Origin of the sequence: Leptolyngbya sp. FACHB-541 (genome assembly GCF_014695875.1) — a bacterium.
In the GTDB taxonomy this organism is placed as follows: domain Bacteria; phylum Cyanobacteriota; class Cyanobacteriia; order Elainellales; family Elainellaceae; genus JAAUTN01.
The window spans coordinates 1-57,671 of record NZ_JACJPC010000072.1; the positions used below are offsets into that span (position 1 = coordinate 1).

54 protein-coding genes (1 of these 54 running past the window's edge) are annotated in these 57,671 nt (G+C 49.6%); 27 read left to right on the forward strand and 27 right to left on the reverse strand.

Going from position 1 to position 57,671, the window contains the following annotated elements:
* Positions 1-275: 275 nt before the first annotated feature.
* On the forward strand, positions 276-1,694 hold the full coding sequence (locus H6G00_RS15920; RefSeq protein ID WP_190797504.1) for a hypothetical protein: 1,419 nt from the start codon (positions 276-278) through the stop codon (positions 1,692-1,694).
* A gap of 9 nt (positions 1,695-1,703) precedes the next feature.
* On the opposite strand, the gene H6G00_RS15925 is transcribed toward H6G00_RS15920, so the two are convergent.
* The gene (locus H6G00_RS15925) at positions 1,704-2,591 is read right to left on the reverse strand and encodes a pirin family protein (protein WP_190797505.1); all 888 of its coding nucleotides are present in this window, start codon (positions 2,589-2,591) and stop codon (positions 1,704-1,706) included.
* A gap of 359 nt (positions 2,592-2,950) precedes the next feature.
* Between H6G00_RS15925 and H6G00_RS15930 the strand changes: the two genes are divergently transcribed.
* The gene (locus H6G00_RS15930) at positions 2,951-4,324 is read left to right on the forward strand and encodes a hypothetical protein (RefSeq protein WP_190797506.1); all 1,374 of its coding nucleotides are present in this window, start codon (positions 2,951-2,953) and stop codon (positions 4,322-4,324) included.
* A gap of 106 nt (positions 4,325-4,430) precedes the next feature.
* On the opposite strand, the gene H6G00_RS15935 is transcribed toward H6G00_RS15930, so the two are convergent.
* The gene (locus H6G00_RS15935) at positions 4,431-4,715 is read right to left on the reverse strand and encodes a Uma2 family endonuclease (RefSeq protein ID WP_190797507.1); all 285 of its coding nucleotides are present in this window, start codon (positions 4,713-4,715) and stop codon (positions 4,431-4,433) included.
* Positions 4,716-4,776: 61 nt separating this feature from the next.
* On the reverse strand, positions 4,777-4,959 hold the full coding sequence (locus tag H6G00_RS15940; RefSeq protein WP_190797508.1) for a hypothetical protein: 183 nt from the start codon (positions 4,957-4,959) through the stop codon (positions 4,777-4,779).
* Between the two features lie 341 nt (positions 4,960-5,300).
* On the opposite strand from H6G00_RS15940, the gene H6G00_RS15945 reads away from it, so the two are divergent.
* Together H6G00_RS15945 and H6G00_RS15950 are read left to right on the forward strand one after the other, a co-directional pair.
* Entirely contained in the window at positions 5,301-5,891 is a 591-nt protein-coding gene (locus H6G00_RS15945) for a sigma-70 family RNA polymerase sigma factor (RefSeq protein WP_190797509.1), read from the forward strand.
* 8 nt (positions 5,892-5,899) lie between these two features.
* Positions 5,900-6,664 (forward strand): anti-sigma factor, encoded by a 765-nt coding sequence (locus H6G00_RS15950; RefSeq protein WP_190797510.1) that lies wholly within the window; start codon positions 5,900-5,902, stop codon positions 6,662-6,664.
* 28 nt (positions 6,665-6,692) lie between these two features.
* Here H6G00_RS15950 and H6G00_RS15955 read toward each other — a convergent pair whose 3' ends face one another.
* Both H6G00_RS15955 and H6G00_RS15960 read right to left on the reverse strand, forming a co-directional pair.
* Positions 6,693-7,121 (reverse strand): NUDIX hydrolase, encoded by a 429-nt coding sequence (locus H6G00_RS15955; protein WP_190797511.1) that lies wholly within the window; start codon positions 7,119-7,121, stop codon positions 6,693-6,695.
* Positions 7,122-7,256: 135 nt separating this feature from the next.
* On the reverse strand, positions 7,257-7,706 hold the full coding sequence (locus H6G00_RS15960; protein WP_190643532.1) for a DUF3531 family protein: 450 nt from the start codon (positions 7,704-7,706) through the stop codon (positions 7,257-7,259).
* A 196-nt stretch (positions 7,707-7,902) separates the two neighbouring features.
* Here H6G00_RS15960 and H6G00_RS15965 point away from each other — a divergent pair, with 196 nt between their 5' ends.
* A complete protein-coding gene (locus H6G00_RS15965) occupies positions 7,903-9,363 on the forward strand; it encodes a glycoside hydrolase family 13 protein (protein ID WP_190680381.1) in 1,461 nt (486 codons plus the stop codon).
* Between the two features lie 138 nt (positions 9,364-9,501).
* Here H6G00_RS15965 and H6G00_RS15970 read toward each other — a convergent pair whose 3' ends face one another.
* Positions 9,502-10,305, reverse strand: coding sequence for an RDD family protein (locus H6G00_RS15970; protein WP_190680380.1), 804 nt, complete (start codon positions 10,303-10,305; stop codon positions 9,502-9,504).
* A 122-nt stretch (positions 10,306-10,427) separates the two neighbouring features.
* Positions 10,428-11,387, reverse strand: coding sequence for a glycerophosphoryl diester phosphodiesterase membrane domain-containing protein (locus H6G00_RS15975; protein ID WP_190797512.1), 960 nt, complete (start codon positions 11,385-11,387; stop codon positions 10,428-10,430).
* A gap of 106 nt (positions 11,388-11,493) precedes the next feature.
* Here H6G00_RS15975 and H6G00_RS15980 point away from each other — a divergent pair, with 106 nt between their 5' ends.
* Positions 11,494-12,483, forward strand: a complete 990-nt coding sequence (locus tag H6G00_RS15980) for a stage II sporulation protein M (RefSeq protein WP_190797513.1) — start codon at positions 11,494-11,496, stop codon at positions 12,481-12,483.
* A 28-nt stretch (positions 12,484-12,511) separates the two neighbouring features.
* On the opposite strand, the gene H6G00_RS15985 is transcribed toward H6G00_RS15980, so the two are convergent.
* Positions 12,512-15,190 carry a PAS domain S-box protein gene (locus H6G00_RS15985; RefSeq protein ID WP_242042302.1) on the reverse strand — a complete coding sequence of 893 codons (2,679 nt, stop codon included), beginning with the start codon at positions 15,188-15,190 and terminating at the stop codon, positions 12,512-12,514.
* 253 nt (positions 15,191-15,443) lie between these two features.
* Between H6G00_RS15985 and H6G00_RS36140 the strand changes: the two genes are divergently transcribed.
* From H6G00_RS36140 to H6G00_RS16030, 10 genes are all read left to right on the forward strand, one after another.
* Positions 15,444-15,578: a hypothetical protein gene (locus H6G00_RS36140; protein ID WP_277881894.1), complete on the forward strand. Its 135-nt coding sequence runs from the start codon at positions 15,444-15,446 to the stop codon at positions 15,576-15,578.
* A 248-nt stretch (positions 15,579-15,826) separates the two neighbouring features.
* Positions 15,827-16,435, forward strand: a complete 609-nt coding sequence (locus H6G00_RS15990) for a DUF4129 domain-containing protein (protein WP_190797514.1) — start codon at positions 15,827-15,829, stop codon at positions 16,433-16,435.
* Complete coding sequence (locus tag H6G00_RS15995) at positions 16,432-17,640, forward strand: DUF4350 domain-containing protein (protein ID WP_190643538.1); 1,209 nt, start codon at positions 16,432-16,434, stop codon at positions 17,638-17,640. Before H6G00_RS15990 ends, H6G00_RS15995 begins: the two co-directional genes overlap by 4 nt.
* Positions 17,641-17,681: 41 nt before the next feature.
* Positions 17,682-18,632, forward strand: a complete 951-nt coding sequence (locus tag H6G00_RS16000; protein WP_190643539.1) for an AAA family ATPase — start codon at positions 17,682-17,684, stop codon at positions 18,630-18,632.
* Positions 18,629-19,957 carry a DUF58 domain-containing protein gene (locus H6G00_RS16005; RefSeq protein ID WP_190797515.1) on the forward strand — a complete coding sequence of 443 codons (1,329 nt, stop codon included), beginning with the start codon at positions 18,629-18,631 and terminating at the stop codon, positions 19,955-19,957. The genes H6G00_RS16000 and H6G00_RS16005 overlap by 4 nt, the downstream gene beginning before the upstream one ends.
* 238 nt (positions 19,958-20,195) lie before the next feature.
* Entirely contained in the window at positions 20,196-21,653 is a 1,458-nt protein-coding gene (gatA, locus tag H6G00_RS16010) for an Asp-tRNA(Asn)/Glu-tRNA(Gln) amidotransferase subunit GatA (RefSeq protein WP_190797516.1), read from the forward strand.
* An 84-nt stretch (positions 21,654-21,737) separates the two neighbouring features.
* Positions 21,738-22,652, forward strand: a complete 915-nt coding sequence (locus tag H6G00_RS16015; protein WP_190797517.1) for an alpha/beta fold hydrolase — start codon at positions 21,738-21,740, stop codon at positions 22,650-22,652.
* A gap of 125 nt (positions 22,653-22,777) precedes the next feature.
* Positions 22,778-24,352 (forward strand): GUN4 domain-containing protein, encoded by a 1,575-nt coding sequence (locus tag H6G00_RS16020; RefSeq protein WP_199318528.1) that lies wholly within the window; start codon positions 22,778-22,780, stop codon positions 24,350-24,352.
* Between the two features lie 327 nt (positions 24,353-24,679).
* On the forward strand, positions 24,680-25,096 hold the full coding sequence (locus H6G00_RS16025; protein ID WP_190797518.1) for a XisH family protein: 417 nt from the start codon (positions 24,680-24,682) through the stop codon (positions 25,094-25,096).
* The gene (locus H6G00_RS16030) at positions 25,084-25,419 is read left to right on the forward strand and encodes a XisI protein (RefSeq protein WP_190797519.1); all 336 of its coding nucleotides are present in this window, start codon (positions 25,084-25,086) and stop codon (positions 25,417-25,419) included. Before H6G00_RS16025 ends, H6G00_RS16030 begins: the two co-directional genes overlap by 13 nt.
* A gap of 84 nt (positions 25,420-25,503) precedes the next feature.
* On the opposite strand, the gene H6G00_RS36145 is transcribed toward H6G00_RS16030, so the two are convergent.
* Positions 25,504-25,638: a hypothetical protein gene (locus H6G00_RS36145; protein ID WP_277881895.1), complete on the reverse strand. Its 135-nt coding sequence runs from the start codon at positions 25,636-25,638 to the stop codon at positions 25,504-25,506.
* Between the two features lie 189 nt (positions 25,639-25,827).
* Here H6G00_RS36145 and H6G00_RS16035 point away from each other — a divergent pair, with 189 nt between their 5' ends.
* Positions 25,828-26,355, forward strand: coding sequence for a hypothetical protein (locus H6G00_RS16035; RefSeq protein ID WP_242042303.1), 528 nt, complete (start codon positions 25,828-25,830; stop codon positions 26,353-26,355).
* 40 nt (positions 26,356-26,395) lie between these two features.
* On the opposite strand, the gene H6G00_RS16040 is transcribed toward H6G00_RS16035, so the two are convergent.
* The 4 genes from H6G00_RS16040 to H6G00_RS35465 form a co-directional block, all read right to left on the reverse strand.
* The gene (locus H6G00_RS16040; RefSeq protein ID WP_242042304.1) at positions 26,396-27,316 is read right to left on the reverse strand and encodes a PhnD/SsuA/transferrin family substrate-binding protein; all 921 of its coding nucleotides are present in this window, start codon (positions 27,314-27,316) and stop codon (positions 26,396-26,398) included.
* A 16-nt stretch (positions 27,317-27,332) separates the two neighbouring features.
* Positions 27,333-28,979, reverse strand: a complete 1,647-nt coding sequence (locus tag H6G00_RS16045; RefSeq protein ID WP_190797520.1) for a CTP synthase — start codon at positions 28,977-28,979, stop codon at positions 27,333-27,335.
* A 315-nt stretch (positions 28,980-29,294) separates the two neighbouring features.
* Positions 29,295-29,756: a cupin domain-containing protein gene (locus tag H6G00_RS16050; protein WP_190797521.1), complete on the reverse strand. Its 462-nt coding sequence runs from the start codon at positions 29,754-29,756 to the stop codon at positions 29,295-29,297.
* Positions 29,757-29,795: 39 nt separating this feature from the next.
* A complete protein-coding gene (locus H6G00_RS35465) occupies positions 29,796-30,620 on the reverse strand; it encodes an RNA polymerase sigma factor (protein ID WP_190680358.1) in 825 nt (274 codons plus the stop codon).
* A 166-nt stretch (positions 30,621-30,786) separates the two neighbouring features.
* Here H6G00_RS35465 and H6G00_RS16060 point away from each other — a divergent pair, with 166 nt between their 5' ends.
* The gene (locus H6G00_RS16060) at positions 30,787-32,532 is read left to right on the forward strand and encodes an N-acetylmuramoyl-L-alanine amidase (RefSeq protein WP_190797522.1); all 1,746 of its coding nucleotides are present in this window, start codon (positions 30,787-30,789) and stop codon (positions 32,530-32,532) included.
* A gap of 166 nt (positions 32,533-32,698) precedes the next feature.
* Here the strand turns inward: H6G00_RS16060 and H6G00_RS16065 are convergent, their stop codons facing one another.
* The 5 genes from H6G00_RS16065 to H6G00_RS16085 all read right to left on the reverse strand — a co-directional run bounded on the left by H6G00_RS16065 (position 32,699) and on the right by H6G00_RS16085 (position 37,607).
* Positions 32,699-34,006, reverse strand: a complete 1,308-nt coding sequence (locus tag H6G00_RS16065) for an aminopeptidase P N-terminal domain-containing protein (RefSeq protein ID WP_190797596.1) — start codon at positions 34,004-34,006, stop codon at positions 32,699-32,701.
* A 73-nt stretch (positions 34,007-34,079) separates the two neighbouring features.
* Positions 34,080-34,856, reverse strand: coding sequence for an MBL fold metallo-hydrolase (locus tag H6G00_RS16070; RefSeq protein ID WP_190797523.1), 777 nt, complete (start codon positions 34,854-34,856; stop codon positions 34,080-34,082).
* Between the two features lie 207 nt (positions 34,857-35,063).
* Entirely contained in the window at positions 35,064-35,855 is a 792-nt protein-coding gene (locus tag H6G00_RS16075; protein WP_190797524.1) for an HAD hydrolase-like protein, read from the reverse strand.
* A 108-nt stretch (positions 35,856-35,963) separates the two neighbouring features.
* Entirely contained in the window at positions 35,964-36,416 is a 453-nt protein-coding gene (gene dtd / locus H6G00_RS16080) for a D-aminoacyl-tRNA deacylase (protein ID WP_190797525.1), read from the reverse strand.
* A gap of 15 nt (positions 36,417-36,431) precedes the next feature.
* Entirely contained in the window at positions 36,432-37,607 is a 1,176-nt protein-coding gene (locus H6G00_RS16085; RefSeq protein ID WP_190797526.1) for a GTP-binding protein, read from the reverse strand.
* A gap of 199 nt (positions 37,608-37,806) precedes the next feature.
* On the opposite strand from H6G00_RS16085, the gene cysS reads away from it, so the two are divergent.
* Positions 37,807-39,312: a cysteine--tRNA ligase gene (gene cysS / locus H6G00_RS16090; protein WP_190797527.1), complete on the forward strand. Its 1,506-nt coding sequence runs from the start codon at positions 37,807-37,809 to the stop codon at positions 39,310-39,312.
* 231 nt (positions 39,313-39,543) lie between these two features.
* A complete protein-coding gene (locus tag H6G00_RS16095) occupies positions 39,544-40,023 on the forward strand; it encodes a nuclear transport factor 2 family protein (protein ID WP_190643555.1) in 480 nt (159 codons plus the stop codon).
* A gap of 242 nt (positions 40,024-40,265) precedes the next feature.
* Here the strand turns inward: H6G00_RS16095 and H6G00_RS16100 are convergent, their stop codons facing one another.
* On the reverse strand, positions 40,266-42,200 hold the full coding sequence (locus tag H6G00_RS16100; RefSeq protein WP_190797528.1) for a primary-amine oxidase: 1,935 nt from the start codon (positions 42,198-42,200) through the stop codon (positions 40,266-40,268).
* A 1,087-nt stretch (positions 42,201-43,287) separates the two neighbouring features.
* Here H6G00_RS16100 and H6G00_RS16105 point away from each other — a divergent pair.
* The 3 genes from H6G00_RS16105 (at position 43,288) to H6G00_RS16115 (ending at position 46,772) form a co-directional block, all read left to right on the forward strand.
* Positions 43,288-44,430 carry a sugar ABC transporter substrate-binding protein gene (locus H6G00_RS16105; protein WP_190797529.1) on the forward strand — a complete coding sequence of 381 codons (1,143 nt, stop codon included), beginning with the start codon at positions 43,288-43,290 and terminating at the stop codon, positions 44,428-44,430.
* Between the two features lie 255 nt (positions 44,431-44,685).
* Entirely contained in the window at positions 44,686-45,492 is an 807-nt protein-coding gene (locus tag H6G00_RS16110; RefSeq protein ID WP_190797530.1) for an ATP-binding cassette domain-containing protein, read from the forward strand.
* A gap of 32 nt (positions 45,493-45,524) precedes the next feature.
* Positions 45,525-46,772, forward strand: coding sequence for an inner-membrane translocator (locus H6G00_RS16115; protein WP_190643560.1), 1,248 nt, complete (start codon positions 45,525-45,527; stop codon positions 46,770-46,772).
* 193 nt (positions 46,773-46,965) lie between these two features.
* Here H6G00_RS16115 and H6G00_RS16120 read toward each other — a convergent pair whose 3' ends face one another.
* Genes H6G00_RS16120 through petN form a run of 3 tightly spaced genes read right to left on the reverse strand, consistent with a single transcriptional unit; the run spans position 46,966 to position 47,809 of the window.
* Positions 46,966-47,508 (reverse strand): GAF domain-containing protein, encoded by a 543-nt coding sequence (locus H6G00_RS16120; RefSeq protein WP_190643561.1) that lies wholly within the window; start codon positions 47,506-47,508, stop codon positions 46,966-46,968.
* Positions 47,505-47,678, reverse strand: a complete 174-nt coding sequence (locus H6G00_RS16125) for a hypothetical protein (protein WP_190643562.1) — start codon at positions 47,676-47,678, stop codon at positions 47,505-47,507. The genes H6G00_RS16120 and H6G00_RS16125 overlap by 4 nt, the downstream gene beginning before the upstream one ends.
* A gap of 41 nt (positions 47,679-47,719) precedes the next feature.
* Positions 47,720-47,809 (reverse strand): cytochrome b6-f complex subunit PetN, encoded by a 90-nt coding sequence (gene petN, locus H6G00_RS16130; protein WP_190643610.1) that lies wholly within the window; start codon positions 47,807-47,809, stop codon positions 47,720-47,722.
* 209 nt (positions 47,810-48,018) lie between these two features.
* Between petN and H6G00_RS16135 the strand changes: the two genes are divergently transcribed.
* Positions 48,019-49,176 (forward strand): energy transducer TonB, encoded by a 1,158-nt coding sequence (locus H6G00_RS16135; protein ID WP_190643563.1) that lies wholly within the window; start codon positions 48,019-48,021, stop codon positions 49,174-49,176.
* Positions 49,177-49,325: 149 nt separating this feature from the next.
* Here the strand turns inward: H6G00_RS16135 and H6G00_RS16140 are convergent, their stop codons facing one another.
* Together H6G00_RS16140 and H6G00_RS16145 are read right to left on the reverse strand one after the other, a co-directional pair.
* Positions 49,326-49,643: a hypothetical protein gene (locus H6G00_RS16140; RefSeq protein WP_190643564.1), complete on the reverse strand. Its 318-nt coding sequence runs from the start codon at positions 49,641-49,643 to the stop codon at positions 49,326-49,328.
* A 485-nt stretch (positions 49,644-50,128) separates the two neighbouring features.
* Positions 50,129-50,686 carry a DciA family protein gene (locus H6G00_RS16145; protein WP_190643565.1) on the reverse strand — a complete coding sequence of 186 codons (558 nt, stop codon included), beginning with the start codon at positions 50,684-50,686 and terminating at the stop codon, positions 50,129-50,131.
* A gap of 459 nt (positions 50,687-51,145) precedes the next feature.
* Here H6G00_RS16145 and H6G00_RS16150 point away from each other — a divergent pair, with 459 nt between their 5' ends.
* Entirely contained in the window at positions 51,146-52,687 is a 1,542-nt protein-coding gene (locus H6G00_RS16150) for an SPOR domain-containing protein (protein ID WP_190797531.1), read from the forward strand.
* Positions 52,688-52,806: 119 nt separating this feature from the next.
* On the opposite strand, the gene mnmG is transcribed toward H6G00_RS16150, so the two are convergent.
* Entirely contained in the window at positions 52,807-54,726 is a 1,920-nt protein-coding gene (gene mnmG, locus H6G00_RS16155) for a tRNA uridine-5-carboxymethylaminomethyl(34) synthesis enzyme MnmG (protein WP_190797532.1), read from the reverse strand.
* A 217-nt stretch (positions 54,727-54,943) separates the two neighbouring features.
* A complete protein-coding gene (locus H6G00_RS16160) occupies positions 54,944-55,351 on the reverse strand; it encodes a hypothetical protein (RefSeq protein WP_190797533.1) in 408 nt (135 codons plus the stop codon).
* Between the two features lie 336 nt (positions 55,352-55,687).
* Between H6G00_RS16160 and H6G00_RS16165 the strand changes: the two genes are divergently transcribed.
* A complete protein-coding gene (locus H6G00_RS16165; RefSeq protein ID WP_190797534.1) occupies positions 55,688-56,983 on the forward strand; it encodes a tetratricopeptide repeat protein in 1,296 nt (431 codons plus the stop codon).
* A gap of 95 nt (positions 56,984-57,078) precedes the next feature.
* Entirely contained in the window at positions 57,079-57,546 is a 468-nt protein-coding gene (locus tag H6G00_RS16170) for a hypothetical protein (RefSeq protein WP_190797535.1), read from the forward strand.
* 8 nt (positions 57,547-57,554) lie between these two features.
* Here H6G00_RS16170 and H6G00_RS16175 read toward each other — a convergent pair whose 3' ends face one another.
* On the reverse strand, positions 57,555-57,671 hold the 3' end of the coding sequence (locus H6G00_RS16175) for a PhnD/SsuA/transferrin family substrate-binding protein (protein WP_199318529.1). The gene runs 699 nt beyond the window's last position; only the last 117 of its 816 coding nucleotides appear in the window; the start codon falls outside the window, past its right edge; it ends in the stop codon at positions 57,555-57,557.

Below are 57,671 nucleotides of genomic sequence, written 5' to 3' on the forward strand. Positions count from 1 at the left end.
TGAGCTCTTCCTCACTCTCTTTAATCTCTAGCTTGTAAACTCCTGCCATATTCTACCGTTGAACCCTCTACAAGCTTTATACCATCTGTCGCCTTACTTTGGAGAATTGGTATAAAGCTGCTGAAGGGGCGATCGCCCCCGCCTTTCGTCCCGACTACTCTGTCATACCCAAAATTCTCTGAATAAACAAAATAAAATTGAGTGTCACAATTTTATAAATTAGAGTCTATGCTGTAACATTTGTTGGCTAAGACCCTTCGTTTGGAGCTACTCCGGTGCAGGTATCGACAGTCGCGCCAACTCAACCCCGAACCCTTCAGCTTGCTCAAAAGCGAATTCTGGTACTCGGTTCAGCGCTGCATACGCAGTCTGTTGATGCGTTTGCTTGGAATGATTTGCCAGGATACCTAAACGTGGGCGATTACGATGTCATCATCCTCAACCTGGTTTCATTTCTAGAGCAACAATCTAACTTTGGCATCCGAGCAGAACGGCTTCCCACCTGGCAGCAGATTGCTCGATTGTTGTTTAGCCCCAATAGTGAAGTCATTTGCATTGGGCTTCCGGGTGTGGATGCCAACAATAGTTTGTATCAATCTACGAGCTGGTGGTTGCCCGTCACTCCTGAGTTTGTGTTTAATTCTGGAGAGGTGATTCGCAATATCAAACCAGAGTTTGCCTACTATTTTGAGCATGTACGGCGCTGGTTTTTTTACGCTACGCCTTCATTCAAATCTCACTTTATGGGATTAGCAGGCTACCTGCGAGTGGTGCATCCCTGGGCAAATAATTTGCAGGTGGGTATGGGAGCGATCGCCCACACTCGCTTCAACCAGGCGATCGCCTTTAAGCTAATTTTTCGGGCAGGCTATGTCGATCGCAGTCGAGCGTTGCCAGCCCGTAGAGGAAAGGATGCTGGGGTGGAGCCGCTGCTCACCTCTGGGGTTGCGGTCTGGCTACCACCACCGACTGAGATTTCAGCCGACGAAGCAATTAGCCTGATTTTGCGCGAACGCTATCGACGAGCGGTAGACGTGGCTACGCCAGAGTGGGTAGCGACCTATCAACTGCCGCAACAGCAGGCGATCGCTGCCCAAGTAAACGAGCGTCAACAAGAAATTGAGCGGCTCCAGCAAGAAATCGCCTTAGCGCAAAAGCAGCTTGAAGCCACCACTAGCCTTAACCGATTGCTGTATGAGCAAAACCAGGAAGCACTGACGCTAATTGTGTGTGACGCCTTACGGGAACTAGGGGCGCAGGTGAGCGATGCCAAAATTGGGGCTGATAGCACTTCTAGTGGAGGCATCATGCACCTGACCGATCCGTCAGGTCGAGAAGGAATGTTACTAGTGAAAACCAGAGCAGGCGAATTGCCACTCAACGATTTGCGTCAGCTTGACCAATATGTGCGTGACCTGATGCTAAACCAAAATTGGCGCGGCAAAGGCATTCTGATCGCCAATACATACTACACTCAACCCCCTGAGCAAAGGAATGAACCTTTTCCCTCTAATTGCATTCGTGCGGCTCAGCAGTTGTTTGGTTATTGTCTGGTGACGACGACTCAGCTATTTCAAGCGATCGCCACTCACCAGCGTAAAGAACTCGACTCTCGCGAGTTTTGGAATGCCATCTTTGAAGTCAATGGGGTTTGCCCACTGCCAGAGCTTTCAGCGCAGGAAGTGTCCAAGTAATAGTTCCTTTTAGGAGAAAGGATTTGCCTCTGTCACCACTTCGGGTAAAGGAATGGATTCTGTCTCGTCAGGTACAGTCGCAAAGCGACCATCACGCCAGTCGGCTTTGGCTTGCTCAATTCGTTCAGGTCGGCTGGAAACAAAATTCCACCATTTGTAGCGATCGCCCAATGGTTCTCCTCCAATCACCACACATCGTGCATCAGCCGTAGAAGAAATGATTACTTCACTTCCTGGCTTTAAAATAGCGAGGTGATAGGGAGCCAACGGTTCATCATTCAGGCTAAGCCCTTCCGTCACACCATAAACTGCCCGTTCTGAGTAATCTGTGGGGATAGTAAAGTGAGCGTTGGCAGACAGGTTAACATCCAAGTAGAGGATAGGTGAAAAGACTTTCACAGGCGAGGTATAGCCGGATGCCTGTCCAGCAATGAGTTTTATCACTACGCCGTTTTCTTCCCAGGTGGGCATCACTTCAGCCGGATAGTGAGTAAACCCGGGCTCAGTTTCCTCGTGCTCAGCAGGCAAAGCAACCCAGGTTTGAATACCATGAATCGTGGCTTCGTTGTGACGATCTGCATCGGGCGATCGCTCTGAATGGACAATCCCAGTTCCTGCGGTCATCCAATTCACTGCACCTGGTTGAATCTCCTGCACTGTGCCCAAACTATCGCGGTGCATCAATGCTCCTTCAAACAAGTAAGTCACCGTTGCCAGATTGATGTGGGGATGCGGTCGCACATCAATTCCTTTACCCGCAGGTAATACAGACGGACCCAGCTGATCAAAAAAGATAAACGGACCAACCATTTGATGATTAGGATAAGGCAGACTGCGACGAGCAATAAAGCCGCCTAAGTCTTTAATTTCGGGTTCGACCAATTGAAGGATTGACATGGAAGTGAGGGAGTAAAGGTGCAAATAAAAATCATAACCATCATCCCACGGTTAGCAAAGCTGGGTTCATCATAGGGAAATCTCATAAACGTCATGCCTGCCACCTGACCAGACTTCTACCTAACTCTAGAGCCAGCAGTGAGTTCTATCATTTTGCTAGCTTGCATCCTTATCATTTGATCAGGATTTCAACCGCAATGAAGTAAATGAGTTCACTTCCTTAAGGAAAGTTGAAGAACTTTAGCGATCGCCATATCTCGACTTACTTTGCTAAGAAACACAGCTAGAGCCCAAGCTTGTACCTCGCCAGGGTTTTCCAGCACTGTAGTAATCAAAAATAACTTTTATCAGGTAAATCTATGAATTTTCGCAATAATGTTGTGCTGATGCTAGGCGCAGTAGGTCTGGCGATCGCGTTATCACCCTTTTCCCTAGCCTCTGAGCCCGAAAAGAATGTTTCACCACCTTTGGTTCAGCCTCCAGTTGAGCTTGTTCCTGCCAGGACATTAGCAACTTATCCAAGGGGATACTTTCTTGAAAATATTGTCATTGATGTAGGCGGCACGATCTACATCACAGAGAACAAAACGGGGCAAATTATTCGTCGCACCTTCAATGGTGAGGCAGATATCTTTAGCCAAGTAGACGTTGGGCTAGCTGGACTAGGTATAGATGTCAACGGAACCCTAATCGCGACAGGACATGCAGAAACAGGAGAGCAATATATTTTTGAGTTTGCAGAGGATGGCACCCTTGAGTATGAGTTAGCCGTTCCAGAAGCAGGCTTTTTAAATGGGTTAGCTTTGTTTCGTCCGGGAGTTTTCCTGATTGCCGACTCTACGTCCGGGACAATTTGGCAGTTTGACAGACAAACTCAACAGGTTGTGCCCTGGTTACGACATGATAGCCTTAACCCCAACCCTGATATGCCGGCAATTCCGGGTGCAAATGGCATTAAACTTTTTGAGGGTGCAGTTTATATCACCAATTCGGGTCAGGGAACAGTCACTCGCGTTCCGATTCAGGATGATGGTTCTCCGGGTGAACCAGAAGTGATTTTTTCAGGAATTGTGCTGGATGATTTTGCTTTTTCTACCACAGGGAACCTCTATGGCACGACCCACATTTTCAACTCAGTTGTAGTGCTGTCACCGGATGGCAACCACCGCACCATCGCCACAGCCGAGCAAGGCGTAACTGGAAGTACGGCACTAGCTTTTGGAGTGAATGAAAGCGATCGCCACAGCATCTATGTGGTTGGAGATGGGGGCATCTTTTCGGCAAGTTCAGAGGAAGATATTGTTGAACCAGAGTTGGTGCAATTGGACGTTGGCGAATTAGGCATTCCGCAAGAAGCTACGCTTGACTGGATGGGTCGCCCAAGGCATGTAGAAGCCATTGAAACTCAACTGGTTCAATGTACGACTGCCCCTAACACAGAGAATTTACGCACAACCATTGGACCCCGATATCTCCGCTATCTTGAACTGCATTTAGACCACATCAGCTATGCAGGACAGCTCTATGGCAATGGCAGAGCAAACACACCGAGCGATCGCCTATATTTTGTTCAGCAACAAGATCCTGAAGCAGCACTAGAACTGATCCAAAACTCACCCTACTATCGTGCAGGCGTATATTCCGAATGTACAGTTACTCCCTTCACTACATTACTAGGCAATACGCTAGATGGGGTTGCATGGCCTCAAAACGCCATTTATCCAAGAGAATGAGATTGCTTTCCTGCTAGACTCGTATGCTCTTGGAGTACAAGAACTTGCTGATCATCTTTTCCTCTTGTTAGTTCGGGAACCTACAATGGAGACAACTTTTGTCGCCTCAAGCTATCACATGTGAGACTGCGATCGCCACATCAGGAAAAGCCACTGGGCTAATCGTTCCTGAGGTTAGCGTTATCCTTTGCTCATATTCATCGCCCTTGGGAGAGCGAAATACAATCAGGCGATCGCCACGCAAATCAACGACCCAATACTCCAAAATATTTGATTGAGCATAAACTGTGGTTTTCACTTCCAGATCTTTAGTTAAGCTGGAGTTGGAGTATTCAATTAGCCAAAAGATGTTTTCAGGATAGGGGTGATGCGATGGATTTCGCTTTGCCAATCCATCCTACGTTTAATTAAGTCACCTACTTATCCTGCAAGATACTTCGTCACTGTCAGAACTAATTCACGATCCATTTACAGACTAGCTTGCCGTTTTCAACAATCCACTGTGCAGTTAAGTTGGGTTGTCTGGATGGGGTGTAGTGAGTTGAAATGGGTTTTGAGTGAAGGTCTGAAGTGCTGATGCGATCGGGGATAGCAACGTTGTCTGAAGTAGGTTGATGACGATAGTTTAGCTGCACAATTTGAACTCCTTGATTAGATATCTCAAACGAAGTGTAGAGAGTAACTTTTTTCGTTTGAAGCACCGAGATGTATTGGATGAACTCAGGTTCAAGAACTTTGGATATCCTTTAACCTGATATTTACTAAATTAATTGAGGTAGTTTCAAATGTCGGTATTGAAAAGTCAGGGAAGGTCAGATCATTCTAATTAGCGAGATTAGAAAATTAGTGCGTCCAATTTGCTATGTACTGCGTACTAAGGTTGTGTTTGCTTGCACAACTCAAAATGATCGCTAGAAGTCACAATTCGCATAGGATAGCTGTAGCCCCATCAAAGCCCACTTTCTTAATATGCGTCATGCATTCTGAGCAATCTGGTAGCCCAGAAGAATCTCTATCAGGTCAGACCGATGCAGAACTGTACCTGTCTTTGAAGGCAGGTCGTGCAGAGGCTCTTGGCGTTCTCTACGATCGCCATGCTGGACTCGTCTACGGGCTGGCGTTTAAGGTCTTGGGCAATCTTCAAGAGGCTGAGGATTTGACCCAGGATGTTTTTCTGAACCTGACTAGATCCACTTCTTATGAACCCCAGCGAGGGTCGCTGAGGACATTTTTAGCGATTTTGACGCGATCGCGAGCGATTGACCGGGTGCGATCGCGCAATACGACTCTTTCCTTTTTAGGACGTTGGAAATCTGGAAATCCACAAGAAACAGACTCTAATACTCCATTGGAATATGTCTTTCAGGGTGAGCGATCGGAAGAAGTCCGCATGGCGCTGGCGCAGTTATCGGAGAGCCAGCAGCAAATTCTCAAGATGGCTTACTACGATGGATTTAGCCAGTCAGAGATTGCTGAGCGCCTGGAAATTCCTTTAGGAACCGTCAAGGCTAGAGCGCGGCGAGGACTGCTTAAATTGCGTCAATCTCTCACAACTTACATGGAATAGTCACAGCTATGGCGAGGTCGATGCCTTCAGAATATTCAGAACACTTACAGTTAATGATCGCAGGCTATGTCTTGGGCGATCTCGATGCAGATGAGGCGATGGAATTTGAGCAGCTTTTAGCGAATGACCCCGCGATCGCTGCCGAGGTAGCACAGATGCAAAGTACCTTGGAGACAGCTTATGCGCCAGTCGAAGTGCAACCTCCGCCCCATTTGCGCTCGGCAATTATGGCTGCACAGGCTACCGGGATGAATCCCCAGCGTAGACCCAGCACCACTGTGGCAAAACCGGTGAGACGATTTCCCTGGAATCCAGCACTGGGTGCAGCGGCAGCTATGGTGATTGTCGCTTTGGGAATCAACAATTATCAGTTGCGGCAAGCGCTCCAGGCAAGCCAAGCCGAAATGCCGTCCGAAACACTCACCTATGTGCTGCAAACGGAAACAGTTGAGGATGCTTCAGCAATGGTTGTGGTCAATCCAGACACCCTGGAAGCAACCTTGACCGTCAGGAACCTGCCGCCTTTGCCTGCCGGAAAGGTGTATGTGTTGTGGACAGTGCTAGAGCAAGGGGCACCATTCACAGTGGATGCGAAGTCAGCAATTTTAACAGAGGTATTAAACGTCGATGCTCAAGGTAATGCCTCTCAGACTATTACGGTACCTAGAGTCTATCGTTCTGAAGAACTGGTTTCAAAGGTTGCTATCACGGTAGAAGATGCAACAGCGCCTCAAAGACATGAGGGCGCACCGGTGATGATCACCAGTCTTTGAGGGTGTATGACTCTTGCTGACGAATGCCTTACAGATATTCCACAAATGCTTCCGGTACGAGTCTCAATTCTCCTGTTTTGAAGCGATCGCTCTTTACCCACAGTGCTTGATGAGCGTGAGTTCCTTCGTAGAAGGTGACTGACTCTAGCTGATAAAACCTTGGTTCAACAAAATCACAGCGATAAACTTGAATCACCTCATGTCCAGCTTTTCCATCATAAATAAACAGATTTTCTACACAGCCCAGATAGGTAATATTCGTTAACTCTGCTTGAAGTTCTTCCTGAAATTCTCGTTTCAGTGCATCTAGACTGGTTTCGCCAAAGTCTATACCACCACCCAATGCTCGGTAAAAGGTTTTCTGCTTGACGGGATCATATCCTTCCGAGACGAAGACGCGATCGCCATCCTGAATCAACCCTAAAGTGATCACCCGAATCCGACCTGGCTTATTCATTAATTAAACTCATCCATTTAACCATGTAGGTTGGTAACCCTGTTGTAGGTTGGGTGCAGCAAAGCGAAACCCAACAGAACCTCAGCCAAGATCCCAGCAAGTATTGGACTTCACTTTGTTCTACCCAACCGACATCTAATTGTTATCCGCAAATGACGATCGCTTGGTAGCAGGAATGGGCCAATCTGAATTTTCACCCCCAACAATCAAACGCTCAACGGTGACATAGTCTTTGCTAAATTGGTTGAGCGTATTGATCAGGATATCCAGGGCGATCGCATCAGAAGTCCCCAGGTCAAACCAGCAGCGGGCCCAGTTACCCTGATATTCAAACTCGGCCATGTTGTGCATCAGTGACATCATGCTGTTGTCAGCTACATCCCCGTCATAGTCCATGTAGCTGATGTCCAGACCCGTATCCTGTACCTGAAGATTCTCAGCATTAAAGCCGCCCAGCTTACCCAGGAAAAACCAGGAGTTAAACACTTCCTCAATATATTGCTGCTCCGCTGTCGAAGGAACTGTACTAAATTCCAGCCAAATCCATACATCGAACGGATCGTATTCGCGAAATTCTACTTTCATAGCTCTTACCAGGAGAAACAGGGAGACTGCCTGTCAGTTTATCGTAGAGCGAATGGGGAGGGATGGGGAATAGGGGAGTGAAAGAGTAAGGGAATTACTCGCTTCCCACTTCTACCTCTTGGATGCTGCCTGATGGACATAGACTTTGTACTATGGCTGTGACGCAAGTGGACAGTGCATTACTGGTATTGAACGTATGCAAATTCAAACTCCAAACTGGGTTAAGCACGCTGTTTTCTATCAAATTTTCCCCGATCGCTTTGCCAAAGGACTTCAGCCTTTGCGACGAGTGCTGGAAACCGTTCCGTTTGAAGTTTGGGAAGCAGAACCGACCCTACAAGGATACAAAGGTGGTGATTTATGGGGCGTGATTGAGCGGTTAGATTATTTGCAAGACTTGGGAGTTAATGCAGTTTACTTCACCCCAATTTTTCAGTCGGCTAGTAATCACCGTTATCATACGCACGATTATTACCAGGTTGATCCGCTGTTGGGAGGTAACTTGGCGCTCAAAACTTTGCTCCAAAAAGCTCATGAGCGCGACATTAAAGTAGTTTTGGATGGTGTGTTTAATCATGCCAGTCGAGGCTTTTTCTTCTTTAATGACATTCTGGAGAATGGGCCCTATTCACCCTGGCTGGACTGGTTCAAGATACAGGGTTGGCCGCTGGCTCCCTACGATGGCGATCGCCCCGCTAACTATGAAGGCTGGGTTGGCAACCGAGCGCTGCCCGTGTTTAACCATGACAATCCAGCCGTCAAGGAATACATCATGGAGATTGCGGAATTCTGGCTTAAATTTGGCGTTGATGGCTGGCGCTTGGATGTGCCGTTTGAGATTAAGACTCCAGGCTTTTGGCAAGAATTTCGCGATCGCGTCAAAGCCGTTAATCCTGAAGCTTACATTGTGGGTGAAGTGTGGGAGGATTCACGCCAGTGGCTCGACGGGACTCAGTTTGATGGCGTGATGAACTATCTGTTTACTGGCCCGACCATTGCGTTTGCAGCAGGCGATCGCGTTCAGCGGCAATATGTTGAATCGCCCAACTATCACCCCTACCCAGCACTGGATGCGGCTGGCTATGCGGCTAAGATTCAGGATTTGCTTAAGCTTTATCCTTGGGAGATTCAACTCACTCAGCTTAACCTGCTAGCCAGTCACGACACGGCTCGGCTGATGACGATTGCAGGCGGCGATGTCGATAGCGTGAAGCTCTCAACGCTGCTGCTGCTCACCTTCCCAGGGGCACCCAGCATTTACTATGGCGATGAGGTGGGCTTGGCAGGCGGCATTGATCCCGATTCTCGCCGCAGCTTTCCCCCAGAAGCAAATTGGGATCTAGACTTGCTCAAGCACCATCGGGAATTGGTCGCCCTGCGCCATCGCTATCCTGCCTTGCGAACCGGTTCTTATCAGGTCTTGCTCACCGAAGGAATGGTGTATGCCTTTGTGCGATCGCTGGTTAACGAGTCCATAATCGTTGCGGTTAACACCGGAACAACTCCTGCGGAAGTTAATTTGGCGATCGCTGAAACTAACCTATCCCCGGACCAGCTTCGAGTACTTCATGGAAACGCCGAAACCAACCGATCAGAGCAAGGGATTGCTTTAAGGATTGCTGGTCGCAGTGGCTGTGTGCTGGGGGTTGGGGATTAGGAATTAGGGAAGAACTCGTTCCAAGGTCTTTGCCTGGAAATGCAAAGTGGAGGCTCTGTCTATTGAAAACGAGTGGCAGAGCCTCCTGAACGGCATTCAAGGTAAAACTTGGAAGTAATGAGCAAAGCAGACAGCCTCTCATCCCTCATCCCTGATTCCTCTCTCCTGTTGCTGGTAAGCCAAATAAACGGCTTCCAAAAACTCATCTGAAGTGAGTCCAGCAGGAATGGTTTCAAGGTTAATCAAGTTTCTGGCTTGTCGGGCTAACTGTAAACTCAACTCACTTTTGGCGTTGTGCTCCATAAAGTTTCGCCTTTGAAGATATTCTCGAATCACGGCAAAATCATCCGGCAACAGTTTTGATAGGTCAGTGATTTGAGGTAATTCGGCGGCCAGTTTTTCTGCCTCTTGAGAAACAGCGATCGCTGCCTTCACTACTGGACGAACTTCCTGTACCACCAGCGTTCCTGCAACCCAATCCCCTATTCGCTTTTCCTTTTGCCCCAATAGGATCAGGAAAGCACCAATAAAAAGGATGTCATCAATCGGACGCAACAGAGCACGCAGTGCTGCCTGAGATAAACCTACAGGTCTGCCATCATCCCGAATGACGCGAATTTTAGCGAACCGTTTGCCGATGGTTTGTCCCTGCCAGGTCACCTCAAAGAAGACAAAATAGCCAGTGGCGATCACAAAAGTGATAAGGATGGCGATCGCCAGTAGCCAAATGGGTAAATCCGCATAATTTGATCCCAAGGTATCCAAGTAACCGAGCAGTTGCCCTGCAATCAATGCTAAAAGCAGCCACAAAGCAATCAGCGTAAAAGCGACAATATGATAGTCAATCAGCAATGCCAAAGCTCTGCTGCCGATTCCTGCTAGGGTAAACTCCAGTTCTACACTTTCTGGAGTTAAGAGTGTGATTCGATTAAAAAGTCGCATGGTGTGTAGTCCTGAGTAGGCAATTTCTAGACTTTAACGGATTAGACAGCCTGCATGAATCACGTTTTGAAGCGTGAATGGTAGCGTAACTCTGCCGCACTACCGTTCACGCAGAAGGTCTATTACAAATCGCGTAACTTTAACCCTAACCCTTCTCTGCGGCTGCGCAAATCGCTGTAAATTACTGCTTTGATAGATTGCCAGAGAGGTAACACTAACACACCTGCAACTAACCCTAAAATATAGCTAGTCGAAAAGGATAACAGCGCAAAAGTGGGAGACTCTCGTGGAAATGAGGCAGCTAGGATTGAGTCAAATGTGCTAACTAATATCTGAGCTAGAGCCTGCAGAGGAATCGTAATCAAAAACGCAATAAAAAGAATTAGAGCAATTCGCCAAGCACTTTTGTGAGTTAAATTCCAACTGCGTCCAAGGGATTGTGTAGCGTTCGAGCCGCTTTCGACTGCAAGTGGTAAATCGGCAACCGCCAGTCGAGAACTAAGCCAGACGAACACAAACACGATCGCTAGTACCAGGAGTAAGGTAAACAAGCCAGTGAGGATCAGTGGTCCTGGATTGCTGGCAAGAGCGAATGGATCAGGGTTGGTGAGTAGACTGAATGCTCCAGTTGCAGCCAAGACGATGAGTAGTGCAATCACTGCCACAAAGTACACCCCTAAGTACATTAGCAACAGCAAAAAGTTAATATTCCAAAAGCTCCACATGCGAGAGTCGACATATCTTTTTGCACTTTCCACGCTTTCAGGCTGGTTAACTAAGGTGGTGAAGGCGAGGCGGGCGATCGCTCCTGCTCCAGCAAAATATTTAGCCGAACAATAGATCGTCAAGACTATCCAAGCTGGAATCACTAATCCTAAAGTGCCGTAATATGCTTGAACTGCGGTGTAAAACAAGATAATTGGAATAATCAACAAAAAGGGCAATAGTGCCCACAGCGTTGCGATTAGAGAAATGCCAATGTATTGCTGAAAGTGAGTTCGGTAAAGCTGAATTCCGGCACTGACCACATTACCGACGTCGAGCGGTTGCACCAGATTTTGAGGATTGGGGTTAGCAGTCATAAACAATCTACCCGTAATTTTAATAATGTCGTATGTAGAAGTGAAGGCGGAAGTTGACGCTATCCTAAGCTACGCTGAGACAAGCCTCCAACAGTAGTAAAAAAATATGAACATTCAGCGTTGGATTGCCCGCCGAGAAAAAAGCTGGAAACAGCTAGATGCCTTGCTTAACCAGGTTGAGAAGCGCGGGCTAAAGACGCTTGAGGCACATCAAATTCGAGAGTTAGCCAGCCTCTATCGTTCAGTATCAGCAGACTTGGCGCGGGCCCGCAGCCAAAACGTCGGACAGTTGCTGCTGCAAGATTTACAGAGTTTGGCATCCCGTAGCTATGCTCAAATCTATCAGGGGTCACGACGGCAGGAATGGCAGTCCATTTTAGAGTTTTATCGCTGGGGGTTTCCGGCTGCGGTGCAGCGATCGGCGGGTTACATTGCGCTGGCGGCGGCTTTGGCTATTTTTGCAGGGTTAGTCAGCTGGTGGCTGGCGTGGCAAGACTCAACTTTTCTATCGCTGATTGTGCCGCAGGATTTGATTGTACAGGTGCGCGATCGCCAGGAACTTTGGATGGGTTCCATTGTTGGAATTGAGCCGTTTGCCTCAACCAATATTCTGATCAATAACATCCAAGTTTCTTTTATGGCTCTGGCAGGCGGAATCACGGCTGGACTGCTGACCACCTACATTTTGCTGCTGAATGGAGCGCTGATTGGGGCGATCGCTGCTCTAGTAGGGCAAAACAATTTGGCTTATCCATTTTGGGCATTTGTTTTTCCACACGGTTCTCTAGAAATTCCCGCCATCTTTTTAGCAGCCGCAGCAGGACTTCTGCTTGCCAGAGCCATCCTATTTCCAGGACAGTATCGTCGAGTTGATGCACTAAAGCTCTACGCTCAGCAATCGGCTGAGTTGATTTTTGGTGTGGTGCCGATGCTGGTGATTGCCGGGTTCATTGAAGGCTTTTTCTCACCCAATCCTGGAGTTCCCGATTTACTGAAATACATTGTGGGGACTGGGCTGTTTATTGGGTTAATGGTCTATCTCAGGCAACAAAACCCTGTAAGGGCAAAGCATTCGGCAGGCGACTTGGGAAAATAGCGGAGGTAATTGTCCGAATGCTTTGCCCCTACTGTTGCTGCAACACTTGATGGATTGTTCTCACCAATTCCCTGGCAGTGTAAGGTTTGGGCAAAAATGCCTGAATGTTGGAGTTTACGGGTTCGGGGATTTGAGTGTTAGACAAAAGTCCGCTGACTGCAATAATTTTCACCTGCGGATCGATCTTTTTAAGTGTGCGAATCGCTGTCATGCCGTCCATTGAGGGCATCATCATATCAATCAACACCAGATTAATTTCATCTTTGCGCTGAACATATTGGGCGATCGCCTCAATCCCATCAGAAGCGGTTAACACTCGATAATTGTGGCTTTCCAACGAAGCTTGATTCACCTCTCGAATAGCAGCCTCATCATCCACGACTAAAATTAACTCACCTTCACCAGACACAGGTTCATCTTCCTGGACAGACAGTGTCTCAACATCCTGCACCGCAGGAATATAGATCTTAAACTGGGTGCCACTGTCAACCGAACTTAAGACCTCCACAAAACCGCCGTGACTTTTGACAATGCCAAGCACCGTAGAAAGTCCTAAACCTGTTCCTTTACCTAACTCTTTTGTAGTGAAAAAGGGTTCAAAGATTCGATCCAGTGCTTCTGGAGGAATGCCCATTCCCGTATCTGCGACTGAAACCATCACGTATGCACCAATCTGAGCATCTAGGTTCATTCGCGTATAGTTTTCATCAATCCACAGATTTGTTGCACTCAGGCTCAGCATTCCCCCGTCCGTCATCGCATCCCGAGCATTCACACAGAGATTCATCAGTACCTGGTGGAGTTGCGTTGCATCTCCAGACACTAGCCACAAATCGTTCGGTAAATCTAAATGAACCTCAACCGATTTGGGAAAAGTTTCTTGAACGATCTGCCGAATTTCTGATATCAAATGTCGGATTTGCAGCACCGTTCGCTTGCCTTCTACACCTCGTGCAAAAGAGAGAACCTGCTTAATTAAAGTTGCACCCCGTTTGGCGCTGTTTTGAATGTTTTCTAACAGCTGCTGGCGTTTGTTCTCCTGAATTTTGGAGTGCATTAGCAACAGTTGTGCTGACGCCAAGATCGGAGTTAGCTCATTGTTCAGATCGTGGGCAATGCCGCTGGCCAAGGTGCCAATACTCTCCATCCGCTGGGCTCGGAGAAACTGCGCTTCAAGCTGTTTTTTCTCGGTGATATCGGTGTTGACCACTAAAACGGCTCTAGGTTGCCCAGACTGGTCACGCATCAATGTCCAGCGGCTTTCAACCATGATTGGCTTGCCGGTTTGAGTCACTTGCTGTAACTCACCTTGCCATTCCCCAGTTTCAACAACGGTTTTGAAGGCAGTAGTGAGTTGAGGTGTGGTGACTGGATTGAGTAACTCGATCGCATTTTGCTCTAGAATTTCTTCTGCTTTCCAGCCATAGAGCCGTTCTGCGCCTTTGCTCCAAAACAGAATTTGATGGCTTAAGTCACGGACAAAAATCCCATCTGTGGCGACATCGAGCAGAGCAGCTTGTTCACAAATTTTTTGTTCTGCCTGTTTTTGCTCAGTTACATCAGTTTGGAATCCAACGAAGTAGAGCAGTTCACCCGTTTCTGATAAAACTGGAGAAATTTTTAGCTCATTCCAAAAGGGTTGTCCGTCTTTGCGGTAGTTCAGCAGTGTGGTTTTAATTTCTTGCTGTTGAAGAATTGCCTGCCTGAGCTGAGCAACTGTTTGAGCGTCGGTGTCTGCGCCCTGCAAAAAGCGGCAGTTGCGCCCGATGATTTCCTCTGACTCGTATCCTGTGATTCGAGAGAAGGCAGGATTCGCGTAAATAATTGGGTTATCGGGCTGGTTGGGATCGGTGATTAGAATGCCTTCTGAGGTAGCAGCCACAACGCGCGCCAGACGCAGGTTTTCGACTGCTATGTCTCGCATCGCAGCCTCACTGCGTTTACGTTCGGCGATCGCCGCTTGCTGTGCTGCCCAGGTTTGGTGATCGCGCTGCACCCGTTCCCAATAGTTCACAAAGAAGTCAGCCAGTGCAGGCTCACCTTCCGTTAAATCTTTAAAGTAGTTCTGGACTCGTCGATCAGCCTCATAAACCACGTTTGGATTAGACTCCATCCAAATATGGCAGGTTTTAATATAAGCAATAAAAAGAGTTAGATATTGATAGAGGGTCGCTCCCAACAATCGGCGTAGCTCAGTGCGACAACACTCAGCCCGATCATGTTGCAGGGCAATAAAAATTGCGCAGGTTAGGATGCTAGCTTCCAGTCCAGAATTTGGCTCCGGAAACTCTAATAGAGCAGATTGTTTTGCCAAAAAGTCTAAATGCTGGTCAACTTCGGTTTCGATGGGGGGAGAAGACTCCAGCAATTCTAGAATTTGGCACGACTCCATCCCCAATTCAAAAAGGGAACAGCTGTGGCAGATCATGCAGTACGGAACCGCACAAAAGCGAGACAAATAAGCAGAAAGTTTTTCCTTAAATAAGGCAGGCAGTGGATTGTTGACATAAAGCTGAAGAGTCTGATGCCACAAATTTTCTAGCACCAGAGGGTTCTGCATCGCTGGTGCAAAGAAAGGCGGAACAAATCCAAACCGCTGCTGAATTTCTGCCTGAATTTTCTCGCTGTAGTGAGTTTCATTGAACATGCGATGCTGAAGCAAGGGGTTGGGCCTCGCCGCTATCTCGTGAGGCTGGGTTGTTTTCATTCGCTTGTGTTGGAAAAACTTGTGTTTAGAAGCAGTCGAAATTGCTATTAGAAATTGTCAGAACTTAATAGCAATTGCTCTCCCGATTGAGAATTTTGTAGATGGGGCAAAACTGTCAAACTCAGGAGACTAACAAAACCAGGTAGAACAGATACTATTGCGAATCGAATGAATCAAAGGAGCACTGGGCGAACTGACCGCTGACTGTTTCTACGTCTGTTTTGGATGCAGCCTGTAGGAAGGGTCAGAAACGGTGAGTCAAACTGTAGGGAAAGGGCGATCGCTCAATCACCAGACGAGTGGCACAAGAAAAATGGAAGAGAAGTGGCACACGGTGAGTGAGATGCTTAGATTCATCTCATGCAGCCATCTTTTGATGGAGAAGTGAATAGAACTTATCTGTCTTTCTCTATCCATAGTAGTAGATTCGCCTTAGGAACTATACAAACCAACTCCTTTTGTAAATATCCTTAAAATTTGGACGCTCTTCGCAATATCTTTTTCTTATGAAGCTGCAAATAGGGACCTTCAAGCACGTCGATTTCATTCTCAGTTAGGAAGCCCGCTTCGCTAGTTCTTATGTTTATGCTGGAGCAGGAATATTTCTCACGCCTAGTGTAAATTAGCGGTTGCAATATGGTCGGAGCGAACGGAACTGAGACAGCGGGCGAGTTTCAAAAGAATAGTCTGGGTTGGCAACTTCAGCAGGTGCAGCAACGGGTTGAAGAATTCATCGAGCGATTGCTGTTTGGCAATGACCCAAATCGAAAACCAGCGTTTGATTGGTCATTGCCTGACTGGTTGCTAGAAGGGCTATTTTGGATGCTCGTGATTGCTCTAGTCGGTTGGGCTGGCTGGCAGCTTTATAAATTGCTCAATCCTTACCTTTTTCCTGCTGGGCGACTGCGGCGATCGCCTGCTCCATCAACAAACTCTCAACCTCAAGCATTAACCATCTCAGAGTGGTTGGGGCGATCGCGCACTGCCCAGCAGCAAGGAGACTACCGCGAAGCCTGTCGCTGTCTCTACATGGCAATGCTGCAAAACTTGAATGACAAAGAACTGATCCCGCAGCAGTTGAGCCGCACCGATGGCGAATATCTGCATTTGGTGCAGACGCTCAACCCACCTCAGCCCTATCAAACGCTGATTCGCACCCATGAGCAATTCTGCTTTAGTGATGCAGCAATCTCATCCGACACATTTGAGCGCTGCTGGCAGGCTTACCAGGAGATTCAGCCATGATCAAGAAATATCGGCTGTGGTTGGGCGTTGTGCTGGTTCTGATCGTGATCACTCTGGTTTTTGCTCCCCGCACTAGCCGCCTGATGCAAGGCTCAACCTACAGTCGATCGCCCGATGGCTATGGAGCCTGGTATGCCTATATGCAAGAGCGGGGCACTCCCGTGCAGCGTTGGCAAAGACCGCTTGAGGAATTGCTTAAGCCGCGTCAGCCTGGAACCGACAATCCTGATATGGTGCCGATTCGTTTTCCCACGGTTGATGATCTGGGAATGGATGGCACACTAGCGCAATCAGCACCGGCTACCTCAATGACATTGGTGCAAGTCAGCAGTGGATTGCCTTTGAATCTGTTTGACTGGGATTGGATCGCTCAAGGCAATGTATTGGTGCTGTTAGGCGTAAGGGGAACGGTTACAGCGGCTCCGTTTAGCTCGATGCTGGAAAGTTCGGCAGGTGGTGTCAAAGTTGAGACGAGCCGCCGTTCGCTGCAAACCCAATCTTTTTCCGCACCTGGGATGGAGGAGTGGGAATTTGAGGATTTGCTGAGAGATGCCCACGGAGCCGTCGTCTGGCAAGAAACAGTGGGACGGGGGCGCATCATTCTTTCTATTTCGTCCCATCTTGCTGCCAATGCCTACCAGGATGAGCCAGGAAATTTTGAGTTTTTGGCGCAACTGCTAACGGAAATCGGCAATCCGATTTGGGTGGACGAATATTCTCACGGCTACAAAGACGAAGCGGCGATCGCCCAGGAAAATTCAGAAAACATCCTCCTCTATCTGGCAAAAACACCGCTAATGCTGATCGCTGTGCAGGCAGGGATCATACTGCTGGCATTGATTTTGGGTCATCGGCGGCTGGGACCAGCGATCGCCCTGGAAACTCCCCCTGTAGACAACAGCAAAGCTTACATTCAAGCAATGTCAGGCGTTTTACAAAAAGTCAACTCCAGCAAGTTTGTGGTAGAAATGGTCGGCAAGGCAGAGCAACTGAATGTGCAGCGATCGCTCGGCTTGGGCAACGATTTACTGGAGCCAAAGGTCGTTGCTGCTGCCTGGACCCAGCAAACCGGACGACCCGCCGCCGAGTTAGCAGAAATCTTCGATTTAGCTGATAATCATGCTCAGATCAGCGAACGGGAGTTGCTAGTTTGGTTGGATAAAGTGAGGACAATGCGTCGTCACCTACCCAATTCAGTTATTTAATTCAGTTATTTAGATCAATTATTCAAATTAGAATCCAGCTTGTGAACGACTCCAACACGACCTTTATTCGTCTCGGTAAAGCCCTCAGCCAAATTGTGGTGGGTCAGCCCAATCTGGTTCAAGAACTAATGGTTGCGCTCCTATCAGGTGGGCATGTGATTTTGGAAGGCGTACCCGGTACAGGCAAAACACTGCTTGTTCGGGCGCTGGCGCGACTGGTAAAGGCAGATTTCCGGCGAATTCAACTTACGCCTGACGTGCTGCCCTCTGATATCCTGGGTACCAACATCTTTGACCTGAATACGCGTAACTTCACGCTAAAGCAAGGGCCCGTTTTCACCGAAATTCTGCTGGCAGATGAGATTAACCGCACTCCGCCCAAAACTCAGGCAGCCCTGCTAGAAGCAATGGAAGAACAGCAGGTGACGCTCGACGGGCAAAGCCTGCCCCTGCCAGATCTGTTTTGGGTGATCGCGACGCAAAACCCGCTGGAGTTTGAAGGCACCTACCCCTTGCCCGAAGCGCAACTCGATCGCTTCTTGTTTAAGTTAATCGTGGACTACCCGGAGCCAAAAGCCGAAAAGCAAATGCTGCTCAATGCCCAGGCGGGACTACAAACCAAGCGGCTCGACTTGGTAGAGCTAAAGCCCCTGGCAACGGTGGCAGACGTATTAGCGGCACGTCAGGCAATTCGCTCGATCCAAGTCGCTGAGAATTTGCTGGACTACTTGCTGGGACTGGTACACCGCACCCGCAAACATCCCGACTTGGCGTTGGGCGCGTCTCCCCGTTCCGCAGTAGCGTGGCTTCAGGCAAGCAAAGCAAGGGCCTGGCTGTCGGGTAGAGACTACGTCACGCCCGATGATGTGAAGGCGATCGCCTCTCCCCTACTGCGTCACCGTCTGATCCTGCGTCCCGAAGCCCAACTTGACGGACTCCAGTTGGATGGCGTGGTGTCTTCTTTGCTGAATCAGGTGGCCGTGCCGCGATGATCCCTGCTCCTCGCGTTTACCAATTGCTCTTGCTTGGAACTGGGGTAGGGCTGGGTCTAGCTGCTTTTGGCAGTGGCAATACCCGTCCTGCTTTGCTACTGGTTGCGTTAGGGCTCACCCTGACCTGGGATGTTCTCGTTCTGGGGCTGGCTTTTTGGGACAGTCGGCAGGTTAAATCTAGTCCGGTGAAAGTCTCCCGTGAGTCACTTCAGCGGCTCTCAATTGGGCAGGAGAATCCAGTTCGGCTAACGGTGAAATCGAGCGATCGCCCCGCTACCTTGCAAATCCGTGACTTTTACCCACCAGAATTTACTGCCACTCCACCGCTACTGGAACTGACGCTACCGCCCGACCGCGAGGAAGAACTCACCTACACCGTTTTTCCGGCAAAGCGAGGCGAATATCTGTTTGGCAATATCCAGGTGCGGCAGCTCGGAGCCTGGGGACTGGCATGGCACAGTTGGCGCATTCCTCAACCGCAAACGGTAGCCGTTTATCCCGATTTGTTGGGGTTGCGATCGCTCTCCCTGCGCTTGTCCCTGCAAAACAGCGGCAACATTCGTCGAGCAAAACGGTTGGGCATGGGCACCGAGTTTGCGGAGTTGCGAGAATACAGCACAGGCGATGATCCCCGCCTAATTGACTGGAAAGCGACTGCTCGTCGAAGTCGGCTGCTGCTGCGCGTATTGGAACCAGAGCAAGAACAAACGCTGATGATCTTGCTTGACCGGGGACGCCTGATGACGGCTCAGGTGAAGGGATTGGCTCGATTTGACTGGGGGCTGAACGCAGCTCTTTCACTAGCATTAGCGGGATTGAATCGAGGCGATCGCGTCGGTATCGGCGTATTCGATCGGCAGATGCAGGTCTGGGTGCCCCCGGAACGCGGACAAACCCAACTCACCAAACTCATCGAACGCCTCACGCCCATTCACCCTGTGTTGCTAGAACCCGACTATCTTGGAGCCATCACCCACATCACCAGTCAGCACACTCGCCGCGCCCTGGTCGTTTTAATCACCGATCTGGTAGACAAAACCGCATCATCAGAACTGCTGCTTTCGATGGGTCGCTTAGCTCCCCGCTATCTGCCCTTCTGCGTCACCCTGCGCGATCCCCAAATTGACATGCAGGCTCACACGCTAACTCAGAACATTCCCAGCACCTACGCTCGTGCTGTTGCTCTAGATCTATTGGCACAGCGTCAGGTAGCACTAGCAACTCTCAAGCAAAGAGGTGTGTTAATTCTGGATGCACCTGCCAATCAGATTACGGAACAACTGGTCGATCGCTATCTGCAACTAAAGGCCCGGAGTCAACTGTAGTAAGTATTGGAGAAGGGCGATCGCATACTTAAGAACTTCTAAACGCTAACCAGAGTTCCCCTAATTGGCTCCAAAATCTACTAGAGTGAAGTTTGGAATACGGCATTTGCGGCTGAAACAGGTCGAATCCGTATAGGCGAAACGATTGGCTCTGCTGTTGCAAGTTGACCGTGAGCCAAAATTGCTTTGAATGCTTGCCCTAAACTGTTAAATCTGAACCGCTAATTGAGGTTGTCGCATGTCATCGATCCGCGAACTGCATCGCCAACTAACCCATAAGGAACGTTCTGCTGTCGAAATTACGCAGGAAGCTCTAGAGCGCATCCAGGCACTAGAGCCAAAACTGCACAGTTTTTTGCATGTGACGGCAGACCACGCACTAGAGCAGGCGCGAAAGGTAGATGCCAAAATTGCAGCGGGTGAGGAAATTTCACCACTGGCTGGAATCCCGATTGGCATCAAAGACAACCTGTGTACGCGAGGCATTCCGACAACCTGCGCCTCTCGGATTTTAGAGAATTTTGTGCCGCCTTACGAATCTGCTGTCACTGAAAAGCTAACGGCAGCAGGGGCAGTGATGGTCGGTAAGACGAACCTGGATGAGTTTGCGATGGGTAGCTCTACCGAAAACTCGGCGTTTCAAGTGACGGCGAATCCCTGGGATCTGGAGCGGGTACCGGGTGGTTCCTCGGGTGGCTCGGCGGCAGCGGTCGCAGGCGGGGAATGTGTGGTAGCGCTGGGGTCTGACACGGGTGGCTCGATTCGCCAACCTGCATCGTTGTGCGGCATTGTGGGGATGAAGCCAACTTATGGGCTGGTGTCGCGCTATGGGCTGGTTGCCTATGCGTCTTCGCTGGACCAGATTGGCCCGTTTGGTCGGTCGGTGGAAGATGCAGCGATTTTGCTAGGGGCGATCGCCGGTCATGATCCCAGAGATGCAACCAGCCTCAAGGTGCCGATTCCTGACTATGCCAGTGCGCTGAAGCCTGACTTAAAGCCCAGACGCAAGCTTAAAATCGGTGTAATCCAAGAAACCTTTGGGCAAGGCTTAGATCCAACAGTCGAGGCGACGGTCACAAAAGCAGTAGAACAGTTGCAATCGCTGGGGGCAGAAATTCAGGTTGTTTCTTGTCCGCAGTTTCGCTATGGTTTGCCAACCTACTACATCATTGCGCCTTCAGAAGCGTCGGCAAATTTGGCACGATATGACGGCGTAAAGTATGGCTTCCGTACAAAAGATCCAGATAACTTGCTGTCGATGTATACCGAGACTCGCGCTCAGGGCTTTGGGGCAGAGGTAAAGCGACGAATTATGATTGGCACATACACGCTTTCAGCAGGCTATTACGATGCTTATTACCTGAAGGCACAAAAGGTGCGGACGCTGATCAAACAAGACTTTGAGCAGGCGTTTGAGAAGGTAGATATTCTGGTTTGTCCCACTAGTCCCACTACCGCATTTAAGGCTGGTGATAAGACATCTGACCCGTTGAGCATGTACCTAACTGACCTGATGACGATTCCGGTTAATCTGGCAGGGTTGCCCGCCATTAGCTTACCTTGTGGATTTGACGATCAGGGTTTGCCGATTGGGCTGCAACTGATTGGCAATGTCCTCCGTGAAGACCTGCTGCTGGAGGTTGCTTATTGCTATGAGCAATCGACTTCCTGGCATCAGCGATCGCCCCAACTCTAAAAATCGCATTTTCAGCCAGAACGCTTTAGATTAGAGAAGTTTACAATCTAGACCTTAAACCCCAAGCCATTACGTATCGGGATTATGGTTAAAGCACTGTCGCCGTTCCTGAAGGTTTTTCTGGCTGTGGCGAGTCTTGTGGCGATCGCCTACACCGCAACTTGTGTTTATTTATTCATGCGACAAACGCGCATGATCTTTTTTCCGTCGCCCTACATTCAGACGACACCGACAGAGTTTAACCTGCCCTATGAGGAGGTTTGGATTCCGGTTGCTGAAGGTGGAGATCAAACCGAGAAAATTCATGGCTGGTGGATTCCGGCACAGTCAGAGCGGGTTTTGCTTTATTTGCATGGAAATGGGTCTAATATTGGCGCGAATGTGGTTCAGGCAAGTCGGTTTCACCAGTTGGGCTTTTCGGTGTTGCTGATTGACTATCGCGGTTATGGCAAGAGTGAGGGCGATTTTCCAACGGAGGCTTCTGTTTATACAGATGCTCAAGCTGCCTGGGATCATCTGATTCAGCAAGGAATTTCATCGGATCAAATTTTTATCTATGGGCATTCGTTGGGGGGAGCGATCGCCATCAACTTAGCAACTCAAAATCCAACTGCGGCTGGGCTGATTGTGCAAAGCTCGTTTACCTCAATGCGCGAGATGGCAACCTATGCCAAAAATCTGGAGATTTTTCCGCTGGCTCTGTTGCTGACGCAGCGGTTTGATTCTTTGCAGAAGCTCCAGGCAAATGGGGCATCGGGGGAAAAGCCATTGCAAATGCCTGTGCTGTTTATTCATGGATCTGCTGATACTCAGGTGCCTTCTGTGATGAGTGAGGCGCTGTATGCGGCTGCACCGGAACCGAAGCAAATATGGCTGGTACCAGAGGCGGGACACAATAATGTGGCGGATGTGGCAGGGGCAGAATACCTTCGGGTGGTGCGACAATTTGTTGAACGGGCAAGTGTAGCCAGTCTGCAATCTCAAGATCGGCAAAAATAATACCAATCTAAATAGAGCTTGCGATAGATCAAACCTCCAAAGGGGCTTGGCAGTTACTCATAGGATGACCAACCTTATAATTAAGCCAAAAGCAGAATTTATCTTCGCTGAAAGAGACTGAAATTGTGGTGGAAGAAGCGCTAAAGCTGTTTTTCTCTTACTCGCATAAAGATGAAGCGTTGCGGGATGAGCTTGGCAACCACTTGAAAATCCTGGAGCATCAACAGCTAATTGCAAGCTGGCACAATCGCAAAATTTTGCCAGGGGATGAGTGGGATCACCAGATCACCGTCAATCAAGATACGGCTGATATTATTCTGCTGTTGATTAGCTCAGACTTCATTGCCTCCAAATATTGCTGGGATATTGAGATTAAACGGGCAATGGAGCTGCACGAGTCGGGTAAAGCCTGCGTAATTCCAGTCATTTTGAGGAGAGCTGACTGGAGAGGTGCCCCTTTTAGTAAGCTACAGGCTGTTCCTAAAAATGCCCAACCCGTAACCAGCTTTTCTGATCGGGATGAAGCTTTCGAGTTTGTCACCCAACAAATTCGACAGGTAGTGGAAGGTTTAATCGAACACCGCAGAAGGCTACGAGAGCAGCAGCAAAAAGACAATGCGATCGCCGCCTACCGCCAGAAGTTTGAAGAATTTGCAGCCGATGGCGAAATTTCATTTGGTGAGCAGTTCTTGTTAGACGACTTGCAGCAAAAATTGAAGCTAACCGACGCAGATATACAGGCAATCAAACAAGGCATCCTCAACCCTGTTGCTGACCCTCAACAGGTAGAGCGCTACCGTCAATTGTTTCTGAAAGCGATCGCTCAATACGGCTATCCATTTAGCGACAAGGTTCGCACTGAGTTGAAGCTGGTGCAAACCCATCTAAACTTGAGTGACACCGACATCGCTCAGGTTGAAGCACCAATCATCGCCCAAAAACAAGCAGAACAGCAAGAACAGCAAAGGCAAGCAGAAGCCCTCAAACAACAATTTCTAGGACAGCAGAGCGCAGCAGACCTGAATCCAGGGCAACCTTCCAGTCCATCACGATTTTCAGATTATGCAGGGGCAGAAGTTGATGCGGCGGAGCTGGACAGTTTAGCTGACCTGTTTCAAGGGGAAGTTCCCGATTTGGGGACGGCTTGGCAAGCAGAAGTCCTTCTACAATCTTTGGAACAGCAGAGTGCAGCAGACCTGAAGCACGAGCTAATTGCTCAAGGATCTACAACTGATGACCTCAGCTCAGAACGGGGAATTGACTACACCAAACTGCGCGACCTGCTGAAAGCACAGGACTGGAAAGCAGCAGACGAGGAAACCTATAAGGTCATGATTCGGGCAGTCGGAAAAAAGAGCGGAAATTGGTTTACTTCAGATGAGTTATTGAATTTTCCCTGCACGGACTTGAAGACCATTGACTCTCTCTGGGTGAAGTACAGCAACGGCAAGTTTGGCTTTAGTGTACAAAAGGAAATTTATCTGGAGTGTGGCGGTATTCCAGACGGGAAGTACCATGAAGAGGCACTTGAGAAATTTGGCGATCGCGTCGGATGGCGAAAGAACAAAAAATGGAAGTTTAATGTGACATATAACACCTCGTCGCCAAAGGGACACCTACCGTGTTTTTTTCGTCACCTCTCGTCACATGTTTTGGCTTTGCGTCGGTTCTTCTCTCGCATCGAGACTTGTAAACTGTAGCAGATAAACGCTTCAGCCCGAGCCAAAAGTTTTATTTCACAGCCTCTCCACACGGAAAAATAGATATTTCGAGGATCTGTTACTTGGAACCAAAGTCCTACACAATCCAGTCAAAAGTTAAGCTTTGGTAGGGGCGGGTTTCGCTACCAAACCTTGATTCTACAAAGAGACTAATTGATGCCCCTACATACAAAACCCTACATACAATAAGCTCCCAGCTTCTCAAAGATGCTAGAGATCTGAAACTGGGGATCTGGGTGGAAAAGGGGCGATCGTTTACCATACAACCAGTAATATCAGATCTCCCTAGTGCCTTAAGCCTAAATCATGGCAGCAAAAGACATTTTTCATGATGCCGTCCGCCGTGCCCTCGAAAAAGACGGTTGGCTAATCACCGACGATCCTCTTTTCCTACGATTTGGAGGATTGGAGATGTATATCGATCTGGGTGCCGAACGTCTTCTTGCTGCTGAACGCAATGGGGAAAAAATTGCGGTTGAGATCAAAAGCTTCATCAGCCCCTCAGCAACCAGCGAATTTAGCACAGCGTTGGGGCAGTTTCTGAAATATCAGCTTGCCCTCGAAGAAGTACAGCCCGATCGCTTGCTTTACCTCGCCATCCCCGCAGATGCATATCGCGACTTCTTCACCCTAGAACTGCCTCGACTATTGGTTCAACGCTATCAGGTTCGGTTGATCGTCTACGATCCAGAGGAGGAGGTGATTATCCGATGGCGAACGTAGAGCAGTATCGGCAGTTGGTTCAAACGTTATTGCTGGAATACAGCAACATCAAAGCCAATAACGAGGAGGTGGAGGCTGAAGCGATTTTTGATGTAGAGCGCGATCGCTATCAGGTTGTTCATGTCGGCTGGTCAAACAAACACCGAGTCTATGGCTGCATTTTACACGTAGACATTAAGGATGGCAAAATTTGGATTCAACACGATGGCACTGAAGGCGGCATTGCCAATGAACTAGTGGAACAAGGCGTTCCTAAGCACGATATTGTGTTGGCGTTTCATTCTCCCTTTAAGCGTCAATTTACTGAGTTTGCGGTGGGTTGATTCTAAAACTGTTCATATAGCCTCCGCTCAGTACAATTGGCAACACGAGCTGAAATTATAGGCGATCGTCCCTCCTCACCAGGCTCACATCACTAAAAACTGCGCGATCGCCCCTTCAAATAACAATGACGACACTGAGAACGAGGCGATCGCACTTTTAGATGAGGAAAACGTCACTGAAAACTGCGCGATCGTCACTTCAAGTGAGGATTGCGTCACTGAGAACTACCCGATCATCACTGCGAGCGAGGAAAACGTCACCGAGAACAGAGCGATCGTCGCCTTGAGCAGCGATCACAGAGATTTGGAGCGGTGACTTGCCAGAAATTACTGATTTCTTGAACAGGGGCGATCGCTTTTCAGCATGATTACGAAGTTAGCGCAACCTGAACTGAGGGCACTTATAAAGTGGCTGACCCAATCAATCCAGATACATCAGCGGTTCACCTACTCAAGAAACTCACTATGATTCCTAATGTCGTTAGCGCTGAACTTTCCGATGAAGACCAGGCTGTTATCATGGCTGCCATCACCACAATTCGTGAAAAGCTGCCATTTTCAGTGAATCTCACCCTATCTGAGCGACGGGCAAAGGCAAAAATGGGCGACAAAACCCGCGCTTTTGTCGAAAAGTCTATGGAATTTGCCACTCATCATCCTGATTACCTGCCCCGCTTGTTTGACCTGGAAGAGATGCGTCGAGATGTAGAGCTGTTTGCAGCCCTATATCCCGTGCTGATGGAATTGATTCATCTTCAAGAACTGGTTCAAGACACCTACACCACTGTTGGGCAGGAAGCCTATGCAGCCGCACGGGTAGTTTACAAGTCGGCTAAGACAAATGGGCAGGGTGCAGGGCTAGATGCCTCGATTGTAGAGATGGGACGGCGATTTGCTCCAAAGACGAGTAAATCTCAATCTGAGATCCAAGCGTAGTGGCAACTGTTTGACAGGGCTAGGACGTGCTTTAAGAGTTCTAGCCCCCCTCCACCGTTAAAACTGCTGGTTTTTCTCGAATGCGGGATTCGATTGGCTGGATTTTTTCGACGAGTTCGATTAGCTGGCTGTAGTCGGGTAGGGGGACGTTGGGGATGTAGCCGGAGTCGCCGATGATGTTGGAGGGGGCTTGCTGCATGGCGGTTTCGATTTGCTGCTGTTGGTTACGCTCAACGGTGGGAGCTAGCAAAACGGAACCGGGGGGAATAGGGCGGCTAGTATGGAGGACTCGAAATTTGGTGTCGCGAAATTGGCTTCGGAGGTTTTGAAAGTCGTCTTCGGATAGGGCTCCGGCGGCAATCGCCCCTTCATCTAGCCATTCCAAAACGGTTTTTGGAGTGGGGGCAAGGCGCACTTCAGCTAGGGTTAAGCCATACAGGTCGTAGAGCGGTAGGTAGTAGCCTGCGGCGGAGCCGGGTTCTCCTAATGCGATTGTCCGGTTGGCGAGGTCGCCAAGGGTTTGAATCTGGCTTTCGTCCCGCACGACGATGACCGAGCGCAGGTTGTTGATGCCTTGCATCGTGAAGATGGGAACGTATTGCTGACTGCCGATGGCGATCGCTGCCAACCCCGGTGAGGCAAACACCATTGACCAGACCTGCCGCTGAATCTGCTCAACGGCAGCAAGTTCGTTAAAGGCGGGTTCTAGTTCTACGATGGCGCGGGTTTGTCCTGCCAGGTACTCTCTAAAGCGCTCGTATTTTTCTACTGTGTCGGCTGTGTCGTAGCTAATAATGCCGACCACCAATTTGCCAGCCGGATCGGCTGAGTCGTGGGTACAGCCGCTTAACCACAACCCGAGGGTGAGAGCCAGCATCAACAAAGACACCAGCAGCAAGCGACGACGAAGCAAGCGCTGCTTTTTAGCATCGATTTTGGAAGGGCGGCGGGGAGTCGGCAAAGCTTAACCTCGTTTATTAACTAAGCTCAGCGCTGAGGGAGGGTTCTAAGGAGAGTTGGGCTGTTCCAGTGTGGGCGATCGCCGCCTCCACAAAACCTCTAAACAAGGGATGGGGGCGGCTGGGGCGCGACTGAAACTCTGGGTGAAACTGAGTCGCGATGAAGAACGGATGACCGGGAAGCTCAACAATTTCAACGAGCCGCCCGTCAGGTGAGGTGCCACTGATGGCATAGCCCGATTCCAAGAAGAGATTGCGGTAAGCGTTGTTGAACTCATAGCGATGGCGATGCCGCTCGTAGATTACCTCTTCCTGGTAAAGGCGGTCTGCCAAAGTATTGGGAGCAATACGACAGGCATAAAGCCCCAGTCGCATCGTGCCGCCCAGGTCTACCACGTCCTGCTGTTCGGGCAGCAGGTTGATGACTTTGTTTCTAGATTCAGCATCAAACTCGGCACTGTTGGCATCTTCCAGCCCAACGACATGGCGCGCCCATTCAATTACCGAACACTGCATTCCCAGGCACAATCCTAAGAATGGGATTTTACGATCGCGCACATATTCAACCGCAGCAATCTTGCCGTTGATGCCACGAGTGCCAAACCCACCGGGTACGATGACCCCATCAATGCCCTGCAAATATTCAGCCGCATCATGAGTTTCCAGTTCTTCTGAGTTGACCCAGCGCAGGTTGAGATCACCACCCATTGCGATCGCCGCATGGCGCAACGCCTCCACCACTGATAGGTAAGCATCACTCAGCCGCACATACTTGCCCACGATCGCAATCTCAATCGGGTGCTTAGGGCGATAGAGCCGATCGACCAGCGTTTGCCACTGCGTCAGTTCTGGTTCTCGCTGCGGCAAATTTAACAAACTCAAAGCCTGTTGTGCCAAGCCCTCCTGCTCCATCATCAGCGGCACTTCATAAATGCTGCCTGCATCCTGTGAGGTAATCACACACTCGGCTGACACATCACAAAACTCCGACAGCTTTTGCTTGAGTCCAGGTGGAAGGGGGCGATCGCTGCGACAAACTAAAATGTCTGGCTGAATTCCAATCGAACGCAACTCCTTCACCGAATGCTGCGTCGGCTTCGTCTTCATCTCTCCCGCCGACGGAATCCAGGGAATCAGCGTCACGTGCATATAAACTACATTTTGCCGTCCCACATCCTTACGAAACTGGCGAATCGCCTCCAAAAACGGCAGCGACTCAATGTCTCCCACCGTTCCCCCAATTTCTGTAATCACCACATCCGGATTCGTATTCTTCGCCACCCGCAGAATCCGTTCCTTAATCTCATTCGTGATATGGGGAATCACTTGCACCGTGCCCCCCATGTAGTCGCCCCGCCGCTCCTTATTCAGCACCGCCTGATAGATCGAACCCGTCGTCACACTATTGAGCCGCGACATCGACGTATCCGTAAATCGCTCATAGTGTCCCAGGTCCAGGTCCGTCTCCGCCCCATCTTCCGTGACAAACACCTCACCATGTTGAAACGGACTCATCGTACCCGGATCAACATTAATGTAAGGGTCAAGCTTCAGAATCGACACCGAGTAATCTCGCGACTTCAGCAACCGCCCCAAACTCGCCGCCACAATCCCCTTTCCAATACTGGAAACCACGCCGCCCGTAACAAATACAAACCTAGTCATAGAAGTGAGAAGTTAGGAATTAAAAATGCAGAGCTGGTAGACAAAGCTTAAGAAATTCAGACCATGTCCATAACCCATTCATTGTGCCATAGGCGCTTCTGATTGCCAGGAAACAGACAGCTTTTCTTTGAATTCACCTATGCAACAGAGCACAGCAAAACCTTGCCGCCCACCGATGCGAAGCGCGCCATGCCACCCATCTCCAATCCTTTGCGGAGGGGGTCTGGGGGACGCGCTTCGTCCCTCAGTGGGGGTTTGGGGCTAGCCCCCAAAAAAGGACTTAGCTAGAGTCAACAATTTCTAAACAGCAACAGCTTAATCCTCAAACACACTTCCATCCTTACGTGTAAAGACCCACCCCTGATCGCCGTGCTTTGCCACCAAATCATCATCCGGGTAAACCCCCTGATCATCAGGCGTGCGATCGCCCACCTCCAAATAAACCGCCACCTGCTCAGAACGATTCACCAAATGATGGCCATTCGCCTCACCCGCCGGAAACCCCGCCGCCATTCCAGCCGTGAGAATCTGTTCACCCACATCTGTAATCAACGTCAGTTCACCTGACAACACATAGATAAACTCATCCTGCTTGGTATGCCAATGTCGCAGCGCAGACTGCCCCCCAGGCTGAAGCGTCACCTGATTCACCCCAAAATTCGTCAAACCCACTGCATCTCCCAACCGTTGCTTTAGTCGTCCTGACACCCTTGGCTTGAACAAGTCAGGATAATTGGAACCTTGCCTAATTGGGACATTTTTCGGGTCAATAATCATCGCAATTTTGAGGTTAACGGTAGGGAGAGTAACCTGGATTCAGTCACTCAACTTGCCTGAATCCATCAGTTTCGCAACTTCCTCCTGCGTCAGGGGAGATGGAGGAATCTTGCCACTAAGAATTTGATTACAAATATCAACACATGCATTGCAGATGAAAACACCTGGACCTGCAATCAGAGTATCAACTTGTTCACTATTTTTGCGACAAAACGAACAGCAGGGTTCCAGCTTAGGTTGAGAAGAAGTATTTGTAGTCATAGTTTGAATCTCCTGGAATGAATTAGGTTGACTTTGATCTTGAAGAAGCGATAACTGCTCTCTCAGTTGATGACGAGATTTATGTAAACGCCCTTTCACAGCACTGATCGAAATCTTTAAACGATTTGCCACTTCTTGCAGGCTGAACTGCTCATGGTAGAAGAGTAGAATTGCCGAGCGATTCTTCGGGGATAAAGTATCAACTGCTTCTAGCAACGCAGTTTGAAGTTCTTCCCGTTCTACTACTAGCTGAGGGTCAGATGAACTGCCCTCGGTCACTGGCAGCTCATCTACCAAATTCCCTACCGTCACCTCAAGGGAAAAACAGATTACCTTACGGCGGCGCAAGTCATTCCGACAAATATTCAGAACAATGCCATAGAGCCAACTCTTAAAGCGGGTTGGGTCATTCAGTTTTTGTAGTGACAGATAAGCTTGTAGCATTGCATCTTGCACAAGCTCCTGAGCCAAGTCTCGATCACCGATGATTTGCGTAGCAAGGCGTTGTGCCATGGGTTGATAACGCAACACTAGCTGACCAAATGCAGCTTTATTTCCCTGCTGTGAAAGAAGAACTAACTCCAAATCACTTTGTTCGGACACGCTTCTCTCGCTAAACAACTCTACTGATTAATAGTGGTAGGGTGGGAAAAAAAAGTTACTCACCGTTCAGCAGTGCGTTTTTAGTTTATAGTCCAGACTCATGAGTTCAGTTAGGTCAGGTATGGGCAGGTTCAGCAGCTTCACGTGGAGTACAGGCATCAGCTTCATGTCAATCATGGGAACGGCAGGAATGGTAGGAACAGCGGCGATCGCCCAGACAAACCAACCCTTATCCGTCGTCTACCCACCCAATAACCACGAAACCACCGCCAACCAAATCTTTCTCATTGGCACCGCCCCAGCTGAAGGTGAAGTCCAGGTAAATGGGGAAGCGATCGCTCGTAGCCCCGCCGGACATTTTGCCCCCAGCTTTCCGCTGCAACTCGGCGAAAACGTATTTACTCTGCACTACCAGGAGCAAGAATTAGTCGTCCGAGTCAACCGAGTTTCAGCCGATCCGCCTGCACCTGTGGGAACAGCCTTTGCTGAAGGATCACTTACCCCTGCCGTGGATATTTCCCGACAGCCCAACGAACCGATTTGCTTTAGTGCGATCGCCCCCACCAACGCCACCGTTTCCGTCAGCTTGGGCAATCAAACCATTCCGCTTTTGCCCCAAAACACTACCGATCTACCGCCCAACTCTGCCGTTCTAACGCTGCAAAACCAGCCTGTCACAGCTACCGCCAATACCTATCAGGGATGTGGCGCAACAACCCAGATAGGCAACTTAGGGCAACCCCAATTTGAGCTAACCCTGAACGGCGAAACCGTTCGCCAGCAAGCCCCTGGAACCGTAGAAATCCTTTCCCCTGTGCAATTTCAGGTCGTGGAAGTAACTGCCGCTTCCGGCACCGCCCGTACTGGACCCAGCACTGACCATTCCCGCCTTACCCCTCTACCCACCGGAACTAGAGCCACCGTCACCGGACGAGAAGGCGAATGGTATCGCCTCGACTACGGAGCCTGGATTCGGGCAACAGAAATCCAGGTTTCCGAGAGTCCCGTGCCACCGCGATCGCTGATTCGCAGTATTCGGGCTGAACAGCTTAGCGATCGCACTCAGATTACCTTTCCGCTCCAGGTGCCCGTCCCCGTTAGCGTCAACCAGGGCAGCGACACCTTTACCCTGACGCTCCACAACACCACTGCTCAGACCGACACCATTCTGCTCAACGATGATCCCTTAATTGAACGGCTGTCCTGGCAGCAGATTTCCCCTGACCAAATCCAATACACCTTTCAGCTCAAAACCAAACAGCAGTGGGGCTACGAATTGGCGTATGAAGGCACCAGTTTAGTGTTGTCCCTACGACATCCACCCGAAATAGCGGACAACAGAAGCCAGCCCCTAGCCGGAATCAGCATCCTACTCGATCCAGGGCACGGTGGACCTGAAGATTTAGGGTCACGCGGGCCAACGGGCTATCCCGAAAAAGAGATAAACCTGGTGATGGCGAACCTGATTCGCGATCGCTTAATCGCACGCGGAGCCACGGTTTACATGACCCGTGAAGGTGACGCAGACTTGTATCCGCAAGACCGAGTAGATTTGATTAACCAATTGGAGCCAGCGATCGCTCTCAGCATCCACTACAATGCCTTACCCGATTCTGGTGACGCAGCCAACACCGCCGGAATCGGCACCTTTTGGTACCACCCTCAAGCGCACAGCCTAGCCGTATTTCTGCACAACCATCTGGTTGAAACTCGCGATCGCCCTTCCTACGGTGTCTTCTGGAATAACTTGGCACTCACCCGTCCCAGCATTGCTCCCTCCGTACTACTAGAACTCGGCTTCATGATTAACCCAGAAGAATTTGAGTGGATCGTTGACCCAGAGGAACAGGAGCAGTTGGCGGAGGCGATCGCAGAGGGCATTACTGAATGGTTTCAGACATCAGAAGAATGATCAAACGTAGTATGGGCAAAGAGCATCAACTCGTGCCCTTCAAGAAGCTACTGTATGTGAACGGGCGTTCGATTTTGGTGCACGATCGCTTGCGTTCCACCTAATCGAAAGCAGGTTTCCGATTTAATTTTTCCTACTTGACACAATCTAATTCACAATCCCATTTCTAACGCTCTATCTCCTCGATCGCCTTCGGCACACCTGCCGTTAGCACCTCATGTCCTGCTGAAGTCACCAGCACATCATCCTCAATCCGAATACCAATGCCGCGCCAGCGGAGGTCAACTTCTGGCTGTCCCTCAACGGGTTTGATGTCAGGTGCGATGTAAATTCCGGGTTCTACAGTAAGAACCTGTCCAGGTTCCAGGTTATGGGGCGTTTCACCGTGCTGGTACACCCCGACATCATGCACATCCAAACCAAGCCAGTGCCCAGTGCGGTGCATGTAAAAAGGCTTGTATTTTTCTTCTTTAATGATTTCCTCAATGTCACCTTGCAGCAGTCCCAAGTCCATCAGCCCTTCCACAATTACGCGCACGGCTGTGTCATGAATCTGACCGTAGGGGTTGCCCGGATGAACTTGGGCGATCGCCTCTAACTGAGCCTTTAGCACAATCTCATACAACGTCTTTTGCTCTGGCGTAAACTTGCCGCCTACTGGGAAAGTGCGGGTAATATCGGCGTTGTAGTAGTTATAGGCGCAGCCTGCATCGATCAGCAATAGCTCCCCGTCCTGCATTTGGCGCTCATTTTCGGTGTAGTGCAGCACGCAGGCATTCGCTCCCGAAGCCACGATTGAGGGATAGGCAGGCCCCATGCCACCTCGCAAGCGGAAGGTGTGTTCCATCTCCGCCTGCACCTCGTATTCATAGCGCCCTGGCTGGGTAAACTCCCGCGCCCGATTGTGAGCATCCACTGAAATAGCTGCTGCTGTACGCATTAGCTCTAGCTCAGCCGGACTTTTGATTTGCCGTAGAGAATGCAGCGTCGGAGCCGGATCTTCAATGGCGGTTGGACCTGTACCCCGCTTGGGATAGCTCCTCATCAAGCGCTGCCAGTGCTTCAGAATGGTGTCGTTGAAGGGGCGATCGCGCCCTAGCCGATAATAAATTCGGTCAGCCTTTTCCAGGTATTGGGGCAGTTTCTCATCGAGTTCAGCGATCGGATAAACCTCATCAGCGCCAAACCGTTCCTTTGCCGCTTCAACTCCTACTCGATAGCCCGTCCAAGTTTCCCGCTCCGGGTCCTTCGGCTGCACAAATAGCACAAACTTATGCTCTTCATGGTGCGGTGCCAAAACTGCGACTGCCTGCGGCTCATTAAAACCAGTCAGGTAAAAGAAATCGCTATCCTGCCGGAAGTTGTACTCCACGTCATTGTGCATCACCGCCATCGGCGCACTGCGAAACACCGCCGTTCCTTTGCCAATTCGTGCCATTAATTGCTCACGCCGCTGAGCATATTCCTGTTGCATTGCCATGTGCTGAGGTAGTGCAGATTAAGTGCAAATTAGGGGTTGACGGGATGTACGACTATTAGTCAGTGAACTAGAAGCTGTAGCTCAAGACTGTTACTCTTGTACCGCTTTCGGGCAAATCAGAGCGACGAATGGAAGTTGTGTCACTATTCACCCGTTGAATGGTGAAGCCTTCCATCAAAGCCAGAAATTGGTCTAGCGCTACGATGTCGCAAGCATTCGCGTCGGCTGCTTGGGTGCGATAGTGCGTCGGAATGACAACTTTGGGGTTGAGCGTTCGCACTGCCTGCACGGCTTCTTCGGGAGTGTAAGCTTTTGGGCCACCACCCACCGGAATCAGCGCTACGTCAGGACGACCGATTAAAATCTGCTGTTCAACGGTGATTGGAGAAGCAATGCCGCCCATGTGAACGACGTTAATTCCAGATTGATTCCACTTCCACACCACGTTGGTGCCAAATTGCCGTCCACCCAAGCGGTCGTGTTCAGTGCTGACGCCTGAGACTTCAAGTCCGTTGAATTGATAAACGCCTGGTTCAGCTAGCAAACGTGGGTTTCCAGGAATGCCTTCGACCACTCCTTCGTCTAGCAAACGACTGCTGATCATCACCAGGTCAGTGTCTACCTGAGGAGCACGGTATCCTGCTGTGCAGCCAATGGGACGAAATGGATTAACCAGAATGCGTCGTCCGCCGCCCGTGAACCGGAAACAGGTATGTCCTAACCACTGAACCGAAAGCGCCTCATTAGACTGAGCCTGAACAGGCTGAAACCGAGCGATCGCCCCGGTGGTTGCTGCTGCTGTCAGCACTGCTCCTGTATATCGAACAAACTGTCGCCGCTTCATAATCTCCTCACTTACACTGTGCCACCCTAGGTTTTACTGGGTGATCAAGCTGAAATCAGCAATATTAAGCTTACCGCTATCAGATAGCAATCAGGGCGATCGCTTTTTCCAGCCGTTGAGAAGATTCGCCCCTCTAGGCGTGAGGGCACGTTGACGAGCATTCTTATCTATCAAACTTGTTTATCAAAGTGGAGCGACAGAACCTGCTTATTCTCCAATTAGATAGCGAGTCGCGGAAAGCAAGTCGCTGTAAATGCAGGTTGGGGTAAATTTTTCCAGGTAAGTGCGGCTACGAATACCGCAGGTGAGGGCGATCGTCGGAACCCCTGTTGCCTGTCCAGCTAGAATGTCTGCCTCAGTATCGCCAATCATCCAGGCACACCGCGACAGCTCTGAAGCCGCTCTCTCTTGCTGGGAAGACTCCAAAGCCGATACCAAAAGCCGCGTTTTTTCATCTGCGTAGTTGCAGTAAGCTGCTGTCTCATCTTGAGTACCCCAGATTGCGCTAAACAGGTGAGTCAGCCCATAGTTCTGCAAAATTTGGATTGCCTGCGTTTGACAGCGCAGCGTCACCAACACTAATCGAATCCCTTTGGCATGAAGCATTGCCAACGCCCAACGCACACCCAACTGAAGCTGATCCTTATGTAGCAGCGTCGGCTGATTTACGATTTGGCTGACTCGCTGCAAAAACAAATCGATCTGCGCCTGCTGCAAACCCGATCGCATTGCAATTTCCAGGTCTGGCACCCGATCTTGCTTCATCTGCCAGAATTGCACCTTACTCAAAACTCGAATTGGCAGCGTTATTCCTTCAGCTTGGTAAATTGCCTGTACCTCTGCTAACCCAAGCCGATAGGTGCTGTAATACCGCTCAGATACGTCTACAATCGGCCCATCAAAATCGCAGAAAACCGTTGAACCAGGTGCTAACGCTGGGGCGAATTGATCTCGGCAACGCTGAAACTGAGACAAACCCGAAGCTACAACACCTGTCATTTAATGTTACCTATAGCAATCATCGTGAAATACTTCTTCACACTAGTCGAATAGTCATAAGCCGTCAACAATTTTTCAGCAAAACCATATTAGTATTTCTAATATGTCTCATACTTGCGCTGACGGAGTTTCCAGCAGCAGCGTCACAGGTCCGTCATTCTCAATCGAAACCTGCATCATTGCACCAAACTTTCCAGTTTCGACTTTTAAGCCGCTCTGCTGCAGTTTTTCTACGAATTGGTTATACAAAAAATCAGCGCTCGCCGGGGCAGCAGCCTTATCAAAGGAAGGGCGGCGACCTTTGCGGCAATCTCCATATAAAGTGAACTGGCTTACGACCAGCAGTTCACCCTGTATGTCCAAAACTGAGCGATCGAACTTGCCGCTTGCATCTGGAAAAATCCGCAGTTCCAGACACTTTCGCGCCATCCACTCCAGTTCTGCCTTAGTATCAGAATCGGCAATGCCAACCAGCAGGTTCAACCCACGCCCAATCAGACCGATGACCTCACCATCGACCACGACTTGGGAATGGGTAACTCGCTGAAGGACGACTCGCAAAGTTTTACTGATTGTCTACCTGCCAAAACCGCGACCGCGATTGGTAGAAGGCATACAAACACAAGCTTCGAGTTGCGATCGCAACTTCTCATGATCCAAATCTTGCCCAATCAGCACAAGCTGATTTTTCGGCGCAGTCTTCCACTCATCATCATCCAACGAAAACCGCTTACCGCTGAGGTGGAAAATATGGCGCTTCGGCTTGCCCTGCTCATCCCGGCTTTCATCAAACCAGAGAATGCCCTTCGCCCGAAACACGCTAGCGGGAAGCTGGTTATCCAGGAAATTCTGAAACTTCCTGATCGCAAACGGCTTATCGCTCAGGAAAGAAATTGAGGTGAACCCATCTACCGCCAAATGGTCTGAGTGATGGTGATGGTCATGATCGTGGTCATGAGCGCAGTGCCCATGATCATGATCACACTCTGAATGGTCGTGATGATCGTGCGCATGGTCATGATCGTGAGCTTCATGTCCGTGATCGTGGTCATGGTCGTGGTCGTGCTCAGACTTTGAACCATTCGAGTTGAAATATTTGTCAGATTCAAATAGCCCAACACTCAGAATTAGAGGCAGTGGCACCTGCGCCTGAGTTGTCCGTAAAATTCGAGCACCTTCCTTGACCTCACGAATTTTAATTTCCAGCAAATCCAGGTCGGCTTCGTCAACCAGGTCAGTTTTGTTTAGCAGAATGATGTCGCCATAAGCGATTTGGTTGTGCGCCGCCTGACTGTTAAACAAGTCAAGGCTGTAATTTTCCGCATCGACTACCGTAACGATGGAGTCGAGTCGGGTTAAATCGCGCAGTTCCGTTCCCAAAAACGTCAGCGCAACAGGCAGCGGGTCTGCCAATCCAGTTGTTTCAACGACCAGATAGTCGATCTGATCCTGACGCTCCAAAACTTTGTAAACCGCTTCCATCAAATCGTTGTTGATGGTGCAGCAGATGCAGCCATTGCTCAGCTCCACCATGTTGTCGTCGCCTGTGGTGATCAGCAGCTCATTATCGATGCCGATTTCACCAAATTCATTCACCAAGACTGCGGTTTTCAGTCCTTCCTGGTTAGTCAGAATATGGTTGAGGAGAGTGGTTTTACCGCTGCCCAGAAAGCCTGTGATGATGGTGACGGGCAACCCTCGCTTAAGGTCATCCATTGCTTCAGATTGGTTAGGAGTGACTACAGATGTCATGGCACAGTGGTAGAAAACGTCAAAAAGTTAGGAGAATGGTGAAAAGCCGAGCGATCGCCAAAGACTAATCTATGAATCTTTGTTTGATCTGCACTCTCCATTATGACTGATCATTATCACCGATCTATTCTGGGTTGCTAGCCTGAAATTGAAGTAACTTCTCCAATACCTATATCCTGTCCCATTCCTCTACCCTGTCATGCCCTTAACGCTCTATAACACCCTCACTCGCCACAAAGAATCTTTTGAACCCCTAGAACCCGGCAAGGTCCGGATGTACTGCTGCGGCGTGACCGTTTATGACTACTGCCACCTGGGTCATGCCCGTTCGTATATCGTGTGGGACACAGTGCGGCGCTATTTGCAGTGGCGTGGCTACGACGTGCGCTATGTGCAAAACTTTACCGACATCGACGACAAAATTCTGAATCGGGCAAGGGCTGAAGGCTCCACCATGCAGGACGTGGCAGAGCGCTACACCCAGTCTTACTTTGAAGACATGGCTCGGCTCAACATTCTTGAAGCCGACGCATATCCCCGCGCTACGCATACCCTGGACGGCATCAAACGTCTGATTCACGAACTAGAGCAAAAAGGCTATGCCTATCCTGCAGAGGGCGACGTTTACTATACCGTGCGAAACTTTCCCGAATACGGCAGGCTATCGGGACGCAGGCTCGAAGATATGAAAGCTGGGGCAAGTGGTCGAGTTGAAGCTGATCCCGAAGCACAAAAGAAACAAGACCCGTTTGACTTTGCGTTGTGGAAAGCAGCCAAACCTGGAGAACCTGCCTGGGAATCCCCCTGGGGAGAAGGTCGGCCGGGTTGGCACATTGAATGCTCGGCAATGGTGCGCGAAGCGTTTAGAACCCCAGACGGAACATTAGCAGACACAATCGACATTCATGTCGGTGGCGCTGACCTGGTGTTTCCGCATCATGAGAATGAAATCGCCCAATCAGAAGCAGTTACAGGAAAACCGCTAGCGCAGTACTGGTTGCACAACGGCATGGTCAATGTGGGCGGCGAAAAGATGTCCAAATCGCTGGGCAACTTCACCACAATCCGCCAGCTTTTAGATGCACCGGATGCACCAGACCCAATGGCGCTAAGGCTGTTTGTGTTGCAGGCACAGTACCGCAAACCGATTGACTTTACCGAGGAAGCGATCGCCTCTGCCAAAAATAGCTGGGAAACGCTCCAGGACGGACTGCTATTTGGCTACCAGTACGGCAAACAATTGGGCTGGACAGACACAGACGATTCTTCCTTTGGCAACCCAGAGTACATGCGAATTCCTTCTGAAAGCGAAGCCGTCCAGCGCTTTCAGGAATCAATGGACGACGATTTTAATACGCCAGGGGCGATCGCCATCCTCTTCGAGCTAGCCAAAGCCCTACAAAAAGAAGGAAACTTGCTGGTTCACCAGGGCAAAGCCAGCACCGATGCTCAAATCATCCGCGAGCAGTGGCAAACGCTAGTCTGCCTTGCCCAAGTTCTAGGACTGGAAGCAAAACCCAGTACAGAGCCGCAACAAGCCGATTCCCCAACTGACGCTGAAATTGAGGACCTGATCCAACAGCGGCAGGAAGCTCGGAAGGCAAAAAACTTTGCAGAGAGCGATCGCATCCGTGATGAACTCAAAGCTAAAGGCATCATCCTGGTTGACCAACCAGGCGGTATCACTACCTGGCACCGCAGCTAAATTTCCTCTGAACTGTCCTTACACTCCTGAGCAAGCATTGAATTCTGAATTTTTGCCAAAGTGAAATGGGGCGATCGCATCGTTAGCAAACTTTGCTTTCTGAGGGGCAACCGCCCTTCACATTTACCGGACAGGCTCACTCTGTACTCGTAGAGAAGGAAAGGACGATCTGCTGCCAGTAGATTACACTGCTAGTGAGTCCTGCTAAACCGCCTGTCTCAGGGAAAAAGAATGGACACCAAACTAGAACTGATGTTCGATCACGCCGAAATCAGCAATGTGGTCAATCGGTTTGCCAGCAGTCTAGATTTACAAGATTGGAATCAGTTTCGTTCTTGTTTCTTGGATGAAATCGAAGCTGACTACTCCGACTTACGAAACGAGCCTGCGATCAGAGTCAAAGCCGACGATTTTGTCGCGTCAAGACGCACTGCCCTTAGCAGTCTCAAAACTCAGCATCAGTTGACTAACCTCAACCTGACGATTGAGACAGACGAAGCGACCTGTGTGTCCTGTGTCGTCATTAACCGATTTCACCCCCATTACACGGGTGTGAACCGCTTTAACACGCACGGCTATTACATCCACACGCTAACGAGAACGCCTAAAGGCTGGAAAATCAGCAAAATCAAGCAGATCGTTTTCTGGAACGAAGGCAACCCCCATCTGCACAGCGCTGTTCGGCAAATGGCAGCAAAAGGGCAGGGGTAGTTTTAGCGAGTCGTTAGTCATTGCCCGTAGAAGCAATGCAAGGCGACACAGAAGCATTGTTGTTCGTCACATCAACAATGTGGGGTGATGCAGAAGCATTGTTTGCCTTCACATTAGCAATGTTTAGATGGTGGCACCCGAAAGACCGCCCTTACAGGGCTTGCATCTTTGAATCCAGATTTGTAAGTTTAGCCTCGTCCTCAGGCTCTGCCTCGTAACGAGAGACGAGAGAATCCGCAATCTTAATGACAAGAATTGTGCTTTGATTCAGATGGCGGCACATCCAATGCAGGATTTGCATCAAAAAATCCGACTGGCTTGAGGACAAAACCGCTGTAAGCAGTCGGCATCACCGGATAGTCTTCGGGACGGGGAATATGGTGATGTCCAAAGGTGTACCACACCACTACATCTGTATTTTCAATTGAACGGTTTGCCTGGGTCCACTTTGGTAAACCTTCACCACCAGGATGCTGATTTGGGTATTCACCTGCCGAAAAGCGCTCATCTTCGGCGTAAGGCGTAACCCACAAATGTTTCGTCATGAATCCAGCTCGTTTTAGAATTGGGGATTCGGGATGAGCGAACGGCAAGATATTGTCGCCGGGAATGATTTTGTAACTGACAGGTTGCCCTAAACAGTTTTGCACAGAAGGATTGACGACCTTCCAGTAGCGACCTGCTAGCGGATCAATAATTCGCTGTGCTTCCAGTTCCGTTTTAAATAGGGTTGAGGTGGCGAAGAAGGCATTGCCATAGGGATTGTCTGCTCCCATGGGCTCGGCTTCGGTATTCACCTCGTAAACGGAGTTGTTGCCGCCGTCAATGTCAAAATCTAGCCGCAGACTAAAGAAATGTTGATGGTTTAGAGCATTTACCTCTGGCGCAACAAGCGTGCCATATTTAGGAACATCTCCCAACGCACCACATAGGAGAATGCCTGTCAGCTTCACCTCATACTGAATCGTGCCGTCCTGGTAGAAATACCAGAAGAAACCGTACTCGTAGTTATCTACGGTGCAGAAGAAGGAAACGACAAGACGGCGCGATCGCCTCACCTCAACGCTATCCAATCGCCAATCTGTATGCTTCCACAGAACGCCAAAGTCCTCCTCATGCATACAAATAGCGTTCTCGATGATAGCCACTTCGCCTCGGCTATCGGTCATTGCCGCATCAAAGTAGCGAATTTCGCCCAAACAATCGCAGCCATAGCGAAGCGAATTAGTCAATACGCCTACGCCATGTTCACCCACGTCAAAAGCATTTTTGCGAAAGTGCTGCGATCGCGGATCACCATAAGGCACCACCATTTCAGCCAGTGATGCACGATAAAGAATCGGGCGCAGCTTGCCCTGGTCTTCATAGCCAATGGTATGTAGCACCAATCCCTCACGCGGCGTAAAACCGATGCGAAATTGCCACTTTTGCCAGCGCACATGATGCCCATCTACCTCAAAGCTTGGGCCTTGCGGCTGAGTGATTTCTAACGGCTTGATATCCGTCCGCATTGGGGATACAAACTCGGCGGCATATTCCCCTGGCTCTGGCGGCACAGGCACAACGCCCATGTCTTCAATCTGTAAGACCTGCATTTTGTTCAAGTCAACGACGGGAACAAGTCCATCAATGGGGCGAGAGTAAAAGTTGCTGCTGGGCGTGGTTCGCACGTAGCAGAGACAGCGCGATAGCCGAATGCCGTCTTCTCCCGGTAAACCAAAGTGACCGATCGCCCACGGGTCAACGACAACCGACTCTAGAGGAATGTTGCGCTTGGCAATCGCCGCCTGAAACTCCGGGTTGGCTTTCACCGCTGCCTCACACTCCGACAGTTCATCAGGCATGATGTTGGGCTGCACACCTGGAATGTGCTGCCAGGAGGTAACCGTGTTGCTAGTGAGGGAGGCGATCGCCTCATAGGTCGCCCCTGTCGCGTTGTCTAGCAAAATCAAAAATGCTTCTCGCTCAACCGAGCTACCCGGTTGATAGCTGAGAATCACTGGCTTGGGTGGCTCCTTTAGCACCACTGCCGGAAAGCGAAACTGATCACTCAACTTGCGTTCTGCCCTGACAATTGCAACCGCTCTGGCAATTTCTTCGGGAGTCAAAGGCTCCAGTGGGTGAACAGGTGTAGTAGATGAAGTGGAAACATTAGCCAGATCATGGGTGGTAGTCATAGTGAGTCATCTTGTCGCCGAATAGATATCGTTCTGTGGCAGGTTTCAGTGCCATTCTTGCTGTAGCGATTCTACAAACTTTATCAGAACTGTCTACGCAGCGTTGTTCCGTAGAGATGGTGCAGACAAAAGCAGGTAAAGATATTACCTAAAGCTTGCAAATTGCTGATGCCTTGAATACCAAATACGTCAATTCGCGTTACATTTTATTTCACTTAGATCACAAGAGTAATTCAAATCTGCAAAAGTAAAAGTATATTCATAGCGCATTTTTAGGAATAAGGGGGAGAATAAAAAACGAGTTCAAAATCTTAGTTTATTCAATAAAAATTAGCCGTGTGGAGTCTAATCCCAGTAGCTTTTCGTACTGGGGAAATACAGATTTTTTAGTTTTTATGCTGTCAGGTTCCCTCGATTCTGTCATTGCAGATTTCTTGTTGGGTTAGAAGATCAACGTCTCTTTTAACTGTAAAAAATCTGTAGATTCTCAAGTGAGCTTTAAGAGGCGATCGCAATAGCTGCCTGATCCCCGCCCCCCGTGGGTTTGTAAAAGTTTTGCTAGAATGGGAGACTCTGCGAAGTATCATTAACATCGTCACTTGATGTTTGTCCGTTAACATTGTCACTTTTTAACGCCTCAATAACGCCTCATTGCTGCCCCTCATAGCCCTTCTGAGCTTAAGTTGACCGATTGCATTATTTGCCGTCTTCAATTTTCGAGATGACTTGATACCTGCTAATTTGCCTTCATTCAAGCCGAGTAGTTTCTATTGGGCTGATGTTGGCGATCGCAAATAATGCCGTAGCAATTTGCTATAGGCATTGGTTTAGCTGCTTAAGCTAACTTGCTGCTGAATTCATCACGGCAAGCAGTTTGTGCTGCTAGTTTTCGCTGTGAATGATTAGGTTTAACCTGAGCGATTGTTTTTGTAAGAGGCGATCGCATTTCCCAATTTATTCAGCACCCATTCAGCCTTTTGGAATAGCACCAACTCCCCAAGTCCTTGATCCAAACCTCTCCACAAGAAGTGCTCAAGAAACGGGTAAAAATGCCCGACCAAGCTACACCAAAATAAGGAATTAAATCATGCCTAAGTTAAACCCCTTTTTCCGCCGCTGGTTGCCTGTCGTTGGCGTAGTTTTACTAGCCGCTTGTAGTAATGGCACCCCCGCTGACGACACCTCCGAAACCGCAGCCGAGAGCGAATTCGCCGCTGCTAAAGACTGCATGAACGTGGGCATTCTCCTACCCGAATCAGACTCCTCCGCTCGATATGAAGCCTACGATCGCCCCTTGTTAGAGCAAGAAATCAAAGCGGCTCTGCCCGGAGTCACCATTCAGTACGCTAACGCCAACAACAACGCCGCAACTCAGCAAAACCAGGCAGACGCAGCCCTAACCAAAGGCGCTTGCATCCTCGTTGTTGACCCCAACGATAGTGAACAGGCAGCAGTCATTGTACAACAGGCAAAACAAAGCGGCGTACCCGTAATCGCCTACGATCGCCTGATTCAAGATCCCGACCTCGCATACTACGTTTCCTTTGATAACAAGCGCGTCGGAGAATTGCAGGGACAATACATCGTAGACCAGCTCAATGCTGGTAACTTTGGTCTGCAAGAGGGAGCCAACCTGGTTATGATCAACGGTTCCCAAACCGACAACAATGCGCTGCTATTCCGTGAAGGAGCCGTCGAAAAACTGCAACCGCTGGTCGATAGCGGCGACCTCAACCTCGTGTTTGACCAATACACCCCCAACTGGGACAACGCCAGAGCGCAATCTCTGATGGAGGGCGTGCTAACCAAGGAAGAGAATAATGTTCAAATCGCTTACGTTGCCAATGACGGTATGGCAAATACGGTAATTGCAGCATTGCGGACACAAGATTTGAATGGGAAAGTTCTCGTCACTGGGCAAGACGCAACCCTCACCGGAATCCAAAACATTCTCACGGGCGACCAGGCAATGACTATCTACAAGCCAATCATTGAGGAAGCCCGCGCTACTGCCCGTCTGGTCGCAGCCCTCAGCAAAGGTGAAGACACAGACTCGATCGTCAACGGCACCACTGAAGTGATTGGCGGCGCACAGATTCCCTCCGTTCTGGCAACGCCCGTTATCGTCGATCGCACCAATGTTGAACAAACCGTGATCGCTGATGGCTTCTTGAGCAAAGAAGAAATTTGCAGCGGATTGCCCTCTGGTGCAGGCGGCGTTTGCCCGTAAGACTTCACCCTCATCCTCAATCCCCGCCTCATAAACAGGGCGTGCAACTTTCCAAACCTTCTATGGAACGGCCACTGTGGTTGGGTGCAGCGAATGCGGAACCCAACAGCATCAAGTTAGACGAACGTTGGGTTCCGCTATGCTCCACCCAACCTACCTCTCCCAACCTACATCTGAGGATGAGGGAATTTATGTTTTGCAGTCAGCAAGGGTAAAGCCTTTTCATTTCAACTTACTCAGGAGGGTTAACAAACAATGACCAGTTCAGTGTCGGCAACGTCGGATAACGCTTCCGTCAACAGCAAAGTTCCCCGCCTCCAGCTCAGAAATATCAGCAAATCCTTCGGCGGTGTTCACGCCCTCAAGCACGTAGATTTTGAGGTTTACGATGGCGAAGTGGTTGCCCTAGTGGGTGACAACGGCGCAGGCAAATCAACCTTGATCAAAACCATGTCGGGTGCCTATGTACCCGACGAGGGAGAAACGTTAATTGATGGTCAACCCGTCACCATCGGCAGTCCCCAAGACTCGACCCGATTGGGAATTGAAACGGTTTATCAGGACCTAGCACTGTGCGACAACCTGGATGTGGTTGCAAATCTCTGGCTGGGACGGGAAGCTTACCGTGATTTGGTTCCTGGCTTGCTGCGGGTGCTAGATGAAACCGAGATGGAACGCCAAACGCTCGACGTACTGAAAATTTTGGATGTAAAAATTCCTTCAGTGCGGTCAGCAGTGGCCTCTCTCTCAGGCGGTCAACGTCAGTGCATTGCTGTCGCCAAAACAATCTTGCGCCAGCCGAAAGTGGTGCTGCTAGATGAGCCAACCGCTGCTCTGGGAGTGGCTCAGACTCGACAAGTTTTGAATCTAATTTTGCGGCTAAAAGAGCGGGGTCTAGCGGTTGTAGTGATCTCGCACAACCTGCATGACGTATTTGAAGTCGCCGATCGCATCATCGTCATGCGTTTAGGACAGCGGGCAAATACGTTTGATGTCCGCAGCGCTACCCGTGAACAGGTAGTTGGCGCAATTACTGGGGCTACGTCTGAGACAGCAGTTTAGGGATAGCACGACTTACAGAGGATATTAATTTTATGAAAAGCTTGGATCGGGACACCCCTCAAGATCAGGATCAGTCCGGCAGTCAAGATGCCCTGGTACATCAGCCAGCTACAGCCGCTCCGCGTGCCCGGTTTAATTTGCGATCGCTAATGCAGGGTGATTTGGGCTTTATTCCCGTCATTCTGACGTTGGCGCTCATTACAATTTACTTTCAGCTCACTACCAGTGGCGTATTCCTACAAGCCCGAAATCTATCTAATCTAACCCAGCAAATTGTCACCATTGGCATTCTTAGTATTGCAGCAGTATTAGTGCTATTGCTGGGTGAAATTGACCTGAGTTTAGCGGCTGTCGCGCAAGCTTGCGCCGCAATTATGGCAACGGTCTCGGTATATCAGGGCTGGAATCCTTGGCTAGCAATACTAGCAGGGCTATTGGCAGGCGCACTGATTGGACTGCTTAACGGATTCTTTATTGCCGTGCTGCGAGTGCCGTCGTTTATTGTCACGTTAGCAGGGTCGATCGCCTATTCAGGGTTGCTACTCGTGGTAATGGGACGACAAACCACGTTAGTCGTGCGCGATCCGGTGATTCGTTCACTCGCTCCAACTTATCTCAACCCAGTTTTGGGCTGGGGAATTCCGCTGGTGTGCTTAGGGCTGTATGCGCTGGGCGTATGGTATGAACGACGCAAGCGATCGCAAGCTGGTTTGTCCGTTCGGCATTCCTCTCAAACAGCGCTACAGCTTGTTGGAGCAGCAGCCGTCACAATCATTCTGATCTTCCTATTTGAGTCTTACCAGGGCGTACCCCAAGCCGTAATGATTGCGTTAGGTCTGGTGCTGGTTTTCTGGATCGTTCTACGCAAAACTCCGTTCGGGCGGCACCTCTACGCGGTTGGCGGCAACGCAGAAGCCGCTCGTCGCGCTGGAATCGGGGTCGTTCGCATGAAGATCACTGTCTTCATGCTGGCTTCCACATTAGCGGCTCTTGCAGGAATCATGATGACCTCCCGCAGTACAGCCGTTGCTACGCAAATTAGCTCAACCCTATTGCTGAATGCGATCGCCGCTGCCGTAATTGGTGGGGTCAGCTTATTTGGCGGTCGGGGTTCCGTCTGGGCGGTAGTTCTAGGTGCATTGGTAATCGGCAGTCTCGACAACGGACTAGACCTACTCAACCAAGATCAAAGCGTCAAGAATATTGTTCAGGGTGCCGTGCTGTTACTGGCAGTCACCGCTGATGCAGTTGTGCGTCGTACCGGGCTCAAAGGGCGATAGCTGAGATTAGAGTGGGTTTAGTTGCTTTAGTAGCGCAGCAAACTTTGAACGTTGGGTTCCGCTGCGCTGCACCCAACCTACGCAACCACCAGATGATGAGTTGGTAGGTTGGGTGGAGCAGAGCGGAACCCAACACCTTAAACTCGACGTGCTACTACAGAGTTAAAGCAAACTTATTAATGGAACAAGGGGCTTAAGTCCCTTGTTGCCTTACATAGGCTGCGGCTAGCGGGGCAAGTCTGTCTTGAATTTCGGTAGTAATACGGCGATCGCCCTCTGTCCACACCCTTGGCTGCTGAAAGACACAGGGTTCCAAAATGCCGTACATCAGTCCCTCATGATAGAGCGGTGCGTGAATCAGCGCTCGATGCTGAAATACGTCTCGCTCGTAGTCAAGGTTGACAATTTCAGGGCCAGCCGTCTCAATATCTTCAACAAAGACAGGCTCAGCCGTGCGAAAAGCGATCGCCATCAGCGGATCTTTACTGGCAATATCGCCTTCTTCTAGCCAATCCGAGCCTGACAAATCAGCCCATTCAGGACTGGTGCCCCAACAGTGAGTGATTCGCCCCTGTCCCGTTTGGGGGTTGCGAAGATAGAGAAAGCAGCGATCGCAGCGCCACGCCCGACACAAAGCAGGCATTAACGCTGCGAACACCGCATCTAAATCAGAATTTTCTGCAAAAACGGCTTGCAGAGGTTCAGGCAATTCCCAGTTAGTAGAGGAATTGGTCATTTTTTCTTTTTCTTCTTGGAAACACTCTGGTTCTCGCGCATTTCTCGCTCTCGGCGACGGCGATCGCGCCATTCAATCGTTGTCAGGTAAGCAATGCCACCTGTGAATGCAACCATTAACCCCAGAGCAGTTACAGCAAGAATCCCTAAGGGAGACGTTTCAAAGCCCATAGCTGATTACTGGCTTTCAACTCAGTTGATTTTGTTAATCCTTAGAATCCGTTACGGCCCCAAACCACCATCGTGATGGAGAACGTGAAAACGACTAGCAGCGAAACCCAACCCAAAGTCAAAATATCCATAGCGTTATGTGAAGCCAAAATGTGAAGGTTCAATACATCTGGAATTAGATCCAGAATTTCTCCAGAATCTATCATAATTCAAATCGCTAGCCCTTTCGCCGCTTCCCTTAGAGTTCAGCGTCCCTATCGCCTATCGCCAAATGAGTAGAACTCATGTTTTCATAGCGGTTAGCTACACACGTTTTCTCTACCGGCTTCCCCACTAACTCATGAGCCTAGCCCAGAAATATCGCGATCGCTTTGCCGCTCAGCGGGGGAGTTTGACAATCTACTTAGCAGTCGCTGCTGCTTTTCATGGTGGTATGGTGGCAGGCGGCATCCTTCCTTGGCAACCGATAGAGCCGCCAGACTTGGCAGTGGAAGCGATAGAACCAATTGAGTTTGTTTATTTAGAAACAGAAACCGAGACAGAGCAGAATAGCGATCGCCGCTCTAATATTGATGCGATCGCAGGCGGTGAAGCGAAACCAAACCTGCCTATAGCAGCCGGAAAGCCCGGAATCGAAGAATCCTTAAAAGAAAACAGCACCACAGACAACAAATCAATCGCGCCGCTGCTTCCACCCCCCGTCTCACCAGGGAGAATTGTTCCAGCTTCTAGTCCTGCAAATAGCGGTCAGGGGAAAGCCACTGAAACCGAAACCGAAGTAAAACCAGATTCACCACAGTCCACTTCAGAGCTATCCGATACCCCCAACCCTGAAGCTGCTGAAGCTCCGGATATTGCACCTGCTAATTCAAATGACAGTGCCTTTGCAAGATTGCCGCAGCTAGAAGCTGATTCGTTCTCACCGAACTCTACAGCGCCAGATCCAGGTTTCAATCCGCTTGAACAAACCGCATCGTCTGAATCGGACTTGCCGAATCAGCCAGACTCGTCACAAACTTCCGACTTGCCTACGTCAAACTCACCCGCATCAGACTTGCCCACTTCCCCAGATCAAATCGCAGATCAAACTGCAGCCCCGTTTGAAGCGGCTCTGAATCTGGGACAAGAGTTTGCCCAAATCGCAAATTCAAACCGCACAGCCTCTAATGAGTTTGGCATTGATGCTGAGCAAGACCCGATTTGGGGAGACTATCTGGCTGAGATGAATCAGCAGATTGAGCAACAGTGGCAGCGTATCCAGGTCGATGTCGATGCAACGCGCTCTGTAAAAGTCAGATTTACAGTCGATCAGTCAGGTGAACTGACTGAGTGGGAAGTAACGCAGCCCTCTGGACTGGCGATCGCCGATGAAGCGGCTATCCAAGCAATCCAGCAATCTGCTCCCTTTGAGCCACTTCCCCCTGCCGCAAATCAGCAACCACTCACCCGCACGCTGACTTTTTACTACAGCATTCGCCAGCCTGAATCGGTTCAGTAGGCATCGCTGATGCGGGCGAATATATAGCTCTAATACTGACTCTCTATGGCTGCATATTTTGGAATGTGCCCCGCGTACGCGGGGCACATTCCAAAATATGCAGCTTCATGTAGAAACGGTATAGGGAGAATTCGTATAAATTTGCTTTTCTATTCAGAAAGCACAACGTCTTGCGTTACAACAACTTTTGCAACGTAAGTCGGAAGAACAGGATCAGGGGCGATTACCCCAACAGGGGAACTGCTTCGCATCGCCTCTAGTTCGTTGAGCTCAAAAGCCTCCGGTTGCCAAAGCGCCACATCCTCTAAACTCCAGACTGGAGAAAAGGGTGGGATCGCCAGAGAACAAGCCTTCCAAGCGCCGTGAACAAGTACACCCAACTGCCGACATTGACCACCACGCCGACCTTGAGGCACATAGTTTTGGCAGTGCCGACAAGCTGAGATGGCAGAATCCTGTTTTCCCATGGGATCTTGTGTGAGGTTATTCTTCACCCCCATTCTCATCTTTGAATTTGTTTGGTTTTAGCTAGATAAAAGTTCTAAAGCCTTTGCCTGAGAAGTTTGTAGCGATCCCGAACAAAAAATAGAATTTAGATTATTTTTAGGTTCCAGTTAAAAACTCAGAAATATTAAAAACTTTTGTATCAGTTTTAGCAGAGTAGATAAGGTTATCAGTTCTTCCTCAAACCTCACGGGGATCAATAGGAAACCAGAAAGACGAGTCTTATTTTTAATTTCCTACCTACCCTAAAAAGGGAAAATTGCCTAAATCTAGGACCAAACTTCATCTGAATTTAATCTTTATGAGAGCACACCCGTTAGAGATGTCTATTTGTAATTAAATGTTCTGCTTTAAATGCTCGAAAAAATACGGTTGTTGCTTTAAAGAATCGAGCGTTATGAGGTTAATTCTGGGTCTATTCAAAAAAGAGGTGTGTAAATTTACGGGCTTACCATTGCTTACTAGCGCAAAGTGAGCAAATAGACCATCGCTCTAACTCTCCCTTGGGCGTTGGACAACGGCAGCTAGGGCAGAGCGGCAAGTGCTGCGATCGCGTCTGCATTACCTCAGCCCAATGTCGAAATGCCGAATCTGCATCCTGACGTTCTGACTGAGCCTTTGCCCTGGACGCAGCAAAAGGATCAGCAACTCGGCTAGGGTGTCTTTGCCAGATTTCGGATGCATCTTCCTCCATTGAACTGTTGCCCCGGTAGGGTTGCCAGTGAGCTGTAGAGAAACGAATGTCAGAAAGAGCGTAGGGCAGGTGAGCACTCAATTTCTCTAGAATCCGCTGTCGCTCAAAGGTAAGATTATTTGCCCAAACCGAGCTAGAGGTAGCCACATGCAGCACCCGCCGCTGAATTGAAACTGGACGAGTCTGAGCAGCGACAGCCGGGCCAACCACCTGAAACCAACAGGCAAGCAGTTGTTGAAGCTGCTGTCGCGATCGCCAACCCTCCTGGCTTTGCAAAGCACCTAAAACGTGATGCAGAGATTTAAGCGACATATATATAGTCCTAATACAAAGCCTACAGAGTCCTGAACCTTTGGTGCCCTAAACTGGACTGTGCGAGAAGCTTAGCCCCTGTATGATGCGTCTCACAAGCCGTTCAGGATGGTTTTCTTCCATGAGAATCAGGCTTTAATTTAACTGGAAAAGCTCGAATCGGCTGCAAATTTCGGGACTGATTTGATTTTTGTGTAAGTGCGGGCAGCATGCCCGCACTTACACAAAAATCTGAACACTCTCCAAATTTCAGATTAGAATTGGGCGCAAGATAGGGCTGTAGGCTGCGCCATCTTTGACAGCGGCTCAGATTAAGCTAACAATGATTATTTTAGGGATACTTCTCGGTGTAGACAGATTCAGGGGCATCTTTTGCGATTATTCATTGAACCAATCATCACTGAATAAGTCATTTACGTATTACTGGGTCGTCACTCACGTACTGGCAGGAGTAGTTTAATGCGCCAACGTTCCTCACAAGAATCTTCAACTTCACTTCCTTCTAAGCCTCTGCACGCTGTCCTGCAAACTGCACTGGGTGGTTTAGATATGCAGCTAGAGGAGGAACTGTCTCGCTACCGTCGCTCCCGTAAGAGCAAACCGACAAAACCTAAAAGTCGGCGGAGCCGCAGCCGCGATGCTAAACCGATGGACACGATTTATGTGGAGGCGAAAGGGGGAAGGACACAGGCTGCCGCTGCTGGAGCGATCGCCCTTTCCACTGCGAAAGGCAGGCCCTCCCCAGTGCCACCACCACCGCCCTCTCAGATCAAACGGAGTGTCGCTTCACCAACTCCTCCTTCACCAACTCCTCCTTCACCAACTCCTCCTTCACCAACTCCTCCATCCACTCCTAATCAATTGGCGATCGCGGCTGCGGCTGCAACTGTCCCCAATGCAGAGCCGTCAGGGCTAGTTTCTCCTGGTGCTGAGGCAGAAACAACCCAAAAGCTGGTTAACCCAGATGACATTAACCTGGGACCAGACGACTACCTAGAATCTTCTGAAGAGTTGCTTAAAAGCCTGGACGATCAGGAAGAGGTTCCCCCGCAAGAGCCGAGCTTTATTCAAAGCTTGTTAACCCCGCTAGGAATTGGCTCCATGCTGCTGCTGCTGCTCTCCAGCATCACCCTGGGCTATATGATTATGAACCCAGCCAGTCTTGGAATCTTTAGTGAGGGTGAATCGGGGGGCGATCGCAACTCAGAGTTGTCAGGCGAAGTTGCCACTAACCCAGATTCAACTGATTTACCGAGTAACGCACTACCAGGCTCTCCCGACCTGGCAAGCGAAGAATTTAGAGAATTAAATTTAAGTACGCTCAGCACCTTGCCAACGGGTGAAGCTCCCGCTCCAGTGCCCGTCACTCCAGGAGCAGTCCCCTCTCCAACAGCTTCAACTCCTGCCCAAACCGCACCCTTGCCTAACCCGCAGTCGGCTCCCACCCTGCCGAGGACTGTCGTGCCTGCGACAGTCTCCATGCGTCCAAATGGGCGTTCTGCTCCTAGTCAAGCTTCAGCCCCCGCTCGTCCGAACCCGGCTGCTCGTGCTAGCGCTCCAGCTCCTGCTCGTCCCAACCCAGCTGCTCGGGCTAGTGCTCCGGCCCCCGCTCGTCCCAACCCAGTTGCTCGTGCTAGCGCTCCAGCCCCCGCTCGTCCCAGCCCTGCTGCTCGTGCTAGCGCTCCGGCTCAAGCAAACACCGCAACGCCTTCTGTTCCTCAGGTGCAAGCTCAGCCTGCGACCCCACCCGTAGCGACAGCGCCCGCTCCTGCGAACCCTCCTGCCGCCAACCAAGACGACTACTATTACGTCACGACTCCTTACAATGGCGATCGCAGTTTAGAGCAAGCCCGCCAAGCCGTCGGTGATGCTTATGTCCGCAATACTCCAGAAGGTGGGGCACAAGTTCAGGTCGGGGCATTTCGCGATCGGGCTGGGGCAGAAGATCTGGCAAGTGAGCTAGAGCAACAGGGCATTTCTGCCGAAGTTCACCAACCCTAACTTGATCAATTAGCACAACAGCACCTCCTGCATAGCTTGTAGCTACACAGAGGTCTCAATAAAACGAGGCAGGGCAAAACCCCGCCTCGTTTAACTAGCTCTAATTTTTGGAATTGGCGTTAGATCCCTGTTGCAGCAGGTTGTTCTTGGCGAGAACGAATCTCTAGATAAACTAGCAACGCATTAATATCCGCTGGGTTCACACCGCCAATGCGAGTCGCTTGACCTACCGTTAGCGGTTTCACCTGAGCCAGCTTTTCACGTGATTCTTTAGAAAGCGTCTCAATCTTGGCATAGTCCAAATCTTGAGGCAGCGGTCGGTGTGCTTGACGGCTGATCTGGTCAATCTGGTTTTGCTGACGTTGGATATAGCCAGAGTATTTGATATCGATCTCTGCGCCTTCTTTTTCCGCCAGATTCAGGGCTGGATTAGCGAGTCCATAATGCTCCAGGGCAGCATAGTGAAATCCAGGGCGACGCAGTAAATCTGCTAACGTAATCGATCCTTTAATCGCCTGCTGAGTGTCGGCAGCAATCTTGCGCCCTAATTCTTCGTGCTCTTTGACTCTAGTTTCGTGCAGGCGCTCTTTTTCGGCAGTGATATTTTCCTGTTTACGAGTAAACAATTCCCACCGGCGATCGTCCACCAGTCCGATTTCTCGTCCTAGTGGGGTTAACCGCTGATCGGCATTGTCCGATCGCAGCAGCAGCCGATATTCAGAACGAGAGGTAAGCATCCGATAAGGCTCCCGCAGATCTTTGGTGCAGAGGTCATCAATCAGGGTACCCAGGTAACTTTGCTCACGAGGAAAAATGATCATGGGGCGATCGCGACTAAACCGAGCAGCATTAATTCCTGCCACGAGTCCTTGAGCGGCCGCTTCTTCATAGCCCGTTGTGCCGTTGATCTGGCCTGCACAAAATAACCCTTCTACCTTTTTAGTCATCAAGGTGGGATAACACTGAGTTGCAGGTAAATAGTCATATTCCACAGCGTAGGCAGGGCGAAGCATAGCGCAGTTTTCTAGACCTGGGAGCGATCGCAACATCTGGATCTGCAACCCCTCTGGCAGCCCAGTCGAAAACCCCTGGATATAAAGTTCTGGAATATCTCGCCCTTCAGGTTCAATAAAAATTTGGTGCGACTCTTTATCGGCAAATCGTACAATTTTGTCCTCAATGCTGGGACAATAGCGGGGCCCTTTTGCATCTACCCAACCGCCATACACCGGGGAAAGGTGCAGGTTCTCACGGATTAGCCGATGGGTCTCCGCAGTGGTGCGAGTTAAATAACAAGGCAATTGCTCTCGCTCTACCCACACCTCGGGGTCAAAGCTAAACCAGCGCACCTCTTCATCCCCTGGTTGCAGTTCCAGGTGAGTGTAATCTACCGATCGCCGATCTACCCGTGCTGGCGTTCCCGTTTTCAGTCGCCCAGTTTCAAACCCCAACCGATTCAGCGTTTCGGTTAAACCCACTGCTGCAAATTCTCCGGCACGTCCAGCGGGCATCGACTTATTACCAACCCAAATTACGCCACCCAAAAACGTTCCTGTGGTTAACACCACCGATTTGCACTGAAACGCTACGCCAAAGTAAGTTTGGACGCCAATTACCTCATCGTTAGCTCCCAAGACCAGATCCGTTACCATGCCTTCACGGATGGTCAAGTTTTCCTGATTCTCAACGATCTGTTTCATCACAGCGGCATATTCGCGCTTGTCCGTCTGTGCCCGTAAAGCCCAAACCGCTGGACCTCGTGAGTTATTCAGAACTCGCTTTTGTAAATAGGTGCGATCGGCTATCTTACCAATTTCGCCGCCCAGCGCATCTACTTCATGAGTTAACTGTGATTTGGCTGGTCCGCCAACCGCTGGATTGCAAGGCTGCCAGGCAATTTTATCCAAATTCAGCGTTAGTAACAGGGTGCGACAGCCTAAGCGAGCTGCGGCTAAAGCGGCTTCACAGCCAGCGTGCCCAGCGCCCACCACCACCACATCAAAATAGTCCTGAAATTCAACGGCTGGAGGATGGGGCATATTATCTGTCTCGCGTACAAGAATCTATTGCTGCAATCGCTATGAAGTCCGATATCGATCTTATCTGGAATTTCACTGAATTAGCTTTGTCCCTCTTCCCATTCGCCTTTTCCTCTTGTACTCATTTCCTTAAATTTAAGCTATGAGAAAAGCGCACCCTATGAAAGAGTGCGCTTCTTTAAACTTGTTTTGATAATTGACTGAAATCCACCACAAGCTAAATTCGTTTTAGTCTCAGCGTTGAGGAGCTGTCTGCGCTTTCAGTCAGCCTCACTTCTCCATTGGGATCAAATCGCCCCACCATGAGAGAACCGTCTGCCTTAAAAACAATTTCATTACCTGTTTCGCTAACAAACTCTAGAGTTTTGGAGAATGGTTCGTCTAGCATTACACCAGAATAAGTGCCAGCATCCCAATTAAATGTAACGGTCATAAAGCCCGCTGACCAAGTACCTTCTAGCTCTTCTTTAAGGGAAAGATTGTCTGGGTTTGTAGCAGAGGTCAGAGCCGCAGTTGCCGGTGAAGTTGTGGTTGAAGCAGATGGCGTAGCATTTGTAGCAATTCCAGGGGCACAGCTAGTCGAGGCGATCGCTAGCAATCCCACCATTAATAATTGAATTCTCATAAGGTGAGGATAAAGGATGCTTCTATGGTGCCTTCTTAAACAAGGCTTACATCTGTTTCGTCATGAAGAAAGCAAGAAATTTTGGAGGTAATTGTCTAAAGTCTTCCTCAATCCTTCATGAATTTTTCTTAAGTCAAACTCTGTAGCTTTAGCCCTGCTGGTTAGGACCAAAAAGGGAGGTAGGAACCTGGTTCCTACCTCCCTTTTTGGTCTTTCTTGACCTTGGTAAAGAAGCTGTGACATACTCAAGCTTAAGTTAAATACTAAAAATCGACCGATTTACCGTAGATTAATAAATTTGTTTTTGCTGTTGAACTATTTGCAGGAGTTAGACCATTGAAGGACGCTCAGGGGCTAGACGTTACAACCGATTCTAGTAAGGCGATCGCCGCAATCAATCAATTCGTGCAGCAGTCTCTCACCTATGGGCGTGAAGCAGAAGCCGCTATTCTCACCGCCATTACCGCAGATCCAACTTGTGCAATTGCCCATGCTTACAGCGCAGCCTATTATCTTTCGCTGGAAAGTGCCGCTGCCCGTAAACAGGCAAGACCCTATCTAGAATTTGCCCAACGCCTTCTACCCCAAGTCACTCAGCGAGAACAGCTTTACATTCAAGCGATCGCAGCCTGGGCGAAAGGAGCAATCGAGCGGGCGATTGCAATACATTGGGCGATCGCTGAGCAGTTTCCTCAAGACTTACTCTCTGTGCAACAGGGGCAATATCACTACTTTTATCGAGGCGACACAGCAGGCTTGCTTCAAATTGCTGAAGCTGTCTTACCCGCAAACCCTGAGCATCCTTGTCTCTACAGCATGATTGCCTTTGGTCTGGAGCAGTGCCATCGCTTAAAAGAAGCTGAGGAAATTGGCAGACAGGCAACTGCTCTTGATCGCCACAACCCTTGGGCGCACCATGCTGTTGCTCATGTGATGGAAATGCAGGGGCGAATCGATGAAGGCATTGCCTGGATGGAAAGCCTGTCCGACACATGGGAACAGTGCAACTCGATGCTTTATACCCACAACTGGTGGCACGTCGGATTGTATTACTTGGCAAAAGCAGATAGGCAAAAAGTGCTATCGCTCTATGACACTCACATCTGGGGCCGAGCCCGCAAATCAACTCCAAAAGATCAGGTCGGGGCGATCGCGCTACTCTCCAGATTAGAGTTAAAGGGAATGAGTGTGGGCGATCGCTGGCAGAAATTGGTTACTCACCTGCTGCCTCGCGTTCACGAACACGCCTTACCCTTTCAGGATCTGCACTACATTTATGCTTTGGCAAGAGCCGGATGGTTTAGCCAAACGCACGAAATGCTGCTGAGTATGGAAGCCCACGCCCACACGCTAGAACCAACTCAGCAAAATACCTGGCTCAATGTCACCCTACCCGCCGCGCAGGGCATGGTAGCTCACGCTAGCAAAGATTGGGAAGGGGCGATCGCTTTCCTCAAACCCGTTTTGCCTCACCTTTGGTCAGTCGGCGGCAGTCATGCTCAAAGGCACTTGTTCCAACAAATTTATTTACATGCGCTGCATCAAGCAGAGAAAAGCCGTGCTGTTCACTCGACGAAATTAGTCCAAACTCAAGTTATCAGATCAAGCATGGGATGCTCTGTGACTACTTGATTGAGCAACTCAAGCTCCCATCCGTTTCAAGGTCTCTGGCGTAAGTCCTGCAAGAATTTAAAGTCAAACTGGACTTAACCCAGTAATGAATGATGATGGGGACTGATAAATTTTTAACTCGTAAAGCATCTACCTTAATGCTTTGGATTGGTTTTCTTTTGATTATCTTGGGAAAATATTTAAGGTACAAACATCCTCTATTTCAGAAGTGGATAGCTGACATTCAGAGCGGGTTTGATGACGTACCTGGCGCTGGATTATTTCTTTTGCATCCTACTCCTATCACAATTGTGCTAGATTTTGTACTCACTGTGATAGCTATGTTAGGAATGCTCTTGATGTGGAACATGGTAAAAGGAAGAAATCTTTTATTGAAAATTGCTTCACTTTCAATAGGAAGCTTTCTTGCACTTTCTGCCTTGGCAGCCTTTAGATCTGCTTTGGTTAGTTTGCTTTGGTTATTCTTTCCACTTGTAATTGGAGAGATCCTATGGGGTTTTGGATTAGTGTGCAGCATTATAGTGGCTTTCAACTCAACTAAGCACACTAGCGGCGATAGGTAAGCCAAGCTCTAATATCCTTTACCATGTATTTCATAGCCTGCTTGAAGGGCAGCGTTGTACATTTGAGCGATCGCCTCATAATCCTCACTCTTCACTGCTGCAAAACGACGAATTCCAACCTGTTG

Coding starts and splice junctions, on each gene's coding strand:
- H6G00_RS15925 (WP_190797505.1), bottom strand. CDS start 2,591: ATGTCAATCCTTCAATTGGTCGAACCCGAAATTAAAGACTTAGGCGGC.
- H6G00_RS15930 (WP_190797506.1), top strand. CDS start 2,951: ATGAATTTTCGCAATAATGTTGTGCTGATGCTAGGCGCAGTAGGTCTG.
- H6G00_RS15945 (WP_190797509.1), top strand. CDS start 5,301: ATGCATTCTGAGCAATCTGGTAGCCCAGAAGAATCTCTATCAGGTCAG.
- H6G00_RS15950 (WP_190797510.1), top strand. CDS start 5,900: ATGGCGAGGTCGATGCCTTCAGAATATTCAGAACACTTACAGTTAATG.
- H6G00_RS15955 (WP_190797511.1), bottom strand. CDS start 7,121: ATGAATAAGCCAGGTCGGATTCGGGTGATCACTTTAGGGTTGATTCAG.
- H6G00_RS15960 (WP_190643532.1), bottom strand. CDS start 7,706: ATGAAAGTAGAATTTCGCGAATACGATCCGTTCGATGTATGGATTTGG.
- H6G00_RS15965 (WP_190680381.1), top strand. CDS start 7,903: ATGCAAATTCAAACTCCAAACTGGGTTAAGCACGCTGTTTTCTATCAA.
- H6G00_RS15970 (WP_190680380.1), bottom strand. CDS start 10,305: ATGCGACTTTTTAATCGAATCACACTCTTAACTCCAGAAAGTGTAGAA.
- H6G00_RS15975 (WP_190797512.1), bottom strand. CDS start 11,387: ATGACTGCTAACCCCAATCCTCAAAATCTGGTGCAACCGCTCGACGTC.
- H6G00_RS15980 (WP_190797513.1), top strand. CDS start 11,494: ATGAACATTCAGCGTTGGATTGCCCGCCGAGAAAAAAGCTGGAAACAG.
- H6G00_RS15985 (WP_242042302.1), bottom strand. CDS start 15,190: ATGAAAACAACCCAGCCTCACGAGATAGCGGCGAGGCCCAACCCCTTG.
- H6G00_RS15990 (WP_190797514.1), top strand. CDS start 15,827: ATGGTCGGAGCGAACGGAACTGAGACAGCGGGCGAGTTTCAAAAGAAT.
- H6G00_RS15995 (WP_190643538.1), top strand. CDS start 16,432: ATGATCAAGAAATATCGGCTGTGGTTGGGCGTTGTGCTGGTTCTGATC.
- H6G00_RS16005 (WP_190797515.1), top strand. CDS start 18,629: ATGATCCCTGCTCCTCGCGTTTACCAATTGCTCTTGCTTGGAACTGGG.
- gatA (WP_190797516.1), top strand. CDS start 20,196: ATGTCATCGATCCGCGAACTGCATCGCCAACTAACCCATAAGGAACGT.
- H6G00_RS16015 (WP_190797517.1), top strand. CDS start 21,738: ATGGTTAAAGCACTGTCGCCGTTCCTGAAGGTTTTTCTGGCTGTGGCG.
- H6G00_RS16025 (WP_190797518.1), top strand. CDS start 24,680: ATGGCAGCAAAAGACATTTTTCATGATGCCGTCCGCCGTGCCCTCGAA.
- H6G00_RS16030 (WP_190797519.1), top strand. CDS start 25,084: ATGGCGAACGTAGAGCAGTATCGGCAGTTGGTTCAAACGTTATTGCTG.
- H6G00_RS16045 (WP_190797520.1), bottom strand. CDS start 28,979: ATGACTAGGTTTGTATTTGTTACGGGCGGCGTGGTTTCCAGTATTGGA.
- H6G00_RS16050 (WP_190797521.1), bottom strand. CDS start 29,756: ATGATTATTGACCCGAAAAATGTCCCAATTAGGCAAGGTTCCAATTAT.
- H6G00_RS16060 (WP_190797522.1), top strand. CDS start 30,787: ATGTCAATCATGGGAACGGCAGGAATGGTAGGAACAGCGGCGATCGCC.
- H6G00_RS16065 (WP_190797596.1), bottom strand. CDS start 34,006: ATGCAACAGGAATATGCTCAGCGGCGTGAGCAATTAATGGCACGAATT.
- H6G00_RS16070 (WP_190797523.1), bottom strand. CDS start 34,856: ATGAAGCGGCGACAGTTTGTTCGATATACAGGAGCAGTGCTGACAGCA.
- H6G00_RS16075 (WP_190797524.1), bottom strand. CDS start 35,855: ATGACAGGTGTTGTAGCTTCGGGTTTGTCTCAGTTTCAGCGTTGCCGA.
- H6G00_RS16085 (WP_190797526.1), bottom strand. CDS start 37,607: ATGACATCTGTAGTCACTCCTAACCAATCTGAAGCAATGGATGACCTT.
- cysS (WP_190797527.1), top strand. CDS start 37,807: ATGCCCTTAACGCTCTATAACACCCTCACTCGCCACAAAGAATCTTTT.
- H6G00_RS16095 (WP_190643555.1), top strand. CDS start 39,544: ATGGACACCAAACTAGAACTGATGTTCGATCACGCCGAAATCAGCAAT.
- H6G00_RS16100 (WP_190797528.1), bottom strand. CDS start 42,200: ATGACTACCACCCATGATCTGGCTAATGTTTCCACTTCATCTACTACA.
- H6G00_RS16105 (WP_190797529.1), top strand. CDS start 43,288: ATGCCTAAGTTAAACCCCTTTTTCCGCCGCTGGTTGCCTGTCGTTGGC.
- H6G00_RS16110 (WP_190797530.1), top strand. CDS start 44,686: ATGACCAGTTCAGTGTCGGCAACGTCGGATAACGCTTCCGTCAACAGC.
- H6G00_RS16115 (WP_190643560.1), top strand. CDS start 45,525: ATGAAAAGCTTGGATCGGGACACCCCTCAAGATCAGGATCAGTCCGGC.
- H6G00_RS16120 (WP_190643561.1), bottom strand. CDS start 47,508: ATGACCAATTCCTCTACTAACTGGGAATTGCCTGAACCTCTGCAAGCC.
- H6G00_RS16125 (WP_190643562.1), bottom strand. CDS start 47,678: ATGGGCTTTGAAACGTCTCCCTTAGGGATTCTTGCTGTAACTGCTCTG.
- petN (WP_190643610.1), bottom strand. CDS start 47,809: ATGGATATTTTGACTTTGGGTTGGGTTTCGCTGCTAGTCGTTTTCACG.
- H6G00_RS16135 (WP_190643563.1), top strand. CDS start 48,019: ATGAGCCTAGCCCAGAAATATCGCGATCGCTTTGCCGCTCAGCGGGGG.
- H6G00_RS16140 (WP_190643564.1), bottom strand. CDS start 49,643: ATGGGAAAACAGGATTCTGCCATCTCAGCTTGTCGGCACTGCCAAAAC.
- H6G00_RS16145 (WP_190643565.1), bottom strand. CDS start 50,686: ATGTCGCTTAAATCTCTGCATCACGTTTTAGGTGCTTTGCAAAGCCAG.
- H6G00_RS16150 (WP_190797531.1), top strand. CDS start 51,146: ATGCGCCAACGTTCCTCACAAGAATCTTCAACTTCACTTCCTTCTAAG.
- mnmG (WP_190797532.1), bottom strand. CDS start 54,726: ATGCCCCATCCTCCAGCCGTTGAATTTCAGGACTATTTTGATGTGGTG.
- H6G00_RS16160 (WP_190797533.1), bottom strand. CDS start 55,351: ATGAGAATTCAATTATTAATGGTGGGATTGCTAGCGATCGCCTCGACT.
- H6G00_RS16170 (WP_190797535.1), top strand. CDS start 57,079: ATGGGGACTGATAAATTTTTAACTCGTAAAGCATCTACCTTAATGCTT.